A 45,338-nucleotide genomic window follows, 5' to 3' on the forward strand; every position below is an offset into this window, starting at 1 on the left:
AAAAAAATAAGAAAATGCTGTCATCTGTCACATGGTTAGATGCAAGTGCTTGATAATGCATGAGTTATTATGTGATAGCATGATGTGATAGCAGTGTGACGACAACTGTTGCTGTCACATTGTGTATGCTTACGGGAAAAGAATTGTTTCCTTATTTGAAACCATAGTTTCAACGGTGAGAAACCATAGTTTCAGCAGTGGGAAACTGTAGTTTCAAAGGCTTGAAACTTTAGTTTCTATTGCTTGAAACTCTTGTTTCCGAAGCATGAAACTCCCTGTTTCATACGGTGAAACCAAAAGTTTCAAGGCATGGAACCATTGGTTTCGCCGTATGAATCAATTATCTCATAGGCAAGAGCAGGGTAGGAACTACCGGATACTGTTCAATAAGTCCACTTTTCCTTCGTTGACAAGTTTCAGGATTAACTCCCCGAACAGTGTATTCTGCCATGCAAACCAGGAGCGGGTGAAGTTTTTCGGGTCATTTTTATGGAAGGACTCGTGCATGAAACCTGTTCCGGCATCCGTGTCCATCAGCATTTTGATGCAAGTCTTGATTTCCGCATCGTTCTGGCTGGTGAACGCTTTCATCATAATGCTCATCGGCCAAATCATGTCATATCCGATATGCGGGCCACCGATACCCTCTCCGGCAGTACCTTTGAAGAAGTAAGGATTATCCTCACTCCATACGAATTTGCGGGTATTCTGATAAATCGGGTCGTTCACTTTTACGTCTCCCAGATAAGGCAAGGCGATAAGGCTCGGCACATTGGCATCATCCATTAACAGTTGATTACCGAAACCATCCACCTCGAAAGCATAGATTTTACCATATTTCGGGTGATTGTAAATTGCATACTTTTTCAGGGCCTTTTCCACTTCGTCTGCAAGAACTGTGCATTCTTTGGCTAAATCCGGCTTTTTATTGACCGTAGTCAGAATCTCGGCAGCTTTGCGAAGAGAAGTGACAGCGAAGAAGTTGGACGGAACAAGGAACTGGAAAGTTGTGGCATCGTCGGAAGGGCGGAAAGCGGAAGCAATCAGCCCGACAGGCTTCACAGGATTACCCCAGCCGTCGTTTGTCATTGTGTCGAGCGCACGTTCCGTTTTGCGTTGGAAGCGATAAGGACCTTTGGCGTCGTCCTTGCGTTGCTGCTCCTTGAACGTTTTCAGTACGTTGGCGATGGCTGCGAGCCATTCGTCGGAAAATACACTGGCGTCTCCCGTCGTTTTCCAGTAATGATAAGCCAGACGGATAGGATAGCAGAGCGAGTCGATTTCCCATTTGCGCTCATGCAGTTCGGGCTTCATGGCAGTGAGGTCGCTCATCCATTCGCCTCCTTCGGAGTTCATATTGAAGGCATTGGCGTACGGGTCGATGTTGATACACTTGAACTGGCGGTTGATGACGCCGGCGAGCATCTTTTTCAGTTCCGGATCTTTGTTGGCAAGTTGCACATAAGGCCATACTTGTGCACCGGAGTCGCGAAGCCACATGGCATGAATATCGCCCGTATAAACAAATGTATCGTCCTTGCCGTCGAAATGGACGGTCGTGTCCAGCGTGTTCGGGAAACAGTTCTCGAACATCCACGCCAGCCGGGCGTTAGTCAGCAGTTGCTTGATGTGCGCAATCTGTTGCTCTACGGCTTGCGAGACGAACAGGCGTTTCGCTGCTTCCGGGCGGTTCGTCCGATAGTTGTTGACTTTGGTATTATCTTGTCGGATGATAAAATCACTGCTCTCCATAGCCTGTATGTTGGCTGTGCCCAAGAGTGCCATGGATAAGCAAAAGGCTTTAGTAATATTCATGGTAATAGTTTTTAATTGATTAAATTTCGGCAAATAATTCGATGAGACAAGCATTGTCGAGCAGCCATTTATACTGCTCTTCGTTGTGTCCCGACCAATCCCGGCCTAATAGTCCGTTTTCGTCCCGGTAACTTTCCCAGGCATGCACGGCATTGTCTGCCATGGCATCGACATACGTCGGATTCTTGTCGACTTTATACAAGGCCTTCAGTCCTCTGAATAAAATCACGTTGAACCACGCCATGTCTTTATGCACCTTGACTGCCGGGTCTTTCTTGTCGGCTTTTGTACGGAAAAATGCGTCTGTTCCTGCGGCTGTCTGTTGTGCGTCGCGCAAGTACTGTTCGTCCCCTGTTTCCTCGTAAAGCAATACGCCCGCTTGAATCATCTGTCCGCTGTTGTAGGCATATTTGTCTTTGGAGATGTCTCCTTTCAGGTTGATATTGTCCCAGTAAAGGTGGTCGTCAGGGTCGCACAGATGCTTTTTCGTCCAGGCATAAGTCTCTTTCGCCTTTTCCAGATACCTGGCGTCTTTTGTCAGCCGGTACAGTTTGACACCGAGCACTGTCGACGGGGCGTTGGAACAAGTATGCTTCGCCTCTTTCTGCTGTTCGCACCAGAAGATGCCTCCCCCCATTTCATCGCTCCATCCGCTGTAAATATATTGATACAGTGCGACGGCTTTCTTCAAATAAGCAGGCTTGTGCGTCAATTGGTAGTAGTCGCAGTAATCCAGTGCAATCCAGATGTTGTCGTCATAATAACGTCCGTGCTGCCCATACTTGGCAGGATACGACTGGTAGCAGGCTGGCAGGCGGCTTTCGTCCCAATACTGCTCCATTCCCGGAAGAATCCGCTTTTCGAGTATCTTTTTGTACTTTTTATTTCCCGTAGCTTTGTATAGCGCCACACAGCCCGACATCATCCCGGAATACGGCCATAGGAAAGACGCTTTCAGCGTTCCGTTCTGTTGCGTACCGCCTGCCAGATAAGTGATTTTCTGGTCGGGATTGACGGGATACGTTTCTGTCAGTAGCCCGTCATTTGTCTGATACAGATTCAAGACATTATATAGAATCGAGTCGGCAATAGAAAGATAGCGGGCATTTCCCGGAGTCTTTCCTACTGCGGAAGTAAGGCAAAATAATATACAGGCTGCAAAACATATATTTCTCATAGGAGTATCGGAGTTGGGAATTGAAACTTTCAGGTTATTAGTGAAAAGTGTCAGCCGAATGACGGATAGACGGCACACGGCTGACAAATATTATTTCTGTTGCCGCTCGTCAAACTCCAGTTCCACCTTCACGGGAAAATGGTCGGAAGGCGTGCGTGCCTGGTAAGCCTTGATGTCGATTTCTTCCGGACAGTCGTTCGCCTGTTTCTTCTCGCCGTTTCCTACGATGCTGCGGTATGTATCCGTCAGTACGCCGTATCTTTTCACGTGGAAAGACGGCGACACGAACACATGGTCGATACGGCTTTCCGTAAAGCTGTCCGGGTCGAAGTCATTGAACGTACCGTTGATGGCATAGCGGAAATCACACTTCTCGTAAGAGTCGCACAATACCCCTTTGCTCACGAAAGCATCATACGACTGGTGAGTCTGGTCGACATTGAAATCCCCCGTCAGGATAGCCGGAAGGTCTTTGCCTTTGCCGAGTTCCTTCATCTTGTCCTGTACGAGGAATGCGCTTTCCACGCGTGCCTTCTTTCCTATGTGATCCATGTGCAGGTTGAAGAAAAGGAACTCGAAACCGGTGTCCTTGCATTTGAAATGTCCCCAACTGCAAATACGCGGCAGTACGGCATCCCAACCTTTGCTCGGCACGTCGGGAGTTTCCGACAACCAGAAATCGCCTTTCTCTATCACGTCGAACTTGTCCGTACGATAGAAAATAGCAGAATGTTCACCTTTCTCCTTGCCGTCGTCGCGGCCTACACCGATATAGTCATAGCCGGGCAATGCCTCTTTCATGTCCTTCAGTTGATGAATGAAGCACTCCTGCGTGCCGAAAATGTCGAAATCGTGGTATTGCACCATTTGGGCAATGACCGGATAACGTTGTCCCCAACCGTTTCCGTTGACGGAGTCGCTGCCGTTGGCGTTTCTCAGATTGTAGGAGGCAACGGTGATGGAAGTAGGCTGATAGTTACTTTGGCAACCGCAAAAGACTATCGCGACAATAGCAATAAATAAAAGGCTTTTAAGTTTCATGTTTTTATAGTTTGTTTGATAGATAATTCTCAGACTTCAAAAGTACGATATTTTATTCAAATGAAAGAGAGTAGGGAGCATCTTTTTCAGTGGTTCCCCGTTGTTTGTCGGGTACAGGGCTCATCCGGAATTGGATATTCGCGCCTCGCGTCAACTGGTCGTGTGTAAGATAATTGCGTGAGTACGGCTTTCCGTTCACTTTCATTTCCTTGATGTAGCAGTGGTCGGGCTGGTTGTTATCCGATTTGATAGTGACTGTTTTCCCGTTCTCCAGATGCAGTTTGGCTGATTTGAAGAGAGGAGAGCCTACGACATACTCGTCGGTTCCCGGACAAACAGTGTAGAAGCCTAAGGCGGAGAATACATACCAGGCAGAAGTCTGACCGTTGTCCTCGTCACCGCAATAACCGTCCGGTGCGGCGGTATACAGCTTGTCCATTATTTCGCGTACCCGGTACTGGGTTTTCCAAGGCTCGCCGGAATAGTTGTAAAGATAAACCATGTGCTGAATCGGCTGGTTGCCGTGTGCATATTGTCCCATGTTCATCACCTGCATCTCGCGCATTTCGTGAATCATGCCGCGGCTTTCCATTCCCAGCTTGCCCGGAATTACGAATACGGAATCCATCATGGTATTGAATTCTTTCTTGCCGCCCATCAGGTCGATAAGCCCTTGCGGGTCGTGGAATACACAGAAACTCCAGTGCCAACTGTTACCTTCGCAAAATTCGCCGCTCCAGTCTACCGCGTCGAAGTTGGGGTTGAATACACCTTTATCGTCCTTGCCCACCATCAGTTTGCGTTCCGGGTGATAGACATTCTTGTAGTTCTGTGCGCGCTTTTTATAAATCTCGATTTCGTCGGCCGGTTTACCCAGTTTCTTGCCTAATGCATAGATAGTCCAGTCGTTATAAGCGTATTCGAGGGTGCGGGCTACGTTCTGCCCGATTCCGATGTTGTTGGCTACATAGCCCAGTTGGTTGTAGGACTCATAACCGAGACGGCCGGAAGCAGTCCCGCGGAGATGCGCGTTCGTTCCGTGTTTCAACGCTTCCCAAAGAGTTTCGATGTCATATCCGCGCAAACCTTTGATATAGGCGTCCGCTACAACGGAAGCCGAGTTGTTGCCTACCATGCAGTCGCGGTGTCCCGGTGTCGCCCATTCGGGCAGGAAGCCGCTTTCCTTGTAAGCGTTCACCAGTCCTTCCTGCATCTTCCGGTTCATTGACGGATACATCAGGTTGAGGAAAGGAAACAGACAGCGGAATGTATCCCAGAATCCGGTGTCGGTAAACATATACCCCGGAAGTACTTTGCCGTTGTAAGGGCTGTAATGCATCACTTGTCCCTTCGCGTCTATTTCGTAGAAACTGCGCGGGAAGAGCATCGAACGGTACAGGCAGGAGTAGAACGTGCGCAGGTTGTCGATGTTGTCGTCTTCTATCTCTACCTTGCCCATTTCACGGTTCCATATGTTTCGTCCGCTGCTCACCAGTTGGTCGAAAGTCTTGTTGCCTAGCTCTTTCAGGTTCAGTTCCGCCTGTTCGGGGCTGATAAAAGAAGAGGCGACACGGGCGTGGACGATTTCTCCTTTTTTCGTGGCGAATCCGATGACAGCTCCCGTATGGTTCCCCTTCGCTTCCGTTTCATTAGGGAGAATCCTGTTTTCCGAAACGGTGGAAGTAAACGTAAACGGCTTGTCGAACTGCACTACAAAGTAGTTCTTGAAGTTTTCGGGCACACCGCCGCTGTTCTTTGTCGAATAGCCGATAATCTTGTTCTCTTCGGGAATCACTTTGATGTAAGAACCTTTGTCGAAGGCATCTAGGATGACATAGGAATTCTTCGTTTCGGGATACGTAAAGCGAAACATGGCTGCACGTTCGGTGGGAACGAGCTCGGTAGTCACGTCATGGTCGGCTAGATACACCTTGTAATAATAAGGCTTGGCGACTTCCGCCTTGTGAGAGAACCAACTGGCGCGCCGGTCCTGGTCGAATACCAGTCCGCCGGTAATGGGCATGATGGCAAACTGGCCGTAGTCGTTCATCCACGGGCTGGGTTGGTGCGTCTGCTTGAATCCCCGGATTTTGTCGGCATTGTACGTATATGCCCAGCCGTCTCCCATTTTACCGGTCTGCGGTGTCCAGAAATTCATTCCCCACGGCAGTGCCGTAGCCGGATACGTATTTCCGGTGGACAGTTCGAACTTGGATTGGGTGCCTACCAATGTGCTGACATAGTCCACCGGATTCTTTACGGCGGAAGATTGCAGGGTGTACAACACGGCACTTCCAAGAAATAACAAGTGTTTAAATGAAAAATGTGCTTTCATGAACAAATGAATTTATTGATTTGATAATAATTTCTACGACGAAAATAGGGAGAAAAGGAATGTGCTTCCACGAATAGAAAAGCAAAAATGCCTGATGGCGCTAATGTTAACCATTATGGCGTGGAACTTAACTTATATTCCTGCCAGAAAAAAGCACGAAATATTTTTTTGTTTACCTTTGCCATACATCAAATCTAAGAATGACACGCCATGAATAGACAACCGTTTTTTATCTTTGTTTTAATCCTTAATCTGTTGATACATACGGCTTCCGCCTATAACCTGAAGCAGATTGCAGATAAGGAATATATGTCTAACAGTTCGATTACATCTCTGTGCCAGGACGAACGCGGGCTGATGTGGATAGGTACTTGCGACGGACTGAATATATACGACGGACAGGAAATCGAAGAGTTTAAAACACGTGACAAGGAAGATTACTTATCCGGTAATCTAATTGACAATATTGTATATACCGGTGACGAAATTTACTGGATTCAAACCTACTACGGACTGAACCGGCTGGACAGGCGAACCAACACGATTACGCACTACAATGAGTTTCAGAAACTCTTCTTTATGAACAAGGATACCAATGGCAATCTGTTTATTATCCAGGACAGCAACTGCATCTATTATTATCATAAGAAAGAGGGGGCTTTCAGGAAAATAAATATTACGGGTATTCCCATCTCGGACATCGTAGACTTTTTTATCGACGGCAACAACCGTATGTGGGTAGTGATGAAAGGGTACAACCGTTGTTATGACATACAGCAGGAGTCCGCCTCGGGAGACATCACTTTGCTGCCGCAGAAAACCAGCCTGATTTATCAGACTTCACTGATTTACTGCTTCAATGATGAGCAATCTCTTTATTACATCGACAAGGACTATAACTTCTACGCTTTCCATATCCCGACCAAAAAGAATGAGTTTATCGCCAATCTGGGCAAAGAGATACAGGCACGCGGCAAAATTTCTTCCATTGTTCATTATCACGACAGCTTCTTTGTCGGTTTTCTGATGGACGGCATTCTGTTATTGGAGAAGCAGAAGGGAACGAATACCTATCAGATTCAGCCGTTGCCTGTCAACAGTGGCGTGTTTTGTCTCAAGAAAGACCGTTTTCAGGATATTGTGTGGATAGGTACGGACGGACAAGGTGTTTATCTTTATTCCACCCCTCTCTATTCTATCAAATCAACGGTGCTCAGCAATTACAGCGAGAAGATAGAACGCCCCGTACGTGCCCTTTATCTTGATGAAGACCGTACTTTCTGGGTAGGCACAAAGGGAAACGGCATCTTGAAAATCTATGATTACGAGGTTGATAAGAGCATTTCCGACTGTCGTGCGGAGACGCTGACCACTTCCAACAGTGCATTGGGAAGCAACGCCGTCTATTGTTTTGCCAAAAGTCACCGGAATCTTCTTTGGATAGGCGATGAAGAAGGGCTGAGCTATTATTCGTACAAGGAAAAACGTGTCAGGAATATCCCTATCCGGGTAGCTAACGAAGACTTCAAATATATACACGATATTTACGAAACGGCGGACTCCGAACTATGGCTGGCAAGTGTAGGAATGGGAGTCTTGAAAGCCCGTATTGCCGGAACACCGGATAATCCGGTCATCGTAGATGCCCAGCGTTATGTCATCAACGATGGCGAACTGGGCTCGAACTACTTCTTTACTATCTATGCGGAAGACGAATCCCGTCTGCTCTTTGGCAATAAAGGATATGGGGTGTTCCGCTTCAACAAGACAACGAACGGACTGGAGCCTGTATCTACTCATAAATATGAGAACATGACGCTGAACAATATTCTCGCCATCAGCAAGGATAGCAGTAACAATTATCTTTTCGGCACGAGCTACGGGCTGATAAAATATACCTCGGAGACTTCTTACCAACTTTTTAATGCGAAGAATGGCTTCCTGAACAACACGATTCATGCCATTCTCAAAAACTCATCCGATAACTTCTGGTTAAGTACCAACCTGGGACTAATTAACTTCGATACCCGCCGGAATGTATTCCGTTCGTATGGTTTCGGTGACGGGCTGAAAGTGGTGGAGTTCAGTGACGGAGCCGCTTACCGCGATCCTCGGACGGGTACATTGTTCTTCGGCGGCATCAACGGTTTTGTTGCCATCCGTGCGGACGGTCGTCCCGAACAGCTTTATACACCGCCCGTCTATTTTGATAAATTATCCATCTTTGGCGAACAATATAACTTGGGCGAATTTCTCACCCGGAAAAAGGATACGGAGGTGCTGAACCTGCAGTACAATCAAAACTTCTTTTCTGTCTCCTTTGCTTCGGTGGATTATCTGAATGGTAACAACTGCACCTATTTCTATAAGCTGAAAGGTTTGAGCGACCAATGGGTGAACAACGGTTCGGAGAGCGGAGTGTCTTTTACGAATATGGCTCCCGGCGAATATACGCTGCTGGTGAAATACTATAATAGTGTCTTTGATAAAGAGAGTGATGTCTACTCTTTGGTCATCCGTATCGGCGACCCGTGGTATGCTTCCTGGTGGGCTTATCTGATTTATACCTTGTGCCTGCTTTTGCTGGCTGCCTTGCTGATACGTTCCTTTATCCTGCGCTCCAAACGCAAGAAGCAGGAATTGCTGAACGAAATAGAGAAACGTCATCAAAAGAATGTCTTTGAATCCAAACTCCGCTTCTTTACAAATATCGCTCATGAATTTTGCACGCCGTTGACTTTGATTTACGGCCCTTGCGGACGCATCCTTTCGTCCAACGGACTGAGCAAGTTTGTGGTAGACTACGTACAGATGATTCAGACCAATGCCGAGCGTCTGAATAACCTGATTCATGAACTGATTGAATTCCGCCGTATCGAGACGGGCAACAGGGAAGTGCGTATTGAAACGTTAAATGTATCGTCCATCGTAAAAGGAATAGCCAGAACCTTTGTCGAAATGGCGAAATCGAGAAATATTACTTTCCTGAGCAAGATTCCCGAACAGGTGATGTGGAACTCGGACAAAGGCTTCCTGAATACAATCATTATCAATCTGATTTCGAATGCATTCAAATATACTCCCGACGGGCAAAGCATTAAGATTGAAGTGGATACGGCTGAGGAAGGTGTATTGGTGCTCCGGGTAGCCAATGAAGGAAGTGCCATCAAGGAAAAAGATTTCCAGCATATCTTCAACCGCTATTCTATCCTGGATAACTTTGAAAATCAGGATGAGAAGAACTTCTCCCGTAATGGATTGGGGCTTGCCATCTCCTACAATATGGCGAAGTTGCTGAACGGCACGTTGAAAGTGGAAAATACGCCTGACGGATGGGTGATGTTCACATTGACCTTGCCTGTCATGGAGCCGACTACCGGAGCAACGGCAACAAAGCGGATTACTTCGGAATATATTCCGAAGATAGACACACAGCCTGTTCTGAAACTTCCTCATTATGAGTTTGATAAGATGCGTCCTACCTTGTTGGTGGTTGATGATGAAATAGAAATGTTGTGGTTTATCGGTGAAATCTTCTCCGGTGACTTTAATGTAGTAACCCTGCAGGACCCTGAGCGGGTGGAACAGGTGATGAACGAAGTTTATCCGAATGTGATAATCTGTGATGTCATGATGCCGGGAATCGGTGGCATTGAACTGACCAGGCGGATTAAGGCGGTGAAAGAGACGGCACATATACCTATCATCATAGTTTCCGGACGACATGAGATGGAAGAGCAGATGGCGGCTCTCTCGGCAGGTGCGGAGATGTATATCACGAAACCGTTTAATGCGGAATATCTCCGCATATCGGTGGGGCAGGTGATGGAGCGTAAGGAAGTGCTGAAAAACTATTTCAGTTCGCCCATCAGTTCCTTTGAGAAGTCGGACGGCAAGCTGACACATAAGGAATCGAAGAAATTCCTCCAGTCTGTCTTGAAGATTATCAATGATAATATAACGAATAAGGAACTGACCCCGCGTTATATCGCCGACCGGCTGGCAATCAGCCCGCGTAGCCTTTACCGGAAAATGGAAGAAATCGGTGAAGATAGTCCGACGGATCTGATAAAGGAATGTCGTTTGCATATCGCCAAGGATTTGCTGCTGACGACTAAAAAGACTATTGATGAAATAGTATTCGATTCAGGGTTCTCCAATAAGGTAACTTTCTTCAAAGTGTTCCGTGAAAAGTACGAGTGCACGCCAAAAGAATTTCGGATGAAACATTTGGAAGAGGTTCGGCAATAGGCTGTAGCGGGGGATTTTCCGAGAAAAAGAAGAAGTAAATATCCGTGTTAATATGGTAAGTATCCGTGCCAAAAAGTAAAAAAGTAGAGTTTGATTTCTTTTGGTAGAGTTTAGTGATTTTATCTTTGCTTCATCGAAAATTTAAGTAGATAAAATCGAAAGTATTAATTTATTAATCTTTAATCTAATGAAAAGGAAACTTAGTTTTTTATTCCTGTCAGCATTGGCCCTTCCATTTTTTATGGTTTCGTGCAGTGATGATAAAGAAGAACAGGAGGTGAAGCCGGCAACTGACTTGGTGGTCGATAATAATTCGGTGACACTACTGCAAGGAGACGAAATTACGGTAGGTATTACTTCCGGTAATGGAGATTATTATGTGAAACCATTTGATGAAAGTATAGCGACAGCTACGGTCAGTGGTAATAAAGTAACAATTAAAGCTACGGAGAATAGCCGGCTTGAAGAAAATAACCGCATCGAAACAACTGTATTAGTAGTAGACGGACGCAAGAAAGTGGCTAGGATTCAGGTTCAGGTAGCCAAACTCTGGGACTTGACGGCAGATGTACCGGAAGAAGGCTTCGATTTGTTTATCGGTGAAAAAAGAATGGTGAAAATCCTGACTGGTAATGGTAATTATGAGATTTCCATTCCCGAAGGTGCCGACAAGTATATCGAAGTGGGCGAACTCTCCGGTCAGGTATTCCCCGTAACTGCCAAATTTGAAACAGGAGCAGAACCTGTCGAAATTACGATTACTGATAAAAAAGGTAAGACGGTAGTTATTCCTGTGGTAGTAAATATCGTTGACTTGACGCTGAAAGCCAACGAAGCGGTTTTTGCGGAGCCGGATGCCGAGTCTCAGTATATCGAGATTGAAAAAGGGAATGGTGGATATAGCTTTACTTATCAGGTGGGAGACGGCGAACCGACTACGGAGGCTACCGTTGTAGAAGCTACCGAGAAAGAGAATCTGATTACACTGAAGCCGAAAGCAAGAGGGGATGTAAAGGTGATTGTGACCGACCAGAAAGGTTCGTCAAAAGAAATTGCGGTAAAGGTAAATCCGTATGAAATCAAGTTGGAAGATAATGCGACTTCATTAACTATCAACGGATTTGATAATTCAAAAGAGATTGCAATTTCCCGTGGTAACGGTGAATATCAGTTAGCGCCATTGACGGATGATAATAGGAAGTACTTGAAATCAGCGGAAATAGATGAAAACGGTCATCTGAAAATTGAAGCTAACTGGCTGGGAACTACTACGCTTATAATTACGGATGCTGCCGGGAAGAAGTTGGACTTACCGGTTACTGTCATGCCGATGGCAACCTTACTCGACTCTGACCGTTGCTTTAAGATTGACATCAAGAAATTTGTAGAAGGTAACCAGGCTTTGGATAATATGCAACAACTTACTTTTGAGATGGTATTTTATCCGACATACTCACGTGCTTTGCAGTCGTTTATCGGGTTGGAAGGTGTTTTCCTGCTTCGTTGCGAATCCAATGGGGATACTGATTTGCGCTTTGAAATAGCTACCAAAATCCATAAAGATCCCAATAACTTGAATGGGGATAAATACAATGACCCCCGTTTCCGCAGTCAGCAGAAAATGGGCAATGACCGTCAGGGAAACGGGAAATGGTATCATATCGCTATTGTGTTTGATGGAACACAGGGCAGTACAAAGGAGGCTTACAAGATGTATATCAATGGTGTGCGTGAAACGCTGACTCCTGCAAGCAGTGATTATGAAGATGTACGGCCCGATCCGTATTTGGTTCTTTCTTCCGTATCCGGTGATAACGCCTTGATGATTGGACGTTCGGGTAATAGTGAATTCCGTTTGGGATATTGTGCCGTTGCTCAGGCGCGTATGTGGAAAGTTGCCCGTACTGCAGAGCAGATAAAAGAGGATATGTGTAAATACTACTCTCAGGAAGAAGCTAAGGCGAATACTGATTTATTGGGCTATTGGATACCGTCTAATGGTGTTGGTGATATCAGTGTTTTCAAGAACTATGGTTCTGCAGGCGACGGATTGGATGCAGTGGTTTATAACAACGGTAAGAGTATAAGTCCTGTCACTTTCCCTGACCGCTACAAACGAGTGGAATGTCCTCATTCATACTAAAAACAAGGAATACAATAATATGAGAAACAATATGATTACAAAGAACCTAATCAAATTTGCCCTGCTGTTTTTTCTTATCGGAGTGACGGCTTGTGACAATGAACTGAATCCGGGATTCGACCCGGACGATTATGAAGCGATTGTTCCGCCTGAACCAGTACGTACGATGGACGCTATGGCTAGCGGTGAACGAGTGGTGCTTTCGGGAGCTTCACTGACGGACATCATCCTGAAATGGACGCCTACTGAGAAACACGGTAATACAGTATATCGTTACGAAGTGCTGATTGATACGATTGGCGGGGATTTTACGGAGCCGGTAGAAACTATCTTTTCCGACAATAACGGCTTGGAACCTCAGCTTACCTTGACGCATTATCAGGCAAATACGATTGGCAAACTTGCCAAGTTCCGTTGCAACACAAACGGAACACTACGTTGGAAAGTACGTGCCTACTGTGGATTGGATCAGGCAATCAGTAGCCTGGAAGGTTATTTCGTAATATTTATGATGGACGGCATTGACGATATGCCTTCGGAGAATGAACCGGTTTATATCACAGGTATCGGTACGGAAGATGACGGGGACGAAGCGGAAGCGTTGCAGATGCTCCGGCAGAACGAAGGAATTTATCAGACTTTCGTTCAGTTGAAAGCAGACCAGCCGTTTATCTTTATGTCAACGGTAGAGGGACGCAGATGCTATTACTATGTAGACGACAATGGCGTGTTGCGCGAACGCAATGACGGTGAAGAGTATACGGTGACCGTTCCGAAGTCCGGCATTTACCGTATTACTATCAATATGGGTGAACAAACCATCAGTTATGATGAAATAGGAGCAGTCTATCTCTATAACCATTCGGGCGGATACCGGCAGAACTTCGACTACTTGGGATATGGCAAGTGGGGCGTGAAGAATTATACTGCACGGAAACAGACAGAAAGTTGGGCAGGAAGCGGTGAAACCCGTCATAGCTTTAAGATGGAAATCAACGGGACGACTTATCGTTGGGGACATAAGGAGAAAGATAAGAGTCAGCCCAACTTGGCTACCGATGCCGGCTATTACAACTTGTATCAATTGGCGTTGGGTACCGATCCTTGGGATTACAGTTTCCGTTATTGTGACGAACTGCTTCAGTGGGGCGCAATACAGGGAAATGTGTATTATGCAACGGTAAAAACAGATGTTACCCTTTATTTCAATGCTGAATTTGGAGTCTATACTCATCGTTGGGTGGCTTCGGAAACCAATGAAGATTAAAACTGAATAATAATATGAAGAACTATATAGTATCATTTTCAAAAAAGGCTTTGCTCTTGGGCGGTGTTACGTTAACCATGTTCGCTGCTTGCGACGACGGCGAATTGAGTGACATCTACAAAGGGAGTTCATCCGGCGAATATGTGTCGGATGTAAACTGGACGGATGCTGCCAATACAAGTACAGAAACTTACATCAAATATTTCTTTGAGAATGCCGGCGGACGGGATACTTTCTGCGGAAGCATTTATTGGGAAAAACCGAATACACCGGAAACCGGAGAACCTACAAGTACAGGGGGCAGCGGCGGATGGTCGCAGGGACATGCGCTGGATATAGTCATCGACGCTTATATCCGTCATGCAGACGATCCTGCTTATCAGGCCGATTTGTATGAGAACATAATGAAACCGTTCCTTCCGGCTTTTGACGACTGGAATGAGCATTGCGGTTATGGTGGCAAGGACTTCTGGAATAACTTCTATGATGATATGGAGTGGATGGCATTGGCTTGCCTGCGGGTGTACGAGCTGACGGGCGACGAAGACTATTACAGTGCCTTGATGAAAATGTGGGATCATATCAAGGGAGCCAAGAATGACTATAAAGGAGTAGGCGGCATGGCATGGAAAACGGATGCGCCGGCTTCACGTATGGCTTGTTCAAATGGCCCCGGTTGTCTTTTGGCTATGAAACTGTACAAGCTGACTGTCAAAGAAGCGAAAGAGGGATGGGAGGATAAGGCGGCTTATTATCTCAACTTTGCCAAAGAGGTGTACAACTGGATGACTGCTTATCTGTGTGACACGTCGACCGGACAGGTATATGATAACTTGGGAATCAAGGATGACGGCACTCCGGGTGACCCGGATAAAGTGGCTCTGTCTTACAATCAGGGAACATTCATGGCATCTGCTCTGGCACTCTACAATGCCACCGGTGAGGAGGAATATCTCCGTAACGCTGTTGCTTTCGGTTCTTATCAGGTGAATAAGAAAATGGATTCCAATTATCCGGTATTCAGCGGGGAGGGTAATTCCGGTGATAATCTTTTGTTCCGGGGAATCTTTGTCCGTTATTTCCTGGATATGGTGAAACAACCTGTCAGCAGTGTTTATCCGGAAAAGACCAGGAATAAGTTTATTGCCGCATTACGGAGTTGCTCCGATGTACTTTGGACACTGGCACATCCGGAAGGATATTATGTATGGGAATACGATTGGGCGAAAGCTCCGAAGTTCGGCAATCGCGATAACAGGGAAGACCGCCTGACGATTTCTTTGAACGCAGAGGTTCCCGGAGCGACAATGATCGAGATTCGTGCCCGTTATGAGGACTGGGTACAGGGCAAGGCTTCCGAAGAGGCCAACTGGGTTGGCCCGGAATTTGGGAAGAAAGCAGGGGAATAAGATTGATTCATTACACATAGAAAATCGAAAATAAAAATGATACATATAAAAAGAAATATTTGTCTGATGGCTGTTTCTTGCGCTTTGCTGGCAGGTATCCCTGTACAAAGTATGGCGCAGACAGGCAGAGCTGCAAGGACACAGGCTTCGCAAAACAATAAGATAACGATATCGGGTACGGTATTGGATAAGACGACAAATGACCCGTTGATTGGTGTGTCTGTTGTGGTAAAAGGAGTAGCCAATGCGGGAACGATTACGGATATGGATGGTAAGTTTACGTTGAAGTTGCCATACGCGGAAGCTCCGCTGGTATTTTCTTACTTGGGTTATCAGCCGCAGGAAATTGTTCCCGGTGCCAAGAAAGACTTGACGGTCTTATTACAGGAAGATACGAAAGCCTTGCAGGAAGTTGTGGTGGTAGGTTACACCAAGCAACGCAAGGAAACGATGGTCGGCTCGGTAGCTACCATTACAACGAAAGACTTGACGCAAAGTCCGACCGCCAATATCAACAATGCACTTGCCGGACGTCTGCCGGGATTGGTTGTGAACCAATATGCGGGTGGTGAGCCGGGTGTTGACCAAAGTGAATTGTTCATCCGTGGTAAAGCTACTTACGGCAATCAGAGTGCTATTGTCATTGTTGACGGAATCGAACGCGACATGAGTTATCTGGCTCCGGACGAGATTGAAACATTCACTATTCTGAAGGATGCTTCCGCGACTGCCGCTTACGGTATCCGTGGCGCGAACGGTGTAATCGTGATCACAACCAAACGTGGTAAGGCCGCCGAGAAAGCAACTGTAAACCTGAAAGCCTCTGTCGGTATCAACCAACCTATCGGATTCCCCGAATATTTGGGCTCTGCCGATTATGCTACCTTATATAATGAAGCGCGACTGAATGACGCCAAGATGACAGGCGCAGACATTAGCAGCCTGAATCTTTTCTCTCAACAGGCTATCGACAACTTCCGCCGTGCAAAAGGCGACAACTCTGACGGGCTGGGGTATGACTGGGATTATTATGATTTCGCCTTCAAACCGGGTATGCAGGAAGATGTCAGCCTTTCTATCCGTGGAGGTACGGACAAGGTGCGTTACTATGTGCTGGCTAATTATTTTTCACAGGGCGGTAACTACAAATATTCGAATGCCGGTGAATATAATTCGCAGACCAGATTTACCCGTTACAACTTCCGTTCGAATATTGACATTAATATTAACCGCTATCTGAGTACACGTCTCGACCTGGGTGCCCGTATTACCGACCGTAATGCACCGGGTACTACTGCCGGGCGACTGATGACTATCTGTGCTACGCAACCGCCGTATCTGCCTATCTTGGTAGAGGAGAACTCGCATCCGCAGAATGAAGAATATATTCAGCAGAACTCCCGGGGCATGCTGTATGGTGACAACATCTATCGCTATAATATATTAGGTGAGCTGAGCCGTACCGGTTATCTGAATGAGAAGAATACCTATCTGAACGGTAGCTTTGCCATGAACCTGGATATGGGATTCCTGACAAAAGGGCTGAAAGCGGAAGTGATGTTTTCTTATGATGCTTCCGAAGGACGCTGGATCAACCGCAAGCTGGATACTTATAAGGACGGATACCGTGAATATCCGAAATATGCAACGTTTATGCCGATTGAAGGTTCGGATGCCTATATGGCGGGCGGACATTATACCGGTGCTTACAAGACAGGTAATAAATACGACATCGACCAGACTATCGGCAACGGATTCAGCCATAATGCTTCCGACGGACGGACGTATATACAGGCACGTGTGGACTACAACCGTTTGTTCAACGACCGTCACGAACTGACAGCGATGTTGCTGGCAAACCGTGGCAACCGTACTGTTAATAATGAACTGGCTTATCATAGCCAGGGTATCACCGGACGTTTTGCCTATTATTATAATCAGAAGTACCTGATGGAGTTCAACTTCGGTTACAATGGTTCCGAGAACTTCGCTCCGGGCAAACGTTACGGATTTTTCCCCGCAGGTTCTATCGGCTGGGTGATTTCGGAAGAGTCTTTTATGAAGAAGGCTTCCTGGATCGACTTCTTGAAGGTAAGGGCTTCTTATGGTTTGGTAGGTAGTGACAACGTGAGCAGCCGTTTCCCTTATTTAGCTTTCTACGGTAGTGGTAGCAGCTATGATTTCGGCAATAATTTCGGAACGAACGTGGGTGGTACTTCCGAAGGAAACCTGGCAAATGAAAGCCTGACTTGGGAGAAAGCCCGCAAGTTGAATGTAGGTATTGACTTTACTACCTTGAACCAGCGTTTGGCATTGACTGTCGATGCTTTCTATGAATATCGGTTCGATATTATTACGGATATGAATAGTGACGGTATCATGGGATATCCGGACATTGTAGGTAAGGATGCGGCTTTACAGAATTTGGGTGAGGTCAGCAACCGTGGTGTGGACATCGAATTGAGCTGGAACGACAAGATAGGAAAGAATTTCCGTTATTATATTCGTCCGAATCTGACCTTCTCCCGCAACCGCCTGGAATATAAGGCGGAAGTAGCCCGTAAGAACTCCTGGCGTAAAGAAACGGGCAAGCGCCTGTATGAGAACTTTGTCTATGTATTCGACCACTTTGTGGCCGATCAGGAAGAGGCCGACCGCTTGAATAAAATCGGTTATCAGCCATGGGGGCAGTTAATTCCGGGAGATGTCGTTTACAAGGATTTGGATCGCAATGGGGTGATTGACGATGAAGACCGTACGGCTATGGGAAATCCGCGTAGCCCGGAGCTTATGTTCGGTATTCCTTTCGGATTCCAGTATAAGAATTTCGACTTTAGTGTATTGTTGCAGGGAGCCACCAAAACATCTATCCTGTTGAATGGGGCTGCTGTATTTGACTTCCCGCAGTTCGAGCAAGATAAGATCGGGCGTGTGAAGAAGATGCATCTCGACCGTTGGACACCGGAAACGGCTGCTACGGCAAAATATCCGGCTTTGCACTACGGAACGCATGATAACAATAAGAATGGAAACAGCAGCCTGTTCCTGTATGACGCTTCCTACCTTCGTCTGAAGAATGTGGAAATCGGTTATAATGTATCGCCTAACTGGTTGCGTAAGTTCCATGTACAGCAGGCACGTATCTATGTGCAGGGCTTGAATCTGTTGACTTTTGATAAACTGGGTGATGTGGACATCGACCCGGAAACGAAGTCTGGTGACGGTGCTTCCTGGTATCCGATTCAAAAGGTATTCAACTTCGGTATTGATATTACATTCTAAAAACAGTATAGAAACATGAAACAGTTATATAGATTTTCAGCAATCGCTTTATCGCTTCTGACGTTGTCTTTCGCTTCGTGCAATGATTACCTCGACCGGGATGATGATGACAACATTACGGAAGCGGATGTGTTTGCCCGTTATGAGAAAGTAAACGGACTGGTATCGGATGTGTATGCCAAGGCGAAGAAAGCCGACCGTCCGCTGGTGTTTTTCGAACACTTCAGTAACAGTGCCATTACGGACGAATGTGAAGGTACTAATGTAGAAGGGAATATTACGAATAACTTCAATAACGGTGCCTGGAACCCGAACTCCTTGCCGGGTAGCTGCGGTCAGTACTGGGAAAGTTTGTATGAAGGAATCCGTAAGGCGAACTTGATTATAGAAAATGTGGCGAAGTATAATACGCCCGATAATCCTCAACAGGACGGTGACTTGCGTAACCGTATCGGGGAAATGTATTTCATGCGCGGTTATTTCCATATGTTGCTGTTGCGTATGTACGGAGAAGCTCCGTATATTGACTATGTAGTTCATGCCGGAGATAATATGGATTTCAAGAAGGAGTCTGTTCATACGATGGTGGAAAAAATTGTTGCGGACGCACAGACTGCGTATGGTATGGTGCCCAATAAATACGTGAAGACCTCTGAAAACTTCGGGCGTGTGGATAAGGGTGCTTGCCTGGGACTGATTTCCTTTGTTCGCTGGATAGTGGCGACTCCGCTGTGGAATGGGGCTTCCCAATATGGATACAACTTGCGTCGTGTGTTCGAGAATGAATATACGTATGACATCAACCGGTGGAGAAAGGCGAAGGAAGCGGCTAAGGCTGTACTGGATTTTGAAGTTGGTGGTACAAAGCGTTATTCTCTTTATATGAAACATGACGCAAATGATTTCAAAGACCCGGCGGACGGCAACTTGAATGATAGCCGTGTGTATGCCCGCCTATGGGATATGTTCTATGATATGGATGCGTTTGCCAACGAGTATGTGTTCTTTATGACGAAGAGCAAGGACCAGGCCTGGCAGGGAGATATTTATCCGCCCAGCCGAGAGGGAAGTTCCCGTCAGCAGCCTGTACAGGAACAGGTGGACGAGTATGAATATATCGTAGGTGATTACGGTTATCCTGTATATTCGGCGGAAGCGCGCAAAGGCGGTTATGATGATGCGAATCCGTATGTGAAGGGAACTCGTGACCCACGTTTCTATCGGGATATTATCTATCACGGTGCTCCTTACCGCAACAATAAGAATGAATCGAAAACACTGAATACTGCCAGCGGTTCTGATAAGATAGGAGCAACTAATGCGACGACTACCGGATATTACTTGCGCAAATTCCAGCAGGAGTCCTGGAACAAATCCGGTAACTTCAGTATCAATGCGCCTGCTATCTGGCGCCTGCCTGAATTTATCTATATCTATGCGGAGGCTTGCAATGAGCTGGGAGAGGATTTGGATGAGGCTTATAAATTGGTAAATACCGTCCGCGAACGTTCGTTCATGAAACCGATGCCACCGGAAGTTAAGTCCAATCAGCAGTTGATGCGTGAATATATTCAGCGCGAACGTCGTGTGGAGCTCTTCTATGAAGGCAAACGTCCCTGGACTTGCCGTTTGTATCTGGAACCGACGAGCAAAGAAGAATTGGCTAAAGAGAGTCTTTGGAAATCCAGCGGCAGCGACAACTCAAAACGTACGCAGAAATACTGGGCGGCAAACAACGGAGCGTTGCCCCGTTGCCAAAGGATGATTAACGGAATGCGTCCGGTGCAGGATGAGAATGGTGCTATTACTGTAGACGGTGTAAAATATAGAATGGAACGTTTCTGTGTGGAAGAACGTACGTTCTCCATCCAGCATTATCTGTTCCCGATTCGGCAGAGCGAATTGCAGAAGACACCGTCTATTGAGCAGAATCCGGGATGGTAAACCGATAGGAATGTATAACTTTAAAAAGAAAATCAGATGAAACGAATCTATACATATATGTGTCTGTTGCTTTTATCGGTATTGTCGTTTGCCGTTGCCGGTTGTGACGATGATGACGATGACGATATTGCCAAGGACCTGATAGAATTGATAGTGAATAAACCGGTGATACGTATCGGGCAGAATGAAGAGACCAAAGTGAATATAGTGGTTGGAAACGGAAATTACTCAGTGAGGAGTTTCAATACTGCTATCGCAACGGCTACGGTTTCCGGTGAGGTGATTACGGTGAGAAGCGGCTCGCAGAATGGAGCCACTACGGTGGAAGTGATGGATGGTGAAGGAGTGATTGCCAATATTTCGGTCAATGTAGGGGTCTTTGAACTGGAAGTGAATGAATCTCAAGTTACGTTGGAAGTGGGGGACGAAAAACAGTTGATTGTCAGCATGGGAAACTTCTCCAGTAATGATGAATTGTCTTATACGGTGGGTGATGAAACGATTGTCGGCATGGTCAATACTGATGTGTTCCGTCCTTTCTATACATTGACGGGGTTGAAGAGCGGACATACCACGGTGACTTTCACTGACCATAAGGGAAAGCAGGCTACGGTTCAAGTAACAGTGAATCCTATCTCTATTGATGTATCCAACCTGACTCCGAGAGTCGGTGTGAACAACAAGGTGATGATTACTGTAGAAAAAGGAAACGGAGGTTATAGTCTTACGGCGGAAGATGATGAGATAGTCGGTGTTCAGCAGGTGGATGATACCCGTTTCAATCTGATTGGTAAGAAGGCAGGTGTCACCACAGTGGTTGTCAAAGACCAGGCAGACCAGGAATTATCTTTGACTGTAACAGTGGTACTGGCAGATAGAGTGGCGAACTTGGGTAGTAGCAATTATTTCCATGTACCGTTTACGTATAATGGGGTGGCGGACGAATCGCTGAAGAGTGTGAGCACAATCACGTTTGAGGCTCGTTTCAATATTGAATCGTTGAATGGAAGTGGTGATGCCCGGATTAATACGGTGATGGGAATCGAGAAAAACTTCTTATTGCGTGTGGATGTTCATAAGGACGATAGTGATACGGAATCACGTTATCTTCAGTTGGCAGCAGACGATAAAGGTAAAATCCGATATGAAGGCTCCACTAAGATAGAGACTAATAAGTGGTATGATGTTGCCGTGGTTCTGGATGATAGCAAGAGTGGCAGTGACCGGATTGCCTTGTATGTGAATGGTGTGAAGGAAACGCTCCAATATACAAGTGGCACACCGGATGATTTGAAGAATATTAACCTGACTTCCAACTTCTACATCGGTCAGTCTGACAGCAAACGCCGCTTGAATGGTGCTATCAGTTACGCCCGTATCTGGACGAAAGCATTGACGGAACAGCAGATTGCAGACCAAAGTGGCAAGATACTGAATGAGGAAGCGGAAGGAATGATTGCCAACTGGTTGTTCAATAATGGAAACGGAAATATTAAAACATTTGTTTCTTTAGCGGACAAGAGCTTTGAAGCTGAAGCGGCAAGTGTGGTTTCTACGTGGAAAGCCGACCCGATATTGACAGTGGAATAAGAAACGAATAGAAAGAACAAAAAAGCCATCCCCGGAATAGACGAAGTAGGGATGGCTTTTTATTGTTATATATTATTCATAATCACTGTCTCCTAATATAATATCATTCGTTTTAGGACCTTTGATAATACCATGAGTTGAGAGTTCATGTAACTTTATGTTGGGATATAATACATCGTTTACTTCAGAAACTACGATTGTATTATCTAATTCAAAAATAGCCTTTGAACGAATATCCTCGGATGAGGCTCCTATCCTGATTTCATACATACCTTTTTCGGCAATCCATTGACTTTTTCCTGTCCAGAAAGAGGCGAGGTCCATAAGATTGACCGTGAATTCTATCGTTTCGCTTTCACCGGGTTTCAATAATTGAGTTTTAGCATATCTTTTGAGTTCTTGAAATGGTTTCTCCACAGTGGTAACAGGAGCTTTGAGGTACAACTGTACGACTTCTTTTCCGCTTATTTTTCCTGTATTTGTAACTGTGACTGAAACAGTCAGTTTATCTTTAAACTTTTCATTGTATATTTTTAGTGGTGAATAAGTGAAATCCGTATATGAGAGTCCATAGCCGAATTCATAAGCCGTTTTTACGTTAAATGTCTGATAATATCTGTAGCCGACATAAATACCTTCTTCATAGAAAGCATTGACCGGATTCTCTGCTGGAACACCGGGAAATGAGTTGGCGGAAGGGACGTCAGAGTATTTGACAGGAAATGAAACAGCCAGTTTCCCGGAGGGATTTACTTTCCCGCTCAGTATATCGGCAAGTGCATGACCGCCTTCTTGTCCTGTCTGCCATGCCAGGAGTATGGCATCAGGCATGTGGCGCCAACTGGCTACATCAATGGGACCGCCGATGTTGAGTACGACAACTACCTTTTTGTTTAGGGCGTGAAAAGTGTTGCATACTCTTTTAAGGAGTGTTGTTTCGGAATTGGATAAATAATAGTAATCCTTTGCTTCCCTGTCCCAAAGTTCCCCGGCATTTCTTCCCAAAGTGATGATTGCAATATCGGCTTTTTGTGCGGCATCGTCGATATAGGATTGTGGCAAGGCAGGTTCGGGAGCAAAGTCGACGAGGTTTTTAGTTGGAATCTTTAGTGTCGGTGTAGTATTGCTGCGCACTGAATCTATGTAGTGCTGATAAAAAGAAGATAGATTTTTAAGAACTTTGGCGTGCATATTTTCCAGCCCTTCGGTGATAGATGTGGCATGCCGATAATTAACCCGCCCGCTTCCGGTTCCACCAGCTATAAAGTTGTAAGAGGACTTCCCGAAAAGTGCATAAGACTTTGTGTTTTTCAAAGGAAGAGTCCTGTTCTTATTTTGAAGAAGCACCATTGCTTCCTCGGCAGCTTGGCGGGACACATCGGCATGTTTGTCTAAATCCGGTTGATAATCCCGGTGAAGATTTTTGAATGTTGAAGTCTTAATGATATATTTGAGTATATTTTTAATATTCTTATCCAGTGTCTTTTCGTCTAATGTTCCGTTTTTGATTGCTTTGATAAACAGCTCCGCTTGATAATTTCCCGGCATAAGAAGTTCGTTTCCGGCTCGCATTTGTGCCACAAAATCTTCTCCGCTAACCCAGTCGGAGACAAACAGACCGTTATATTTCCATTCTTTCCTAACGATATCTTGTAGCAGGACTTTATTTTCCGCTGTATAGTATCCGTTGATTTTATTATAAGATGTCATTATCATCCAGGGATTGGATTCCTCTATTGCGATTTGAAAACCGCGCAAATAGATTTCCCGTAATGCCCGCTGGCTGATTACTGCGTTAATAGTCCGGCGGTTGGTTTCTATATTGTTTGCTGCAAAGTGCTTGATACAGGCGCCTACATTCCATTTTTGAATGCCATTTACCATTGATGCGGCCATCATGCCGGAAACATAGGGGTCTTCTGAATAATATTCGAAATTGCGGCCGGTTAACGGATTGCGTTGTATATTCATTGCGGGACCAAGTAACATATCACTTCCATATCGGAAGGTTTCTTCCCCGATGGCATCTCCTACCTGATATACCAGTTCTTTGTTCCAGGTCGAGGCAAGTGCGGTGGCTGTTGGAAAGGCGGTGCAGTAGGTACGGTGGTTGACACCCGTTTGAATGGTATCTATACGTAATCCGGCGGGACCGTCCGTCAACACAGTGTTAGGAATGCCTAGTCTCGGAATACCATAAGTGGCACAGGCTTGCCCCCGAAGAATGAGGGTCGGTTTGGTCTTATAATGCCGCCATACGCCTTCGTCGCCCACTCCCAAAACGAAATAGACTTTCTCTTTTAGAGTCATTGCTGCAATTATGTCATCGATATTACCGGCTTCTAATTTTATCTGGGCGGATAATACCAGTGTTGTGGATAATGCCAACAGAGTGATAATTTTTCTTTTCATATTCTTTTTATTATAGTATATCTTTTCCGGTTATGTTACATTGGCAAAGCTACGATATAGGAAAGTAGACGTTTTGTTTGTTTTGGTTTCATTTTAGCTCAATCTGATAGAATCGGGGTATTAACACTCTGAAAAAGGCATTTTGGCAATATGAGCAAAACAAATAACAAATAGAAAAACAGAAAAAGGATACAGGACGCTTATCTTCGTGATATAAAAGTGCAAAATGAATAAATATAGAAAGAGGTTGTAGTAAATAGATTAGGTAAATAGATTGTCAAGACACGGAAACTGCGGTTTAACAACTGTTATAGTATGCGGTTTTCGTGTTTGTAATTGCTATTAATACTATATTTGTTTTGGTTTAATACGATAAAAAACACGGTTTTTCCTTAAACTGTATATTTATGAGAACTAGGATATTTTTTCTTTTATTGTCTATACCATTATTCTGTATCGGGGGAATAAATAATGGTATAAGAGATTTTCATTTCAGAACGATTTCCCCGGAAGATGGGTTTTATTATGATGGAGTGAGTTCTATCGTACAAGATAAACTGGGCTATATCTGGGTAGTGATGGCTAATGAAGTGTATCGTTTCGACGGGTATAATTATAAACGTTATTATTCACAATTTGAGATTCCTCAGAATATCGGCAAGCTATATTTTGAATCGGTAAATACGGATTCCGACGGAAATATTTTTGTTGCTTCTAATAATGGACTGTTCCTCTTTGATTGGAATTCCGATACTTTTAAACTAATCTTTCCACAACACCTCTATAAGATAAAGGAAGACCGGAAAAAGAATCTGTGGATTTATGGCGCTAATCTTGTAGGTATCCTTAACCGGGAATATTGGACATATACTTCTGTTGTTCCTGACCGTCATCCTAAATTGCGTACGCAGGTTGTTTCTGTAGATGAAGACGTGGTTTATATCGGTACAGTCAATGGCGAAGTATATAGTTATGACCTGGAAACCAAAGCACTTGTCCGTTTCTTGAAACTTCCCGGTAATTACCGGATTGTGGATATTAAAACCGATGATGACAGAATGTGGATTCTGACCCAGACTTCCGGATTATATAAAGTGGATATCAAAACCGGAAAAACAGAAAATGAATATCGTTGGTTCTGCACACAGGATAATCAATATGTACCGGCTAAGACACTTTATTTGGACCGGGAAGGATATATATGGATAGGCACTCAGCGTGGTTTATATGTGATGAACATAATGACGGATGAGTATTCGCATTATACAAAATCCGAGAAGCGGGAGTTCAGCTTGCCTAATTCTTCCATTTGGACTATTTACGAAGATAACCAGCAGAATTTATGGATAGGCACTTATTCCGGTGGCTTATGTTATTTGAACTTTCATGAGAACTCCCGTTTTAAGAATTATTTCTCGGAAGAACAGCAACTAAATCACAATGTAGTGAGCGCTTTTGCCGAAGAACAGGATTTTATTTGGATTGGTACGGAAGGGGGAGGATTGAACAGGATGGATAAAAAAACAGGAAAGTTCATGTATTTAAAGCATGGGCATGGCGGAAATACCCTTTCTTATGACAACGTAAAATCACTTGTATTCGATTCGCAGGGTAATTTGTGGATTGGTATGTTTATGGCAGGAGTTGATAAACTGGATATGAGCAGAAACCGGTTTAGAAACTTTACCAATCCCCATCTTAGTAATGATGTCAGGAAACTTGTGTTGGAAGGAGATTCCGGGTTATGGATTGCCAATCAGGCAAATGCTGATATTTCTTTTTATTCTTTTGCTCAGAACCGTTTCTACAATTATGACATAGATGCCTTATATACCAGCCGTATATCTGATATATGCAAGAGTAAGGATAGTAACTTGTGGATTGCCAAAGAAGACCAGCTTTTAAAAATGGATATCCATACTAAAAAGACAAAGCAAATCGTTTCTCCACGATTGGGACACAGCCAACTTGAAACGATTTGTGTTGATGAACTGGGAGATGTGTGGATGGGTACTATCGGAGCGGGATTGATGAGGTACAATGAAGAGGAAAACCGGACAGAAGTATATGATGAAATTCTTAAATATAATATTTCTGCTATTTATAGTATTTGTATTGATGATTCCGGCAATCCATGGATGGGAACGGACAATGGACTGTTCAAATACGATAAGTCCGGTGGAGTCTTTTATCGTTTTGATAAGCGGGATGGAATACAAGGGGCTGTCTTTAATCCGAAAGCTTGTATGAAAGGGCAGAACGGAGAATTGTATTTCGGGGGTGGAAATGGTTTTACAATAGTTTATCCCGATAAAGTGAAGGTTAATGATTTCATTCCGTCGGCAAGGATTACGGATTTTTATATCAATAATCAACAGGTAACAACCTCTACGGAAAATACACCGTTATCCCGACCGGTTAATCTCACAAAAGAAGTTGTTCTTACTCACGAGAATACTACTTTCAGTTTCCGCTTCTCATCGGATAATTATCTTATACCTGAGAAGAATATGTTTAAATACAGGTTAAAAGGGTATGATAATGACTGGATTGAAGCGGATGCTTTCAGCCGTATTGCTTCCTATACTAAGGTGCCGCCGGGAGATTATTCATTCGAAGTGCTGGCGGCCAACAATGATGGCGTGTGGGGGACTTCGCCTGTCTCTATAAAAATAAAATGTTTGCCTGCTCCCTGGTTGAGCTGGTGGGCATATCTTATTTATGCGATAGGGATTGCCGGTATTCTTTTCTGGATTGTTTACTATTATTATAACCGTAAGAAACAACGTTTGGAACGGTATATGGATAATCTGGAAATGGAGCGTAGAGAAGATATGCATCAGGCCCAGTTGCGCTTTTTCACTAATATATCCCATGAGTTCCGTACCCCTTTGTTTTTGATGATGTCTTCACTTGACAAGTTGAAAGAAGAAGGAATAGGAGGAAGGCATTATAATTTGCTTAATGGTAATACCAGGCGCTTGCTAAATCTGGTTGATGAACTAATGGACTTCAGGACGGTTGAGAATGGGAAAATGAAGTTGCACTTGTCTTTTGTGTCTGTAAATGCTCTAATACGTGGATTGGTTGAAGATTTTAAGGACTACGCAGTTTCGAAAGAGATTAGTTTTGAGACAGTGTTTGACCCGCGACTTGAATCACCTTTCGCTGTCGATGTGAAATGCATGGAGAAAATCGTGCTGAATTTATTAAATAATGCATTTAAGTTTACTCCCAAGGGAGGGGTAATCTCCATTCAGACTTACTATGACGTTACAGTGTTTAAATCTGACTTTAAGTACCATTATCAAGAGGGGGAAAATTTGTCGGATAACTTGTTCGGTATTGTCGTCTCCGATTCGGGTATTGGCATTTCACCGGAATCTATCGGGAATGTTTTTACCCGTTTCTATAAGATAGATACATCTGATAGCCAAACACATATCGGTTCCGGTATCGGGCTTGCATTGGTGAAAAGCATTGTAATGCTGCACAAAGGAAGTATAAGTATTTATAGCGAGCGGAATAAAGGAGCAGATTTTATGGTGGCTTTGAATCGTTCAGCGGATGTATATGATAAAGTTGATTTTGCTTCTGAGGGATATGATGCTGAGAGGGCGGTTGTGATGAATACTCGTGGGATGCTTGCTGATACGACTGAATCGGAAAAACAGGCACAGGGAATTACAATAGATACGGTTGTTCCCCGGTTCCGCCAGTCAAAGAGAATTCTTTTGGTTGAGGATAATGAAAGTGTACGTTCGGTGATTCGGGAAGTACTTTCTGAATTCTATGATATTACCGAGGCCGCCAATGGCGTAGAAGCCTCGGAGTTTTTATCGAAGATGGAGATTGATTTGATTCTCAGTGATGTAATGATGCCATTGAAGGATGGGATAACTTTGTGCCGGGAAGTGAAAAGTAACGTGGACACTTCGCATATTCCATTTGTCATGCTGACGGCAAGGGGAGGAATGGAGAACAGGCTGGAAGGGACTGAGTCGGGAGCGGATGCCTATTTTGAGAAACCGATAAATATGCAGTTGCTGTTACAGTCCATACAGAACATATTTGTGAGACAGCAGCATTTGAAGGAACACTACGCCAGGTTCTTTTTTGCCGATAGCCCGGAGCTGGTTTCCAACAAACAGGATAATGAATTTATGAAGCAATTGACTGCTGTCATTGACTCTTGTATGGAACAGTCGGATATGGATGTGAATTACATTGCTTCACAGTTATCCATGAGCCGGAGTAAACTGTACAGTAAGATTAAGACAATGACGGATAAATCTATTGTGGAGTTTATTCGTTCTTACCGCTTGCATAAGGCCGCCCGTCTGTTGATTGATGGAAATCTGTCAGTCAGCGATGTGATGGCACAGGTCGGCATTGAAAGTAATTCATATTTCACCCGTGCTTTTAAGGCGGAATTCGGGATGACTCCAACAACCTTTATTCAAAATAATAGAAAGAAATAACACTGTAATTGGATAGGGTAACCAATGCCGGCATTCTTTTTTACGAAACTCTTTGCTCTCTTTCTCAAATAGCGATAAAAAGGCAATTCAGACTAAATTTTAGCGGAAATGGGCAAATGATTTATACTTGCCGGGCATACATTTGCGTCAGAATCAGACTTTATAATGTAAGCTGAGGAAAGTATAATTAAATTCAATATATCTATTTTATCATGAGAAACTACGTTATTCTGTTCTCTACATGTTTGCTGTTGCTCTTTTTTACAGGATGTAACATGATTACACAGAAAAAGGAGAAGGCAACGGGAGAAATCTACAATGAGACCTTTATAAAAGACATCATGCTTAAAGTGGCACGATGGCAAGTCGCTCATCCCGATTCTTTGAATGACTGGCAGGAGCAATGGGCCAGGTCTGTTTTTTATTCAGGAGTGATGTATGCATACAATGCTACGCAGGACACTACTTATCTGAATCAGGCTTTGCGTTGGGGAGAAGGTTGGGGGTGGAAAAGAGGACCGAAATTTCGCCATGCTGACGATTTGGCTTGTGGGCAGGCTTATCTTGACGCATATGCTGTAGTGCGCAGGGAAGAAATGCTGAATGGGATAAAAATGTCGATTGACAGTCTTATTGCCGACCCTAAACCGGGACGGGTAGACTGGTGGTGGTGCGATGCCCTGTTTATGGAGCCACCGGTACTGGTTAGATTAGGGAAACTCACGGGGGATGAAAAGTATTACTCTTATCTGCATGATATGTACTGGGATACGACAGACTTCCTGTATAGTAAGCCCGATAGTCTTTTTTATCGGGACAAGAACTATTTCAATGCAATGACAGCCAATGGCAAAAAATCCTTCTGGTCACGCGGAAATGCATGGGTACTCGGTGGTTTGGCGCAAATACTCGCTATGATGAATAAGAAGCATCCTGATTATCCTAAGTATGAAGAGTTGTATTTGCAGATGATACATAAGATAGCACCTCTTCAGCAAGGGGATGGCTTGTGGCGCCCCAGCCTTCTGGACCCGGACGATATTCCTGTAAAGGAAACAAGTGGCAGTACGTTCTTTACGTATGCTCTTGCGTGGGGAGTGAACAATGGTTTGCTTGATAAGGAGATTTTCTTGCCCCAGGTGAAAAAGGGGTGGCAAGGATTGGTGGAATCTGTCAATCATGAAGGCAAGCTCGGTTATGTCCAGTTGATAGGTGCTAAACCGGAGAAGGTAGAGATTGGGCATAATCAGGAATATGGAAGTGGAGCATTTCTTATGGCTGCTTCTGAAATGCTGAAGCTGGAAAAAGAAGAAAAAGTAAAATGAAATAAAACGAAAAACGCTATTGTTAAACCTATAAATTATATGTAAACATGAAAAAACTGTTGATTGGTAAGCTAAGCATATTGCTACTCATTTTGGGAGTTGTGATAGCTTGTGATAAGCAAGATGTAGGCGATGCGCCGAAGTCTAATATGAGAAGTATTATTGGTTTTACAGTAAAGCCCGGATATAATGCTGGTAATATATTTGTGAATCATCAAGGGGTTATTGACCAGAGTAATAAGACAATCACCATTGAACTGCCGGATAATATTGACATGACAAAGATACGACCTGAAATAGTACTGTCTCCTTATACGACAGTGACTCCGGGGAATATTGAACCGGTAGACTTCTCACAACCGGATTTGGAATATACAGCTATTGCACAAAGCGGGAAAGTGGCGGTATATTCACTCATTGTAAAGAATACGTATAAGTATAAAGGAAATACATTGTATGCCATCTCTTTTCCAGATGTTCCTTTTGCTGACGGTACGGTTCCCCGTGGTTCTTTCGCCAATAATAATGCTACTGTCACAGTGCCTGCCGGTACGGATATCAGTAAGTTACGTCCGTTGATGGAGTTGGCGGTTGACTCAAAGAACGCGACTTTCTCAAAAGACCCGGATACGGATTGGGATTTTGCAACTCCGGCTGATAATAAAGTGAAATTCCAGGTAATATCTCAAACTGGTAGTGCCAAATGGCATGCTGTTACGGTTGTTGTCAGTGAATCTATGTAATACCCTATAAATCTATAAACATGAAAAGAGTTAACACAATCTTATTCTTGCTTTTTCTCTTGCTCGGAGAAACTGTTATAGCTCAAAATATAACTATAACCGGTGTGGTTTCGGATAAACTGGGACCTGTTCCCGGGGCCAGTATTGTGGTGAAAGGCACTAAGACCGGACTGACCACTGACCTTGAGGGGCGCTTTTCTATAACAGCCGCTCCCAATGCGCAGATTGTAATTTCCTGTATGGGATACAAACCGGTAACGATTGACGTGAAAGGTTCCCGGCATAAGGAAGTGATCCTGCATGAAATGACGCAGAATCTTGATGAAGTGGTGGTAGTAGGATACGGTTCCATGAAAAAAAGGGATATAACCGGTGCAATTGTTTCTGTCAGCGCCAAGGATATAGAATCTTCACAGCCTATAGACCTGAGTACGGCTTTACAAGGTAAAATCTCCGGACTTGATATTATGACTTCTTCAGAACCGGGAAGTAGTTCTACTTTCCGTATCCGTGGTACATCTACCTTGAGTGAAGGCGGTTCTAATCCCTTATTTGTAGTTGATGGAATGGAAGTGGACAATATTGATGACCTGAATCCTCGTGACATTGCTTCTGTTGAAGTACTGAAAGACGCAGCTTCTACAGCAATTTATGGTTCAAGGTCGGCTAATGGAGTCGTTATCATTACAACGAAACAAGGTGAATCGTCCAAGCCGAGAATCAGTGTCAATTATGCGCTGACTCAGTCGAGCATATCTAAAACATTGCCGCAAATGAACCGTATGCAGGGGCTTGAGTATGAAGCCTTACGCAGCTATATGTCCGGCGGAAAAGCTACGTCTATTTCTCGTGATTCATTGAATCCGATGAAAATAGAAGACCATAATTATCAGGATTTGATTTTCCGGACGGCTTATACTCATCAGTTGGATGCCAGTATAGCCGGAGCCGAAAAGAAAGTGAAGTATTATCTGAGCTTGGGTTACTTGGGCGCCGAAGGTATTCAAATCAATACCTATAACAAGAGATTGTCTTCACGTATAAACGTGACTTATGATGCTACTCCCCGTCTTTCTATCGGAAGCCGTATTTATTTGGCACTGACTAATCAGAGGAAGGCCACGTCAGAATCCCGTAACCGTATATTCCAGCGTCCGGCTAATTATCCGATTTATGCACCGGACGGTTCGTTTCTGGAGAATATAGGCAATATCAGCAATCCGGTTGCCGAAAGTGTGATGGGGAAAAATGATTACCGTAAATATACGGCTAATATCTATGAATATATCCAGTACTCTTTTACTAAGAATTTAGTGTTGAAATCCAGTATTGCGGCTAATTTCAATCTAGAGAAATATGCCCGTTTCCGTCCGGAGATACTTACTACTGACAAACGCCGGTCGGCTATTAATAAAGAAACCCTGTATTCCGGCTGGACACACGAAGATGTGCTGACTTACAGTAAGAAGTTCAAATCGGGACATAGCATGACTCTGATGGGGGGCTTCAGCTTACGTGAGTCGAACGTTGATGTAACGGGACTGTCTGTAACGGATAATATAACGGATGCGCTTGAAATAAGCAATACTTTTGAGGGAGTCAATATGAATGATACGAAGGCAACCTGGAGCCGTAACCGTATGTCTTCTTTCTTCGGACGGGCATCGTACAGCTATAAGAGCCGTTACTTGTTTAATTCAAATCTACGTTATGACGGTTCTTCCCGTTTCGGACGCGATAATCGTTGGGCTTTCTTCCCGTCGGTATCTTTAGGATGGCGCTTTTCGGACGAGAAGTTTTTGAAATGGGCGCAACCTGTATTACATGATGGCAAGCTGCGTGTCAGCTATGGAGTTACCGGAAATCAGGCAGCAGGCGACTTTGCCTCACTGGGACTTTATACTACTAACTATTATGCGGATTCTCCCGGTATTTATCCCAACCAGCTATCCAATGTAAATTTGGGTTGGGAAGAAACGAAACAAACCAATATCGGTCTTGATATCATGTTTCTGGATGGACGTATCTCCTTGAACGTTGATTATTACAACAAAAAGACAAATGATGTCTTGTATAAAGTGCCGTTGCCGCAGACTTGCGGTTTCAGTTCCTCTTTCAAGAATGTGGGGGATGTGGAGAATAAGGGATGGGAAATAGCAGTTTCTTCCGATAATATTCAAACGAAGAATTTCTCATGGTCTACAAATCTCAGCCTTTCATTCAATAAAAATATGATTGTTTCCATTCCTGAAGGCGGACGGCAGATAGTAAACAATGTATTTTTGATAGACCAGGGTTATGCGGTAGGAACTATTTATGGCTGGAAAGCAAAAGGTATTTTCCCTTATACGGAATCGAATGCATTTACGCCGGAATGGAAGCAACTGACTCCTGTTTTTGATGAAAAAGACCATTTCGTCCGTTATGAGCTGGACGGAAAAGAATATACGGGAGACATAAAGAAGATGACAGCTAATAATGCCGTACTTGAAGGTGGTGATGTGATGTGGGATGACGTAAACAAAGATGGTGTGATTGACGCGGAAGACCGTCAGATTTTGGGATGTGGTCAGCCTAAAGTGACGGGAGGCTTTAATAATGAGTTTACTTACAAAGGTCTAACTCTGTCGTTCTTCTTCACATTTGCTTTTGGAGGTGATGTTTATAATGCATACGAACAGATTCGTTCGGAACATCGCTGGTCTTCTCTTAACCGGGGTAATCCGATTAATATAGCAAATTCGTGGAAAGCACCGGGTGATATTGCCAAGTTCCCCCGTCCGATAGGAACCTTGGCACAGGATAATACACGTGCAGAAAGCAGCTTATGGGTGGAAGACGGTTCTTACATTCGTTTAAAGAATATCCGTCTGGCTTATACTTTACCTAAGAAGTGGGCGAAAAAAATAAAGATGGAAAGTGTCAGCGTGTCGGCGATGATGCAGAATTTCTTCACCTGGACAAATTATTCCGGATTTGACCCGGAAGTTCCGGGCACCGGTTTCGCTATTGGCAATGACTCACGTTCATATCCTCGCAGCAAAGAATTATTATTCGGCTTAAATGTTAACTTCTAACTATATGAAAATGATGAAAAAGATATTTGCGGTAATGTGTATTGCTCTACTTTGCACATCCTGTCTCAATAATTTCCTGGATGTAGAGCCTGTCAGTGATATTTCTACATCTATATTTTGGAAAACGGGAGAAGATGCCCGTGCCGGGTTAAACTCGATTTATGCAGACTTTCTATTAAATTTTAATCGGAACTCCGGTGGTAACTATATGTCTTGGTATGAGGGACGCTCGGATAATTTTGTAGGAGCCTCAACTTCCAGTGACGGTATGCCCATGAAACTGGTGAACACCAATAACTTGAATTCAGTGCATCCGTCTACCAATTGGAATACCTGGTATAAATCTGTATCGACGGCTAACTATGCTATACATTTCATACCACAAATCAAGAATCTGCCGGAACAGGAAAAGAATAATTATATGGCTGAGGCTTATTTCCTGCGTGCATTCTGCTATTTCAACATGGTGCGTATATGGAGTGATGTTCCTTTGATTACCAAGCCCACTCTATCATTGGAAGAAGTTGATAAACCGACGCAATCATCCCAAGAAGTAATCCTGGAACAGATAAAGGATGATTTGGAAGCAGCGGCCGGTTTGATAAACTATGTAGGTCTGAGTACGGAACTTTACACATTCAGTCCGGCAGCTTTGTATTGTCTGTATGCTCATTATGCGATGTGGACTCATGATTATGTGACAGCAGAAAAATATACAGGTTTAGTATTGGCGGAAAAATATTCTTTAGTTTCCGGAGCCGAGTTTGCTACCGTATGTTCTAAGGCCACTACATCAGAAAATATATGGACACTAAAATGGCTGTTCGAGAATAACGGAAAGAATAATGCCATTTATAAGATGAATGGAATGAATGCCCCGCAAATGATACCTTCTAAGGGAATACGGGAGGCATGGCAATCGGGAGATTATGCCGACGACCTTCGAGGAAGCCAGACTTTAAACAAGGCATTGGTATATACGGATTCACATATCACTGATTTTCCCAAAGGAGCCGCTATCTGGAAATGGGAACCGGGAGTGGGAGTGGCGGAAACCAATGAAAAATATATTCCGGTTTATCGTTTGGGAGAAATCATGCTATTGCGTGCGGAAGCACTGAACCAACTAAAAAGACCGGATGACGCTTTGAAACTCCTGAGTGATGTGCGCAAGCGTGCCGGACTGACGGAAAAGAAGCTTGCTGATTATGAGGGATTGTCCGGGAATGATTTGATATATGCTATTGAAAGCGATATTCTTCAGGAAAGGCAGATGGAATTGATTGGCGAAGGACATCGCTGGTTCGATTTGATTCGTACGGGACGTGCCAAACAGGTGATGAATGATTATTTTGAGAACTATCTGAAATTATATGATGCAACCATCACCTATAAGAAGTTTGAACATGACTGGCAGTTGTACAGCCCGGTACTCTATGATAATATTCTTGATAATGGTAATTTGAAGCAGTTTGGAGAATATTGATTGTTTGCAAACTCTTTATAAATAAAATATGATTATGAAAAATAGATTATTAAATTCGCTTTTGGTATTGATTGTGACATGCAGCTTTTCTTCTTGTAGCTTGTTCGGATATGATTTGCAGGAAGATTACGACTATGAATATACTCCGGGAAATGCTTATTTGGACCAAACAGCCTATGAGTTTATACAAAGCCGCAAGGAGATTGACATGGGGATTTTATGTCAGGCTGTCGACCGGGTGGGATTCAAAGACGAGTATGAAGCAGCAGACCGTACTTATATCGTGATGAATGATGTTGCTTTTGTTGCCTACTTTCAAACTAAGAAATATGCGGGACTGGAGAATATGTCTGATAAGGATATAAAAGATTTGCTGAATTCACTGATGCTGGAAGAGCCGGTATCCAGTTTGGACCTGACGATAAATCCGGTAGCAATGAAACCGATAAATAGGGATAAGAAAATGTATATGTGGATTAATACGGTAACAGGCTATAATATGAGGATTCATTACGCTGCCGTGGCTACTGCCGGAACCCCGGTTGTGACGAGTAATATCCGTCCGACAAATGGAGTCATACATGTAGTCGACAAGTATCCTTTGAACTAATAGAAAACTCATGGAAAGAAGAAAATTTATCCAAAGAATGGCTTTGTTGGGAGGAGGAATCGCTTTAAGCGGTTTCTCTTCAGTGCAAGGTTATTCAATAGAAAAGACAGGAAAAAATGGTTATCAGTTCGCACCGAAAAATATCAAATATGATAAATCGTGGGATGTGATAATTGTCGGTGGAGGACCGTCCGGATGTGCAGCGGCGATAGCTGCTGCACGCGAAGGCGCCCGGACTCTTCTGATAGAGGCGATGGGAGCATTGGGAGGAATGGGGACATTAGGACTGATACCGGCTTGGTGCCCGTTTACAGACAAGGAGAAAATTATCTATCGCGGCATTGCCGAACGGGTATTGATGGAATCGAAGAAGGGTGTTCCTCATATTTCTAAGAAACAACTGGATTGGGTACCGATTCATGCAGAGTATCTGAAGAAGGTATATGATGATATGGTTTTGGCTTCCGGCGCAAAAGTCTTGTTTTATACTCGTGTGGCAGATGTTATTAAAAATGCTGATGATGAAATTGATACGATTATTGTTGCCAATAAAAATGGACTGACAGCCTATAAGGCTAAAGTCTATGTAGACTGTACCGGTGATGGTGACATCTCAGCCTGGGCAGGGGCATCTTTTCAAAAGGGAGATGAAAAGGGAAAGATGCAGTCGGCTACGCTTTGCTTTATGCTGGATAATGTAAATAAAGAGGCTTATCAGAATACGTTCAAGCCTACTTACGAGGAAATGAAGAAGTCATTGGCAGCAATGATTGCAACTAAAAAATACCCATTACTGGATACTCATTTCAATAATGTGTTTGTAACTCAGAATTCGGTACAGTTTAACGCGGGACATATTCATAATATGGATGGAACGGATGCAGAGAAACTTTCAGCCGGAGCTATTAAAGGAAGAAAAATAGCCGAAGAAGCTTTGAGGGCATTACGTGAAACCTATCCGGATACTTTTGGAGAGAGCAGCCTGACTAATACTGCCTCTCTAGTCGGCATTCGTGAAGGACGGAGAATTCTGGGTGATTATACATTGACAATTGATGACTGGAAAGATAAACGTACTTTTGAGGATGAAATAGGACGCAATTGTTATTATATTGACGTTCATAGTAAAAAGGTATCTATCCCCCGTTATAAAAAAGGAGAGTCGCACGGTATTCCTTATCGTGTTCTTACTCCGAAAGGGATGAAGAACTTATTAACAGCGGGACGGTGTATCTCTGCCGACCACTTAATCTACGGAAGTGTACGTATAATGCCTGCTTCGTTAGTGACAGGTGAAGCGGCGGGAATGGCAGCAGCTCACGCTGTATTAATGACCCGTCCCGATGTGCATAATGTAGATGTTCAAAAACTCAGAAAAAGACTTAAAGATGAAGGGCAATATTTTTTATAGGCTTCCTTATTTAATGAAGAGCATTGGGATATTTCTGCTTTTGCAGACTTTTACTCTGCCGCTTTTCGCTCAGACATTGTGGGTGGAAGCAGAACAATTTGAACATAAAGGCGGATGGGTGGTTGATGCACAATTTATGGACCAGATGGGTTCACCTTACCTGATGGCACATGGGAACGGGCGTCCGGTTGAAGATGCCACTACCTCTTTGCAGATAGATAAGGCGGATGATTATCATATATGGATAAGAACTTATAACTGGAACGCTCCATGGAATGACAAGCAGTTTCCCGGAATATTCAAGCTCTTTATTGATAACAGGCAGGTTGGTGATACTCTTGGAACAACCTTGCAATGGGGATGGCAATATGCCGGAAAGAGACATTTGCAAAAAGGAAGGGTTCAGATAAAGCTTCACGACCTTACAGGTTTTGCCGGACGTTGTGATGCGATAGTGCTGTCAACGGATGCGGCGCTCAACCTTCCCGCGTCAGGGGAAAAGTTATCTGTCCTGCGGCGACAATTTTCGGGAGTACAAAAAATAGTTTCTAAAGAAAAATATGACCTTGTTGTAGTCGGTGGTGGTGTTGGCGGATTATGTACTTCCATTGCAGCAGCCAGACTAGGGCTGAAAACGTTGATGATACAAAACCGTCCCGTAGTTGGCGGCAATAATAGCCCGGAAGTGTCTATCGGTACGTTGGGTGGGATTCGTAAAGAACCTTATCCGGAAATAGGGAATGTACTGGCTGAATTAGGTAATATCTACAAGAATTATGCTCTTACGGAGAAAATAATATCCGCGGAAAAGAATCTTACGGTAGTTTATAATCAACATGTTTTTGCAGTGACTAAACAGGGAGAGCAAATCCATACAGTAATAGCCAAGGATATAATGAGCGGTAAGGAATATGAATATACAGGAAGTTTCTTCTCTGACTGTACCGGAGATGGAAATCTGGGGTATTTAGCCGGCGCGGATTATAGGATGGGACGTGAATTGCGTAGTGAATTCAATGAAGACATGGCGCCTGAGGTAAATGACAGCCTGACATTGGGAGCTACGGTAAAATGGCAGGCACAGCAAACCGATACGTTATCATCTTTTCCCACACTGTCTTGGGCAGTGAAGTTTACGGAGAGAACCTGTCAGAAAGTTATGGGCTTTGTCTGGTATTGGGAAACAGGATTCTACAAGAATCAGATTACGGATGCCGAACAGATAAGGGATTATTGGTTCCGGGTTATTTATGGCAACTGGTCATACTTGAAGAATAACGCTTCCTTTAAAAGTGAATATGATAAATCTGTATTGAACGATGTATCGTATATTTTGGGAAAGAGGGAATCAAGGCGCCTGATGGGAGATTATATGCTCACTCAACGGGATATTTTAGAACAGAATACCGGATATACGGATGGTGCGGTAGTGGCTACATATAGTATTGACCAACATTTTCCTCATCCGGAGAACTCAGTTTATTTTCCCCGGGAAGAGTTCCTTTCCGTACAAAAACATAATGATAATCCTATCGGGAAAGTAGAGAATATGGTGGCTGGCAAGAATGTAAACAAGCCCTATTTAATTCCTTTCCGATGTCTTTACTCCCGGAACATTTCCAATATGTTTATGGCGGGGCGGAATATTAGTGTCACTCGTATTGCCTTGGCTTCTACGCGTGTACAGGGTACAATCGGGATGATGGGAGAAGTTGTAGCCATCGGCGCGCTTCTGTGTAAAAAGAAAAAATGCCAGCCTAAGGACATCTATGAGAAATATTTACCTGAACTGAAGAAAGCTTTGATAAAAGGTATTCCTTCAAAGAACCAGAGAGACTTTAACCCAGTAGACCATTTGTAAACTATCAACTAATATGAAACATAATACTTATCTTCTATTTTTCTTTTTGTTCCTGCTTGGAATGTCCGATAACTTATGGGCACAAGCCGAAAGTGACCCCAAAGTAAGGTTGCAGGCAATTGATATGCAACGGGTAAAAGAGATTGCAGATATGTTGCCGGATGTTCCGTTCGGATTGGGCGACACTTACAAGAACCGTACAGTCTGGGATAAACTATATGCTACGGGCAAATATAAAAAAACAATGAATGAAGCGGAAAAGATGCTTCGTGAGGGATTTCCTGTTTGGGACCAGAAATTATATGACCGGGTATTTACCGATGGAGATACACAATCGGGAAAGGATATGATAAATAACCGTTTAAAATGCTTATCCATTTTGGTGTGGGCAGAGTGTCTGGAGAATAAGGAACGCTTCACTAAAATGGTAAAGGATGCTATTTATGATATTATGAAGCAAAAAACCTGGGTGAATCCGAAACATTATTATAAACACAATTATAAAGGATTCGTTGAACTGGCTACTGCACTCAATGCAGTCCATCTTTCTCAGGCTGTTTATTTGCTTGATGACAAACTGCCCGCCAAGTTGCGTACCGATTTGCTGTCAGAACTCTATACTCGTGCTTTTAATCCTTTGATGGGAACTATCACCGGTAAAAATAAAGACCACTGGTGGTTAACCGGTACTAATAACTGGAATGCAGCTTGTCTGGACGGAGTAACTTGTGCGGCATTGACATTAATACCGGATAAACAGGAACGGGCTAAATACGCCGCTATCGCCGAACGATATATTCAGAACTTTATTGCCGGTTTCTTGGACGATGGTTATTGTACGGAAGGATTAGGGTATTACAACTTTGGAATGATGCATTATATTACGCTTCGTGAAAAATTATGGTTGGATACGGGTGGGAAGCTGGACTTGTTTCAGCAGTCTCCGGAAAAAATCTATAAAATAGCTTGCTTTCCTTCTAATTTGGAAATTATCAATGGGATATATCCGGCTATTGCGGATTGTAAAACAGGAAGTTCTCCTTCCCGGAATATAATGCGTTATTTGAATAGAACAGTGGGACTACAGTTACCTTCTGATAAATATTACAATGAGGGACTGACATTCAATATGAGCGATTGCATTATTAATGTATTTCCACGTGCAACGAAATTGGGTAAACAAACAGCAATGAATAAGGAAAAAGAAACTTTACGTTCTTATTTTCCTGATGGTGGTTTGTTGATAGTACGCACTGACCCGGATTCGACTTGCAAGATGGGAGTTGCTTTAAAGGGTGGAAATAACAATGAACATCACAATCACAATGATATAGGTTCATATACAATGGTAGTCGGGAAAGAAACGATGATTGAAGACCCAGGTCTGGTTCCTTACGATAGCCGCACGTTCAGCCCGGAACGCTATACGGCATTTAAAACCTTGGCTTCTTATGGACATCCTGTACCTTATATAGCCGGTACGGAACAGATTGATGGTAGAAAGGCGGAAGCAAAGATAATAAAGACTGACTTCTCAGAGGGGACGGACATCTTTGCATTTGATTTCACTTCAGCCTATCCGGTACCTTCTTTAAAGAAGCTGACTCGTACATTTATTTTCCACCGTGCCGGTGAACAACCTGCTTTGGAGGTAGTGGATAATTATTCTTTCTCGAAACCCGAGGCTTTTGAGACAGCCCTTATTACTCGTGCCAAATGGCAGAAGAGTGGAGAAAATATACTCTTATTGATGCGTGGAAAAGAAAGAGTACAGGTTGACATTGATGCAGATGGATGTACTTTTGATATAAAAGAAGAAGTGATAAGCGAAAAAGGGCAGCCTTATACTCGTTTAGGAATTGTGTTGAGAGATAAAAGGGCTGAGGGTAAGATAAAAGTTTCTTATAGAGTTTTGGAAAAGGAACGTCCTGCGGCAATGCTTTGGAATTATGAGAATATGCTTCGTATAAAGAAAGGTTTGAAAGCGGGAGACAAAACTTATGAGTTGCCCTACAAACAACTGATAAAGGAAGCTACGGCTTTGTTGAAGTGCAAAGCTCCTTCGGTAATGGATAAGCCGGACGAGTGTGTGGCGATTAGCGGCAACAAACACGATTTTATTACGGTAGGAAAATACAGTTGGCCGAATCCGGATACTCCTGACGGAAAACCCTGGTTTCAAAAGGATGGCGTTCGTAATCCTAATTATAAAAAGTATGATGCTACGTATCAGGTACAGATGTGCAAGAATGTGGTTAGGTTGAGTACCGCTTATTTCTTCAGTGACGATGAGCGGTTTGCAAAGAAGGCAGTCGAACACTTAAAGGTCTGGTTTATCAATGCGAATTCAAAGATGACTCCTCATTTGCTGTATGCACAAGTTATTCCTGGTAATGACGGTGACATGGGACATGCAGCCGGAATAATCGAAGGGCGTATTTTTGTTGACGTACTGAGTTCGATAGGCTTGCTGGAATCTTCATCCTGTTATACGGAACGGGTGGATAGTGATTTGAAAGTATGGTTCCGTAAATTTAATACCTGGCTTACGACAAGTAAAGTCGGTAAAGAGGAAAGCCGAACCAGGAATAACCATGCCGTTGCATATGATGAACTGCTTATTTCTATATCCTTGTTTTTAGGTGACAATGATGCTGCTTTCAAATTGATTGACGGACTTCACTCCAAGCGGTTGTATAAACAAATAGAACCTAACGGCAAAATGCCTTTGGAATTGGCACGCTCTTTAGGACATTCGTATTCAGAATATAATCTTATCCATATGCTTGAGATTTGTGAAATGGCAAAACCATTGCTTCCTGCTCTTTATCATCGTACGTCGGATGACGGAAGATGCATTGGTAAGGCGCTCGATTTTATAGCTACTTATCAAGGTAAAACAGAGAAAGAGTTTGCTCCTTACAGGCAGATTAGCGGCTGGGATAATTCGCAGCAACAAGTTTGCTGGTTGCTATACAGGGCAAGACATTTTGACCCTTCCAGGAATTACGAAGAACTTTTCCGTAAATATTGGATTGAGAAGCCCGGACACATAAATTTATTACTTTATTAGACTTGATGTAAACGCAAAAAAGCCATCCCCGGAATAGACGAAGTGGGGATGGCTTTTTTTGTAGTGTGCTTACTATTATTCGGCAGACTATGTCCTGCTTGTTGTTGGCAAGGTTATTCCTTGACAGGCTCAGCCGGTTTGTCTTTGGATGCAGTGTCTTTCACTACTGTATCATTGACAAAAGCGGTTGGTGCACTCAGTTCCGTTTTCACAGGTTCGTCTTTGGTTACAGTATCTTTCACTACTGTATCGTTAACGATAAGTGCGGCATTAACTCTTGCCTGGGCTGTCACAGCTTCTGCAGAGTTCTGAGCCTTTACAAGGAATGAACCACCACAAACAAACATAAACATTGCTACTACTAATACTAATTTCTTCATAATCGTTTGCTTTAATGATAATTAGACATATGTTTTCAATTCTCTTTTGTGTTAAGGAATCGGTTATTGCTTTTACATTAACGTCTAATAAAGGTCAAAGTGCGTGCCAAAGAAAATAAGATGCTTGTAAAACGCTGATAAATAATTGGATAATAAAGAATTTGGATAATGCACAGGTGTGGAAAGCAATGGGGAATATGTGGAAAGTGTGGCGGGGAGTGTGGAATAAATCCACACTCCCCGCCACACTTTATGTTTAGGACGCTCTTTTACTAAACGGGCTAATTGGTTTCATCCGGCCACGGGCAGGGTTTTCCCGTAGCTTTGACAGTTGGGCGTTGTGCGTCTACTTTCCTCAAGTAGCTGCCTAGTTCTTTGGATAGTTTTTTCACAATGTCCGGGTGTTGTGCGCTGAGGTCATTGCTTTCACCTATATCATTCGGGATATTGAATAATTCTTTTTTTCCGCTGCCATAATAATAAATCAATTTCCAGTCTCCGTTGCGGACTGCACAGTTGAAGTTGATACCCGGTCCGTCATTTCCCCAGTTGTTGGGCATGTTCCAGAAAAGGCTGCGTCCTTTGGATGGATTACCTGTCTGTTTCAGTAAAGGCAGAAAACTGATTCCGTCTATCGGCTGGACTGTTCTATATTTCTTAATTCCTGCCATTTCAAGAATAGTGGGATAGAAGTCTTCAATCAGTAAGTAGTTATTGCATTTACTGCTCGGAGCCACCACTCCCGGCCAACTGACAATCATTGGTTCGCGGATACCACCTTCATAAGTCGAACCTTTCCCACTGTTTAACGGATAGTTTTGTGTATGCAACTTTCCGTCACGCCATCCGGATTCCGAAGCCAGTCCACCGTTATCACTCATAAAGATGATAACAGTATTGTCGGCTTCTCCATTCTTCTCCAACCAGTCCATTAAATCGCCTAAACTCTTATCCATTCCTTCGATAAGGGTGGCATAAGCGGCTTCGTGGTCGGTCATACCTTTTTTCTTGTATTTATCGTAGAAACGCATGTCTTTGTTTAGAGGGATATGGATAGCATATTGAGCCATATACAAATAGAAAGGCTGATTGTATTTCTTGGCTTTGTCCAGTGCTTTGATAGCTTCCAAAGTTAAAGCTTCGGTGACAAACGTTTCCGTACCCCAGTACTTCTCGAGTCCGGGGACAGCCATGAGTGAGATCGGTTTTCCGTCTTTGGTATGTCCGTAGTTCTCTTCTCCGAGATAGCTGGCAAGTCCGCCGGCAGCATGTCCGGCTATGTTTACCTCGAATCCCCAATGGTGCGGGTCTTCTCCCGGAGTATCAATAGAACCGAAATGGGCTTTTCCGCAATGGATGGTATGATAACCGCTGTCCTTTAAGATTTGTACGAAAGAAGTCCCTACAAAGGTATTGTTGGTACCTGGCACTTGGCTGACACCGTTATAATTCCAGTCGGGAACAGCCAGCAGACTGTCCTTGCGGTCTGTCATCGTGTTTTTTTGCAGTGTCCAGTTGGTAACGCGGTGGCGTGCTGCATTCGTTCCGGTGATGAGGCTGCATCGGGTAGGGGAACTAATGCTGCTGGCATACGCCTGGGTGAACATCATTCCTTGGCGAGCCAACCGTTCCATGTTCGGAGTCTCGTACAGTTCGTTGTAATGCGTCTTTTGTGTCCAAAAAGGAAGTGACGTGTCCTGCCATCCCATATCATCCACCATAAAGAGGATGATATTCGGGCGTTTGTCCGTACGTTTGGTTTGTACGTTGCCTTGTGCTTGCAGGCTGGTTGCCGCAAGCGGCACGAGTGCGAGGGGAAATAATGTCTTTTTATTCATGGAGGAAAGTTTAGTGTTATTTCTTTATTTTAATAATGCTGGGCTTTTGGGGCTTTTTTTACTCTATGGAATATGGACTGAAATTGATAATATCCGGCAGCTTTAGCGGCTTCTACCCATTGGTCGGTGTCTAATTCTGTCGGGTTGAAAATATTATAATCTTCAATGGGGTTGATACGGTTGTTACCTTGTCCGTAACGAATACTGTCGAATACGTGTAAATCGTAATGAAACACAGCACCCATCTCTGCTTCGTGCCATTTCAATTGATGATGTTTGGGGACAGGGATGCCCTGTTCTTGTGCGATTCCGTAGATGGAGAAAAAGAAAATTATTGCTGTCCGATAAAACTCAGAAAACGCGATACAGTATGGCTCGAACGCTGAT

23 protein-coding genes and 1 pseudogene are annotated in these 45,338 nt (G+C 43.9%); 16 read left to right on the forward strand and 8 right to left on the reverse strand.

Annotated features, from left to right (window positions below; translation table 11 throughout):
• Nucleotides 1-369 precede the first annotated feature (369 nt).
• The 4 genes from RDN93_RS12955 to RDN93_RS12970 form a co-directional block, all read right to left on the reverse strand.
• Nucleotides 370-1,815 carry a glycoside hydrolase family 125 protein gene (locus tag RDN93_RS12955; protein WP_148332231.1) on the reverse strand — a complete coding sequence of 482 codons (1,446 nt, stop codon included), beginning with the start codon at nucleotides 1,813-1,815 and terminating at the stop codon, nucleotides 370-372.
• A 19-nt stretch (nucleotides 1,816-1,834) separates the two neighbouring features.
• A complete protein-coding gene (locus RDN93_RS12960; protein WP_308745926.1) occupies nucleotides 1,835-2,992 on the reverse strand; it encodes a glycoside hydrolase family 76 protein in 1,158 nt (385 codons plus the stop codon).
• Between the two features lie 90 nt (nucleotides 2,993-3,082).
• The gene (locus RDN93_RS12965) at nucleotides 3,083-4,033 is read right to left on the reverse strand and encodes an endonuclease/exonuclease/phosphatase family protein (RefSeq protein ID WP_148332227.1); all 951 of its coding nucleotides are present in this window, start codon (nucleotides 4,031-4,033) and stop codon (nucleotides 3,083-3,085) included.
• Nucleotides 4,034-4,085: 52 nt separating this feature from the next.
• Nucleotides 4,086-6,368 (reverse strand): GH92 family glycosyl hydrolase, encoded by a 2,283-nt coding sequence (locus tag RDN93_RS12970; RefSeq protein ID WP_303872587.1) that lies wholly within the window; start codon nucleotides 6,366-6,368, stop codon nucleotides 4,086-4,088.
• A 210-nt stretch (nucleotides 6,369-6,578) separates the two neighbouring features.
• Here RDN93_RS12970 and RDN93_RS12975 point away from each other — a divergent pair, with 210 nt between their 5' ends.
• The 7 genes from RDN93_RS12975 (at nucleotide 6,579) to RDN93_RS13005 (ending at nucleotide 22,254) form a co-directional block, all read left to right on the forward strand.
• Nucleotides 6,579-10,619, forward strand: a complete 4,041-nt coding sequence (locus RDN93_RS12975) for a response regulator (protein WP_288109494.1) — start codon at nucleotides 6,579-6,581, stop codon at nucleotides 10,617-10,619.
• Between the two features lie 187 nt (nucleotides 10,620-10,806).
• Complete coding sequence (locus RDN93_RS12980) at nucleotides 10,807-12,762, forward strand: LamG-like jellyroll fold domain-containing protein (RefSeq protein WP_308745927.1); 1,956 nt, start codon at nucleotides 10,807-10,809, stop codon at nucleotides 12,760-12,762.
• Between the two features lie 19 nt (nucleotides 12,763-12,781).
• Nucleotides 12,782-14,029, forward strand: coding sequence for a SusE domain-containing protein (locus tag RDN93_RS12985; protein ID WP_175630890.1), 1,248 nt, complete (start codon nucleotides 12,782-12,784; stop codon nucleotides 14,027-14,029).
• Between the two features lie 14 nt (nucleotides 14,030-14,043).
• Nucleotides 14,044-15,438, forward strand: a complete 1,395-nt coding sequence (locus RDN93_RS12990; protein WP_175630891.1) for a glycoside hydrolase family 76 protein — start codon at nucleotides 14,044-14,046, stop codon at nucleotides 15,436-15,438.
• Nucleotides 15,439-15,474: 36 nt separating this feature from the next.
• Nucleotides 15,475-18,720, forward strand: a complete 3,246-nt coding sequence (locus RDN93_RS12995; RefSeq protein WP_172503570.1) for a TonB-dependent receptor — start codon at nucleotides 15,475-15,477, stop codon at nucleotides 18,718-18,720.
• Nucleotides 18,721-18,735: 15 nt separating this feature from the next.
• Entirely contained in the window at nucleotides 18,736-20,664 is a 1,929-nt protein-coding gene (locus RDN93_RS13000; protein WP_308745928.1) for a RagB/SusD family nutrient uptake outer membrane protein, read from the forward strand.
• 36 nt (nucleotides 20,665-20,700) lie between these two features.
• Nucleotides 20,701-22,254, forward strand: coding sequence for a LamG domain-containing protein (locus RDN93_RS13005; RefSeq protein ID WP_308745929.1), 1,554 nt, complete (start codon nucleotides 20,701-20,703; stop codon nucleotides 22,252-22,254).
• Nucleotides 22,255-22,326: 72 nt separating this feature from the next.
• Here RDN93_RS13005 and RDN93_RS13010 read toward each other — a convergent pair whose 3' ends face one another.
• Nucleotides 22,327-24,666 carry a glycoside hydrolase family 3 C-terminal domain-containing protein gene (locus RDN93_RS13010; RefSeq protein ID WP_308745930.1) on the reverse strand — a complete coding sequence of 780 codons (2,340 nt, stop codon included), beginning with the start codon at nucleotides 24,664-24,666 and terminating at the stop codon, nucleotides 22,327-22,329.
• Nucleotides 24,667-25,073: 407 nt separating this feature from the next.
• On the opposite strand from RDN93_RS13010, the gene RDN93_RS13015 reads away from it, so the two are divergent.
• The 9 genes from RDN93_RS13015 to RDN93_RS13055 all read left to right on the forward strand — a co-directional run bounded on the left by RDN93_RS13015 (nucleotide 25,074) and on the right by RDN93_RS13055 (nucleotide 42,733).
• Nucleotides 25,074-29,147 carry a two-component regulator propeller domain-containing protein gene (locus RDN93_RS13015; RefSeq protein WP_308745931.1) on the forward strand — a complete coding sequence of 1,358 codons (4,074 nt, stop codon included), beginning with the start codon at nucleotides 25,074-25,076 and terminating at the stop codon, nucleotides 29,145-29,147.
• Nucleotides 29,148-29,422: 275 nt separating this feature from the next.
• Nucleotides 29,423-30,472 carry a glycoside hydrolase family 88 protein gene (locus tag RDN93_RS13020; protein WP_308745932.1) on the forward strand — a complete coding sequence of 350 codons (1,050 nt, stop codon included), beginning with the start codon at nucleotides 29,423-29,425 and terminating at the stop codon, nucleotides 30,470-30,472.
• A 47-nt stretch (nucleotides 30,473-30,519) separates the two neighbouring features.
• Entirely contained in the window at nucleotides 30,520-31,215 is a 696-nt protein-coding gene (locus tag RDN93_RS13025; RefSeq protein WP_074637257.1) for a hypothetical protein, read from the forward strand.
• Nucleotides 31,216-31,235: 20 nt separating this feature from the next.
• A complete protein-coding gene (locus RDN93_RS13030) occupies nucleotides 31,236-34,292 on the forward strand; it encodes a TonB-dependent receptor (RefSeq protein WP_308745933.1) in 3,057 nt (1,018 codons plus the stop codon).
• A gap of 4 nt (nucleotides 34,293-34,296) precedes the next feature.
• Nucleotides 34,297-35,778 (forward strand): RagB/SusD family nutrient uptake outer membrane protein, encoded by a 1,482-nt coding sequence (locus RDN93_RS13035; protein WP_256337141.1) that lies wholly within the window; start codon nucleotides 34,297-34,299, stop codon nucleotides 35,776-35,778.
• Between the two features lie 34 nt (nucleotides 35,779-35,812).
• Nucleotides 35,813-36,388 carry a fasciclin domain-containing protein gene (locus RDN93_RS13040; RefSeq protein ID WP_308745934.1) on the forward strand — a complete coding sequence of 192 codons (576 nt, stop codon included), beginning with the start codon at nucleotides 35,813-35,815 and terminating at the stop codon, nucleotides 36,386-36,388.
• Nucleotides 36,389-36,398: 10 nt separating this feature from the next.
• Nucleotides 36,399-37,799, forward strand: a complete 1,401-nt coding sequence (locus RDN93_RS13045; RefSeq protein WP_308745935.1) for an FAD-dependent oxidoreductase — start codon at nucleotides 36,399-36,401, stop codon at nucleotides 37,797-37,799.
• The gene (locus tag RDN93_RS13050; RefSeq protein ID WP_308745936.1) at nucleotides 37,777-39,660 is read left to right on the forward strand and encodes an FAD-dependent oxidoreductase; all 1,884 of its coding nucleotides are present in this window, start codon (nucleotides 37,777-37,779) and stop codon (nucleotides 39,658-39,660) included. The genes RDN93_RS13045 and RDN93_RS13050 overlap by 23 nt, the downstream gene beginning before the upstream one ends.
• A 13-nt stretch (nucleotides 39,661-39,673) precedes the next feature.
• Nucleotides 39,674-42,733, forward strand: a complete 3,060-nt coding sequence (locus RDN93_RS13055) for an alginate lyase family protein (RefSeq protein ID WP_074637251.1) — start codon at nucleotides 39,674-39,676, stop codon at nucleotides 42,731-42,733.
• Between the two features lie 113 nt (nucleotides 42,734-42,846).
• On the opposite strand, the gene RDN93_RS13060 is transcribed toward RDN93_RS13055, so the two are convergent.
• The 3 genes and pseudogenes from RDN93_RS13060 to RDN93_RS13070 form a co-directional block, all read right to left on the reverse strand.
• On the reverse strand, nucleotides 42,847-43,113 hold the full coding sequence (locus RDN93_RS13060; RefSeq protein ID WP_024987614.1) for a hypothetical protein: 267 nt from the start codon (nucleotides 43,111-43,113) through the stop codon (nucleotides 42,847-42,849).
• 281 nt (nucleotides 43,114-43,394) lie between these two features.
• Entirely contained in the window at nucleotides 43,395-44,951 is a 1,557-nt protein-coding gene (locus tag RDN93_RS13065; RefSeq protein ID WP_308745937.1) for a sulfatase, read from the reverse strand.
• 92 nt (nucleotides 44,952-45,043) lie between these two features.
• Nucleotides 45,044-45,286: pseudogene (locus tag RDN93_RS13070) on the reverse strand (glycoside hydrolase family 29); the annotation flags it as partial.
• Nucleotides 45,287-45,338 lie beyond the last annotated feature (52 nt).

This window comes from uncultured Bacteroides sp. (genome assembly GCF_902491285.1).
Lineage (GTDB): Bacteria > Bacteroidota > Bacteroidia > Bacteroidales > Bacteroidaceae > Bacteroides.

Excerpts from the sequence above, each read along its gene's own strand:
- RDN93_RS13025 (WP_074637257.1), top strand. The coding sequence starts at position 30,520 with ATGAAAAAACTGTTGATTGGTAAGCTAAGCATATTGCTACTCATTTTG.
- RDN93_RS13000 (WP_308745928.1), top strand. The coding sequence starts at position 18,736 with ATGAAACAGTTATATAGATTTTCAGCAATCGCTTTATCGCTTCTGACG.
- RDN93_RS12970 (WP_303872587.1), bottom strand. The coding sequence starts at position 6,368 with ATGAAAGCACATTTTTCATTTAAACACTTGTTATTTCTTGGAAGTGCC.
- RDN93_RS13005 (WP_308745929.1), top strand. The coding sequence starts at position 20,701 with ATGAAACGAATCTATACATATATGTGTCTGTTGCTTTTATCGGTATTG.
- RDN93_RS13055 (WP_074637251.1), top strand. The coding sequence starts at position 39,674 with ATGAAACATAATACTTATCTTCTATTTTTCTTTTTGTTCCTGCTTGGA.
- RDN93_RS13030 (WP_308745933.1), top strand. The coding sequence starts at position 31,236 with ATGAAAAGAGTTAACACAATCTTATTCTTGCTTTTTCTCTTGCTCGGA.
- RDN93_RS12985 (WP_175630890.1), top strand. The coding sequence starts at position 12,782 with ATGAGAAACAATATGATTACAAAGAACCTAATCAAATTTGCCCTGCTG.
- RDN93_RS12990 (WP_175630891.1), top strand. The coding sequence starts at position 14,044 with ATGAAGAACTATATAGTATCATTTTCAAAAAAGGCTTTGCTCTTGGGC.
- RDN93_RS13010 (WP_308745930.1), bottom strand. The coding sequence starts at position 24,666 with ATGAAAAGAAAAATTATCACTCTGTTGGCATTATCCACAACACTGGTA.
- RDN93_RS13050 (WP_308745936.1), top strand. The coding sequence starts at position 37,777 with ATGAAGGGCAATATTTTTTATAGGCTTCCTTATTTAATGAAGAGCATT.
- RDN93_RS12975 (WP_288109494.1), top strand. The coding sequence starts at position 6,579 with ATGAATAGACAACCGTTTTTTATCTTTGTTTTAATCCTTAATCTGTTG.
- RDN93_RS13020 (WP_308745932.1), top strand. The coding sequence starts at position 29,423 with ATGATTACACAGAAAAAGGAGAAGGCAACGGGAGAAATCTACAATGAG.
- RDN93_RS13040 (WP_308745934.1), top strand. The coding sequence starts at position 35,813 with ATGAAAAATAGATTATTAAATTCGCTTTTGGTATTGATTGTGACATGC.
- RDN93_RS13045 (WP_308745935.1), top strand. The coding sequence starts at position 36,399 with ATGGAAAGAAGAAAATTTATCCAAAGAATGGCTTTGTTGGGAGGAGGA.
- RDN93_RS12965 (WP_148332227.1), bottom strand. The coding sequence starts at position 4,033 with ATGAAACTTAAAAGCCTTTTATTTATTGCTATTGTCGCGATAGTCTTT.
- RDN93_RS12955 (WP_148332231.1), bottom strand. The coding sequence starts at position 1,815 with ATGAATATTACTAAAGCCTTTTGCTTATCCATGGCACTCTTGGGCACA.
- RDN93_RS12960 (WP_308745926.1), bottom strand. The coding sequence starts at position 2,992 with ATGAGAAATATATGTTTTGCAGCCTGTATATTATTTTGCCTTACTTCC.
- RDN93_RS12995 (WP_172503570.1), top strand. The coding sequence starts at position 15,475 with ATGATACATATAAAAAGAAATATTTGTCTGATGGCTGTTTCTTGCGCT.
- RDN93_RS12980 (WP_308745927.1), top strand. The coding sequence starts at position 10,807 with ATGAAAAGGAAACTTAGTTTTTTATTCCTGTCAGCATTGGCCCTTCCA.
- RDN93_RS13060 (WP_024987614.1), bottom strand. The coding sequence starts at position 43,113 with ATGAAGAAATTAGTATTAGTAGTAGCAATGTTTATGTTTGTTTGTGGT.
- RDN93_RS13065 (WP_308745937.1), bottom strand. The coding sequence starts at position 44,951 with ATGAATAAAAAGACATTATTTCCCCTCGCACTCGTGCCGCTTGCGGCA.
- RDN93_RS13035 (WP_256337141.1), top strand. The coding sequence starts at position 34,297 with ATGAAAATGATGAAAAAGATATTTGCGGTAATGTGTATTGCTCTACTT.
- RDN93_RS13015 (WP_308745931.1), top strand. The coding sequence starts at position 25,074 with ATGAGAACTAGGATATTTTTTCTTTTATTGTCTATACCATTATTCTGT.